The sequence below is a fragment of the Kytococcus schroeteri genome, assembly GCF_002847825.1.
In the GTDB taxonomy this organism is placed as follows: domain Bacteria; phylum Actinomycetota; class Actinomycetes; order Actinomycetales; family Dermatophilaceae; genus Kytococcus; species Kytococcus schroeteri.
Genome location: NZ_PKIZ01000013.1, coordinates 1 through 57,671, shown reverse-complemented (window position 1 = coordinate 57,671; position 57,671 = coordinate 1). Strand labels below are relative to the sequence as shown.

At 73.1% G+C, this 57,671-nt stretch carries 48 protein-coding genes (1 of these 48 running past the window's edge); 10 read left to right on the top strand and 38 right to left on the bottom strand.

Going from position 1 to position 57,671, the window contains the following annotated elements; genetic code table 11:
- Positions 1 to 445, bottom strand: the beginning of a protein-coding gene (locus CYJ76_RS07740; RefSeq protein ID WP_101849740.1) for an ABC transporter ATP-binding protein. It extends 1,373 nt beyond the left edge of the window; the window shows 445 of its 1,818 coding nt (coding positions 1-445); its start codon is at positions 443 to 445; its stop codon lies beyond the left edge, outside the window.
- On the bottom strand, positions 442 to 2,271 hold the full coding sequence (locus CYJ76_RS07735) for an ABC transporter ATP-binding protein (RefSeq protein WP_101849739.1): 1,830 nt from the start codon (positions 2,269 to 2,271) through the stop codon (positions 442 to 444). The genes CYJ76_RS07740 and CYJ76_RS07735 overlap by 4 nt, the downstream gene beginning before the upstream one ends.
- 137 nt (positions 2,272 to 2,408) lie before the next feature.
- Between CYJ76_RS07735 and CYJ76_RS07730 the strand changes: the two genes are divergently transcribed.
- The 3 genes from CYJ76_RS07730 to CYJ76_RS07720 are packed head-to-tail and all read left to right on the top strand — an operon-like array spanning position 2,409 to position 4,916.
- Positions 2,409 to 3,098, top strand: a complete 690-nt coding sequence (locus CYJ76_RS07730; protein ID WP_101849738.1) for a TIGR03085 family metal-binding protein — start codon at positions 2,409 to 2,411, stop codon at positions 3,096 to 3,098.
- 16 nt (positions 3,099 to 3,114) lie between these two features.
- A complete protein-coding gene (locus CYJ76_RS07725) occupies positions 3,115 to 3,729 on the top strand; it encodes a nucleoside/nucleotide kinase family protein (protein WP_083323676.1) in 615 nt (204 codons plus the stop codon).
- Positions 3,726 to 4,916 (top strand): FUSC family protein, encoded by a 1,191-nt coding sequence (locus tag CYJ76_RS07720; protein ID WP_070705705.1) that lies wholly within the window; start codon positions 3,726 to 3,728, stop codon positions 4,914 to 4,916. Before CYJ76_RS07725 ends, CYJ76_RS07720 begins: the two co-directional genes overlap by 4 nt.
- 32 nt (positions 4,917 to 4,948) lie before the next feature.
- Here CYJ76_RS07720 and CYJ76_RS07715 read toward each other — a convergent pair whose 3' ends face one another.
- The 18 genes from CYJ76_RS07715 to efp form a co-directional block, all read right to left on the bottom strand.
- Positions 4,949 to 5,419, bottom strand: a complete 471-nt coding sequence (locus CYJ76_RS07715) for a PH domain-containing protein (protein ID WP_101849736.1) — start codon at positions 5,417 to 5,419, stop codon at positions 4,949 to 4,951.
- Positions 5,416 to 6,117 carry a ribulose-phosphate 3-epimerase gene (gene rpe / locus CYJ76_RS07710; RefSeq protein WP_101849735.1) on the bottom strand — a complete coding sequence of 234 codons (702 nt, stop codon included), beginning with the start codon at positions 6,115 to 6,117 and terminating at the stop codon, positions 5,416 to 5,418. The genes CYJ76_RS07715 and rpe overlap by 4 nt, the downstream gene beginning before the upstream one ends.
- A complete protein-coding gene (locus CYJ76_RS07705) occupies positions 6,114 to 7,691 on the bottom strand; it encodes an RsmB/NOP family class I SAM-dependent RNA methyltransferase (RefSeq protein WP_238138191.1) in 1,578 nt (525 codons plus the stop codon). Before CYJ76_RS07705 ends, rpe begins: the two co-directional genes overlap by 4 nt.
- Entirely contained in the window at positions 7,684 to 8,637 is a 954-nt protein-coding gene (gene fmt / locus CYJ76_RS07700) for a methionyl-tRNA formyltransferase (RefSeq protein ID WP_101849770.1), read from the bottom strand. Before fmt ends, CYJ76_RS07705 begins: the two co-directional genes overlap by 8 nt.
- 11 nt (positions 8,638 to 8,648) lie before the next feature.
- Complete coding sequence (locus tag CYJ76_RS07695; protein ID WP_238138190.1) at positions 8,649 to 10,736, bottom strand: primosomal protein N' family DNA-binding protein; 2,088 nt, start codon at positions 10,734 to 10,736, stop codon at positions 8,649 to 8,651.
- An 8-nt stretch (positions 10,737 to 10,744) separates the two neighbouring features.
- Complete coding sequence (gene metK / locus CYJ76_RS07690) at positions 10,745 to 11,962, bottom strand: methionine adenosyltransferase (RefSeq protein ID WP_101849733.1); 1,218 nt, start codon at positions 11,960 to 11,962, stop codon at positions 10,745 to 10,747.
- A gap of 99 nt (positions 11,963 to 12,061) precedes the next feature.
- The gene (gene coaBC / locus CYJ76_RS07685; protein WP_101849732.1) at positions 12,062 to 13,306 is read right to left on the bottom strand and encodes a bifunctional phosphopantothenoylcysteine decarboxylase/phosphopantothenate--cysteine ligase CoaBC; all 1,245 of its coding nucleotides are present in this window, start codon (positions 13,304 to 13,306) and stop codon (positions 12,062 to 12,064) included.
- Positions 13,306 to 13,710, bottom strand: a complete 405-nt coding sequence (rpoZ, locus tag CYJ76_RS07680; protein WP_101849731.1) for a DNA-directed RNA polymerase subunit omega — start codon at positions 13,708 to 13,710, stop codon at positions 13,306 to 13,308. Before rpoZ ends, coaBC begins: the two co-directional genes overlap by 1 nt.
- A gap of 83 nt (positions 13,711 to 13,793) precedes the next feature.
- Complete coding sequence (gene gmk, locus CYJ76_RS07675; RefSeq protein ID WP_101849730.1) at positions 13,794 to 14,393, bottom strand: guanylate kinase; 600 nt, start codon at positions 14,391 to 14,393, stop codon at positions 13,794 to 13,796.
- On the bottom strand, positions 14,390 to 14,740 hold the full coding sequence (gene mihF / locus CYJ76_RS07670) for an integration host factor, actinobacterial type (protein ID WP_446685146.1): 351 nt from the start codon (positions 14,738 to 14,740) through the stop codon (positions 14,390 to 14,392). The genes gmk and mihF overlap by 4 nt, the downstream gene beginning before the upstream one ends.
- A gap of 29 nt (positions 14,741 to 14,769) precedes the next feature.
- Entirely contained in the window at positions 14,770 to 15,618 is an 849-nt protein-coding gene (gene pyrF, locus CYJ76_RS07665; protein WP_101849729.1) for an orotidine-5'-phosphate decarboxylase, read from the bottom strand.
- On the bottom strand, positions 15,615 to 18,950 hold the full coding sequence (gene carB / locus CYJ76_RS07660) for a carbamoyl-phosphate synthase large subunit (protein ID WP_101849728.1): 3,336 nt from the start codon (positions 18,948 to 18,950) through the stop codon (positions 15,615 to 15,617). Before carB ends, pyrF begins: the two co-directional genes overlap by 4 nt.
- Positions 18,950 to 20,203, bottom strand: a complete 1,254-nt coding sequence (gene carA / locus CYJ76_RS07655; protein ID WP_101849727.1) for a glutamine-hydrolyzing carbamoyl-phosphate synthase small subunit — start codon at positions 20,201 to 20,203, stop codon at positions 18,950 to 18,952. Before carA ends, carB begins: the two co-directional genes overlap by 1 nt.
- A complete protein-coding gene (locus CYJ76_RS07650; RefSeq protein WP_101849726.1) occupies positions 20,200 to 21,546 on the bottom strand; it encodes a dihydroorotase in 1,347 nt (448 codons plus the stop codon). Before CYJ76_RS07650 ends, carA begins: the two co-directional genes overlap by 4 nt.
- Positions 21,543 to 22,493, bottom strand: coding sequence for an aspartate carbamoyltransferase catalytic subunit (locus CYJ76_RS07645; protein WP_070705377.1), 951 nt, complete (start codon positions 22,491 to 22,493; stop codon positions 21,543 to 21,545). The genes CYJ76_RS07650 and CYJ76_RS07645 overlap by 4 nt, the downstream gene beginning before the upstream one ends.
- Positions 22,490 to 23,059: a bifunctional pyr operon transcriptional regulator/uracil phosphoribosyltransferase PyrR gene (gene pyrR, locus CYJ76_RS07640; RefSeq protein ID WP_101849725.1), complete on the bottom strand. Its 570-nt coding sequence runs from the start codon at positions 23,057 to 23,059 to the stop codon at positions 22,490 to 22,492. Before pyrR ends, CYJ76_RS07645 begins: the two co-directional genes overlap by 4 nt.
- 93 nt (positions 23,060 to 23,152) lie before the next feature.
- On the bottom strand, positions 23,153 to 23,566 hold the full coding sequence (nusB, locus tag CYJ76_RS07635; protein WP_070703179.1) for a transcription antitermination factor NusB: 414 nt from the start codon (positions 23,564 to 23,566) through the stop codon (positions 23,153 to 23,155).
- Positions 23,566 to 24,126: an elongation factor P gene (gene efp, locus CYJ76_RS07630; protein WP_070703180.1), complete on the bottom strand. Its 561-nt coding sequence runs from the start codon at positions 24,124 to 24,126 to the stop codon at positions 23,566 to 23,568. The genes nusB and efp overlap by 1 nt, the downstream gene beginning before the upstream one ends.
- A gap of 165 nt (positions 24,127 to 24,291) precedes the next feature.
- On the opposite strand from efp, the gene CYJ76_RS07625 reads away from it, so the two are divergent.
- The 6 genes from CYJ76_RS07625 (at position 24,292) to CYJ76_RS07600 (ending at position 32,149) form a co-directional block, all read left to right on the top strand.
- A complete protein-coding gene (locus tag CYJ76_RS07625; protein WP_070703181.1) occupies positions 24,292 to 25,881 on the top strand; it encodes an FMN-binding glutamate synthase family protein in 1,590 nt (529 codons plus the stop codon).
- 151 nt (positions 25,882 to 26,032) lie between these two features.
- Entirely contained in the window at positions 26,033 to 27,715 is a 1,683-nt protein-coding gene (locus tag CYJ76_RS07620) for a peptide ABC transporter substrate-binding protein (protein ID WP_070703182.1), read from the top strand.
- Positions 27,716 to 27,915: 200 nt separating this feature from the next.
- Positions 27,916 to 28,842: an ABC transporter permease gene (locus CYJ76_RS07615; protein ID WP_101849724.1), complete on the top strand. Its 927-nt coding sequence runs from the start codon at positions 27,916 to 27,918 to the stop codon at positions 28,840 to 28,842.
- Positions 28,835 to 29,884: an ABC transporter permease gene (locus tag CYJ76_RS07610; RefSeq protein WP_070703183.1), complete on the top strand. Its 1,050-nt coding sequence runs from the start codon at positions 28,835 to 28,837 to the stop codon at positions 29,882 to 29,884. The genes CYJ76_RS07615 and CYJ76_RS07610 overlap by 8 nt, the downstream gene beginning before the upstream one ends.
- An 11-nt stretch (positions 29,885 to 29,895) precedes the next feature.
- Positions 29,896 to 30,957 (top strand): ABC transporter ATP-binding protein, encoded by a 1,062-nt coding sequence (locus CYJ76_RS07605; protein WP_238138189.1) that lies wholly within the window; start codon positions 29,896 to 29,898, stop codon positions 30,955 to 30,957.
- Positions 30,932 to 32,149: an ABC transporter ATP-binding protein gene (locus tag CYJ76_RS07600; protein WP_238138188.1), complete on the top strand. Its 1,218-nt coding sequence runs from the start codon at positions 30,932 to 30,934 to the stop codon at positions 32,147 to 32,149. Before CYJ76_RS07605 ends, CYJ76_RS07600 begins: the two co-directional genes overlap by 26 nt.
- Positions 32,150 to 32,249: 100 nt before the next feature.
- Here the strand turns inward: CYJ76_RS07600 and aroB are convergent, their stop codons facing one another.
- The 12 genes from aroB to CYJ76_RS07540 form a co-directional block, all read right to left on the bottom strand.
- On the bottom strand, positions 32,250 to 33,959 hold the full coding sequence (gene aroB, locus CYJ76_RS07595; RefSeq protein ID WP_101849723.1) for a 3-dehydroquinate synthase: 1,710 nt from the start codon (positions 33,957 to 33,959) through the stop codon (positions 32,250 to 32,252).
- Positions 33,956 to 35,194: a chorismate synthase gene (aroC, locus tag CYJ76_RS07590; protein ID WP_101849766.1), complete on the bottom strand. Its 1,239-nt coding sequence runs from the start codon at positions 35,192 to 35,194 to the stop codon at positions 33,956 to 33,958. Before aroC ends, aroB begins: the two co-directional genes overlap by 4 nt.
- Positions 35,195 to 35,196: 2 nt before the next feature.
- A complete protein-coding gene (locus tag CYJ76_RS07585; RefSeq protein ID WP_238138187.1) occupies positions 35,197 to 36,105 on the bottom strand; it encodes a shikimate dehydrogenase family protein in 909 nt (302 codons plus the stop codon).
- Entirely contained in the window at positions 36,099 to 37,202 is a 1,104-nt protein-coding gene (gene mltG, locus CYJ76_RS07580) for an endolytic transglycosylase MltG (RefSeq protein ID WP_083323364.1), read from the bottom strand. Before mltG ends, CYJ76_RS07585 begins: the two co-directional genes overlap by 7 nt.
- A gap of 16 nt (positions 37,203 to 37,218) precedes the next feature.
- Entirely contained in the window at positions 37,219 to 37,752 is a 534-nt protein-coding gene (gene ruvX, locus CYJ76_RS07575) for a Holliday junction resolvase RuvX (protein ID WP_083323363.1), read from the bottom strand.
- Positions 37,753 to 37,760: 8 nt separating this feature from the next.
- Positions 37,761 to 40,442, bottom strand: a complete 2,682-nt coding sequence (gene alaS, locus CYJ76_RS07570; protein ID WP_101849722.1) for an alanine--tRNA ligase — start codon at positions 40,440 to 40,442, stop codon at positions 37,761 to 37,763.
- A 134-nt stretch (positions 40,443 to 40,576) separates the two neighbouring features.
- Positions 40,577 to 41,641 carry an ABC transporter ATP-binding protein gene (locus CYJ76_RS07565; RefSeq protein ID WP_070703312.1) on the bottom strand — a complete coding sequence of 355 codons (1,065 nt, stop codon included), beginning with the start codon at positions 41,639 to 41,641 and terminating at the stop codon, positions 40,577 to 40,579.
- A complete protein-coding gene (locus tag CYJ76_RS07560) occupies positions 41,638 to 42,732 on the bottom strand; it encodes an ABC transporter ATP-binding protein (protein WP_101849721.1) in 1,095 nt (364 codons plus the stop codon). The genes CYJ76_RS07565 and CYJ76_RS07560 overlap by 4 nt, the downstream gene beginning before the upstream one ends.
- A gap of 38 nt (positions 42,733 to 42,770) precedes the next feature.
- Positions 42,771 to 43,766 (bottom strand): ABC transporter permease, encoded by a 996-nt coding sequence (locus CYJ76_RS07555; RefSeq protein ID WP_101849720.1) that lies wholly within the window; start codon positions 43,764 to 43,766, stop codon positions 42,771 to 42,773.
- 158 nt (positions 43,767 to 43,924) lie between these two features.
- A complete protein-coding gene (locus CYJ76_RS07550) occupies positions 43,925 to 45,706 on the bottom strand; it encodes an ABC transporter substrate-binding protein (protein WP_101849719.1) in 1,782 nt (593 codons plus the stop codon).
- Positions 45,707 to 45,770: 64 nt separating this feature from the next.
- Positions 45,771 to 46,811, bottom strand: a complete 1,041-nt coding sequence (locus CYJ76_RS07545; protein ID WP_237769713.1) for an ABC transporter permease — start codon at positions 46,809 to 46,811, stop codon at positions 45,771 to 45,773.
- A 150-nt stretch (positions 46,812 to 46,961) separates the two neighbouring features.
- Positions 46,962 to 48,362, bottom strand: a complete 1,401-nt coding sequence (locus tag CYJ76_RS07540) for a replication-associated recombination protein A (protein WP_101849718.1) — start codon at positions 48,360 to 48,362, stop codon at positions 46,962 to 46,964.
- A gap of 53 nt (positions 48,363 to 48,415) precedes the next feature.
- On the opposite strand from CYJ76_RS07540, the gene CYJ76_RS12485 reads away from it, so the two are divergent.
- Positions 48,416 to 49,243 (top strand): GNAT family N-acetyltransferase, encoded by an 828-nt coding sequence (locus tag CYJ76_RS12485; protein WP_180802247.1) that lies wholly within the window; start codon positions 48,416 to 48,418, stop codon positions 49,241 to 49,243.
- Between the two features lie 33 nt (positions 49,244 to 49,276).
- Here the strand turns inward: CYJ76_RS12485 and aspS are convergent, their stop codons facing one another.
- From aspS to CYJ76_RS13095, 6 genes are all read right to left on the bottom strand, one after another.
- Positions 49,277 to 51,106: an aspartate--tRNA ligase gene (aspS, locus tag CYJ76_RS07530; protein ID WP_070703747.1), complete on the bottom strand. Its 1,830-nt coding sequence runs from the start codon at positions 51,104 to 51,106 to the stop codon at positions 49,277 to 49,279.
- A gap of 261 nt (positions 51,107 to 51,367) precedes the next feature.
- Positions 51,368 to 52,051, bottom strand: a complete 684-nt coding sequence (locus tag CYJ76_RS07525; RefSeq protein ID WP_202820468.1) for an NUDIX domain-containing protein — start codon at positions 52,049 to 52,051, stop codon at positions 51,368 to 51,370.
- Positions 52,048 to 53,706 (bottom strand): CTP synthase, encoded by a 1,659-nt coding sequence (locus tag CYJ76_RS07520; RefSeq protein WP_180802246.1) that lies wholly within the window; start codon positions 53,704 to 53,706, stop codon positions 52,048 to 52,050. The genes CYJ76_RS07525 and CYJ76_RS07520 overlap by 4 nt, the downstream gene beginning before the upstream one ends.
- Positions 53,707 to 53,765: 59 nt before the next feature.
- Positions 53,766 to 55,658: a DNA repair protein RecN gene (locus CYJ76_RS07515; protein ID WP_101849716.1), complete on the bottom strand. Its 1,893-nt coding sequence runs from the start codon at positions 55,656 to 55,658 to the stop codon at positions 53,766 to 53,768.
- Positions 55,655 to 56,629: an NAD kinase gene (locus tag CYJ76_RS07510; RefSeq protein WP_101849715.1), complete on the bottom strand. Its 975-nt coding sequence runs from the start codon at positions 56,627 to 56,629 to the stop codon at positions 55,655 to 55,657. The genes CYJ76_RS07515 and CYJ76_RS07510 overlap by 4 nt, the downstream gene beginning before the upstream one ends.
- Positions 56,607 to 57,446, bottom strand: coding sequence for a TlyA family RNA methyltransferase (locus CYJ76_RS13095; RefSeq protein ID WP_101849714.1), 840 nt, complete (start codon positions 57,444 to 57,446; stop codon positions 56,607 to 56,609). The genes CYJ76_RS07510 and CYJ76_RS13095 overlap by 23 nt, the downstream gene beginning before the upstream one ends.
- Positions 57,447 to 57,671 lie beyond the last annotated feature (225 nt).

Genomic DNA, 57,671 nt, shown 5'->3' with positions numbered 1-57,671 from the left:
CACTGGTCACACGGGAGACCAACGCGCCGCGCCGCTCCGTGCTCTGGGTGAGCACCGAGAGGTCGTGGATGTGGCGGAAGGCGCGGGTGCGCAAGGTGGCCAGCCCGCTCTCGGCCGCCGTGAACAGCCGCACGTTGACGGCGTAGGTGGCCGCCGAGAGCAGCACCACCACCAGGGCCGTGGCGCCGGCCATGAGCAGGGTGTACCGGACATCGGGGCCGCCCTCGGCGAGCAGCCCGTGGTCGGTGCCCTGCTGCACGGCCACGGGCACCGCGAGGCGACCGAGGGTGGCCAGCCCCGCGAGGAAGAGCGTGAGCCCGAACCCGCGCGTGAGCTCCGGGGAGAGCGCGAGGCCACGTCGGACCGTGGCGAGCGTCCCCGCCTCGGAGACACCGATCCGCGACCCACGGCCCTGCTCGAGAGGTTCCTGCGTCCGCGTGCTCATGCCCGGCCCCCGTCCTGCTCCTGCCGCTGGGCGTGGTCGACGGCGTAGGCCCCCACCACGCGGGCGTAGCCGGGCTGGCTGGCCATGAGCTCGGCGTGAGAGCCGGTGGCCACCACCCGGCCGTCCTCGAGGTAGGCGACCGTGTCCGCCAGCGCAATGGTGGCCATGCGGTAGGCCACTACGAGCACCGTCATGCCCGCCCGGGCCTCCCGCAGCCGGGAGAGCACGGCCTGCTCCACCGCCGGGTCGAGGGCGCTCGTGGCGTCGTCGAGGACGAGGAACCGCGGGCGGCGGACCACGGCGCGGGCCAGGGCGATGCGCTGGCGCTGACCGCCGGAGAGCGAGCCGCCCCGCTCCCCCACCTGCTGGTCGAGCCCGTCGGGCAGGGCGCGCACGAAGTCGGCCGCCTGTGCGAGCTCCAGGGCGGCCCAGAGCTCCTCGTCGCCGAGGTCGGCGCCCAGGGCCACGTTGAAGCGGACGGTGTCGTCGAAGAGGAAGGCCGTCTGCTCCACCAGGGAGGCCGCCCCCACGAGGGCCTCGGGCGCCACCTCCTCCAGCGGCACCCCGTCGTACTCGATGGTGCCCGCGGTCGGCCGCACGAGTCCGAGCGCCGCCGAGGCGAGCGTCGACTTCCCCGCCCCGGTGGCCCCCACGAGCGCCACCGTGGAGCCCGCCGGCAGGTCGAGGTCCACGCCCCGCAGCGCCGGGTCGTCCGAGGCGTCCTCGTGGGCGTGGACGAGTCCGCGCACGCGCACCGCGAGCCCGCCCGTCCCCGGCAGCCGGCGGGTCCCGGCCGCCGGACCGGTCGGGGCCGTGAGCACGGCCTGCACCCGTCGCCAGCCCACCGCCGATGCCGGGGCCTCCGAGAGCGTCCAGCCCAGGGCCCGCACCGGCATGGCCATCATGGTGAACAAATAGGCCACCTGCACCACCTCGCCGGTGCTCACGTGCCCGTGGGACGCCCGCCAGGTGCCCACCACGAGCACGGCCAGGGTGCCCACCTGCGGCAGGGCCTCGATGAGGGGGTCGAACAGGCCACGGACCCGGCCCATGGAGACCGCCGCGTCGCGCAGGTCGGTGGCGCTGGCACCGAAGCGCCCGGCCTCGGCGTCCTCCCGCCCCATCGACTTCACGAGCAGCCCGGCCTCGAAGCTCTCGTGCGCCACCCGCGAGACCTCGCCGCGCAGCTCCTGGGTGGTCTGCGCCCGGGGCGACATCACCCGCTGGTACCAGATGTTCAGCGCCGCCAGCACGGGGAAGACGACGGCCCCCACCGCGGCCAGCAGGGGGTCCACCAGGTTCATCGAGACCCCCGCGAAGACCAGCAGGAAGAGCACTCCGACGAACATGGGCAGGGGCATGAAGATGCGCCAGGTGGTGTCGACGTCGGCGTTGGCGTTGCTCAGCAGCTGCCCGCCCGGGTGCCGCCGGTGCCACGAGAGCGGCAGGCGCAGGTAGGCGTCCGTGACGAGCCGCCGGTAGGTGGCACCCAGCCGGAAGGTCACGAGGCCCGCCGAGAGGCGCCGCACCAGCATCGAGGCCGCCTGGAGGAGGTAGGCGCCCAGGACGACGGCGAAGCCGGTGAGGGCCGCCCGCCAGGTGACCGAACCCTGCCCGGCGGCCGGCTCGACGACGTGCTCCACCGCCCAGCCGACGGCGCGGGAAACCCCGACGATGGACCCCGCCCAGACCACGGAGCCGAGCACGGCCAGGGTGAACCAGCCGGGCTCCCGGCGGATGCCGCGCCACACCACCGCGAGGGCCTCCACGCCGGAGACCTGCTCCGTGAGCAGGTCGGTGGACGACCGGCCGGTGGCGACGCGCACGAGGGACCTCCGTGGACAGGTGGGTGACGTGGACCTCACACTCTCACGCAGCACCGACGACCTCCTGCGGGAGCCCTCCCAGCCGGCGCCCGGGCACCGTCCAGCAGGTTGTCGGTCGGCGGTGACAGGATGGCCGCATGGCTCCCACCGCGTCCGCGAACCCGTCCTCCGACACCCGCCCGAGCACCGCCGCCCTGGTGGAGCGCGAGCGTGCCGCCCTCGTGGCCACGCTGCGCTCGCTGGGCCCCGACGCCCCCACGCTCTGCGAGGGGTGGACCACCCGCGACATGCTCGCCCACATGGTGGTGCGAGAGCGCCGTCCCGACGTGCTGCCCGGCATCGGGCTGCCCGGCCCGGCCCGCTCCCACACCGCCGCGGTGCAGGACGAGTTCGCCGCCCGGGACTGGGGAACCCTGCTGGCCACCTTCTCCCGTGGGCCCGCACCGTGGATGCCCTTCGCCCTGCCCGGCGTGGGACCGGCCATCAACATCGCCGAGTACGTGGTGCACCACGAGGACGCGCGCCGCGCCACCCCGGGCTGGGAGCCCCGGGAGGACGCCGATCTCCAGCAGGCCGCCTGGGCCGCGGTCTCCCGGGCCGCGCGCCTGACCCACCGCAAGGCGCCGGTGGGCGTGGTGCTCGTGGCCCCCGGCACCGGGCGGGCCGCCGTGCGCCGTCCCCCGGCGGGGCGGAACACCGTGGTGGTGACCGGGGAGCCGGTGGAGCTGCTGCTCTTCTCCTTCGGCCGCGAGGACGCCGCCCGCGTGACCCTCGAGGGCGACCCGGCCGACGTGGCGGCCCTGCGCGCCCACCGGCGGGCCCTCTGAGGTGGGTGCCGACCCGGTGACCGCCGCGGCCGTCCGGGAGACCTGGGCGGCCGTGGCGCACCGGGTGGGTCGGGGGCGTCCGGTGCTCGTGGCCGTCGACGGACGCTCCGGCTCCGGCAAGACCACCTACGCGGCCCACCTCCGCGCCCACGCCGCCGAGCGGTTGGGCGTGCCCACCGACCACGTGGGGCTGGTGGCCGTGGAGGAGCTCTACCCCGGCTGGGAGGGGCTCACGGCGGCCCCCGCGCTGCTCGACTGGCACGTGCTGCGCCCCCTGCGGGAGGGCGCCACCGCGGTGACCTGGCCCCGCTGGGACTGGGCGGTCGAGCGGTACACCGCCCTGGGCCGGATGGATCTGCCGCCCACCGGTGTTGTGGTGGTGGAGGGTGTGGGCTGCTCGGCCCCACCGGCCCGTGGGGCCTACGACCACGTGGTCTGGCTGCAGGCCCCCGCCGATCTGCGGCGCACCGCGGTGGCACGGCGCGAGGACGCCACCAGCACCGCGCCCGGCACCCCACCATGGTGGCACGGCTGGGCCCGGGCCGAGGACCGGCTGCTGGCCGCCCACCCCCCGCACCACGACCAGCTCGTGGAGCGGTCAGGCGTCGACGAGGAGAGGAGCAGGGCGTGAGCGGAACGCCGGTCCGGCGGACGACCACCGGCAGCATCAGGGTGCAGGGCGAGGCCGCCCGGCAGCTCCGGGCCTTCGAACGCGCCCGGCGCTGGTCGGCCTCCGCCGCCCGTCGCCGCCGTGACCACCTCCAGGAGCGGATACTGCCCATCCTCCAGGCCTCGGCGGGTGCCGGCATCGCGTGGTGGGTGGCCCACCACGTGTTCGGTCACGAGGCCCCGATCTTCGCCGGCGTGGTGGCCGTGGTCTGCCTGGGCATGAACTTCGGGCAGCGCATCACCCGGGCCCTGGAGATCACCGCCGGCGCCGCCACCGGCATCTTCACCGGCGAGCTCATCCTCCACTTCCTGGGCGCGGGGGCGTGGCAGACCGCCCTCATCGCCATGCTCGCGATGGTGGCCGCCTCGGTCTGGGGAGCCGGCAGCCTGCTCACCATCCAGGCCGGCGTGCAGGGCGTGGTGGTGGCCACGGCCACCGTGCTGCCCGGTGGGGCGTTCTCCCGCTGGGTCGACGCCGTCATCGGCGGGCTGGTGGCCGTGGCCATCGCGGCCCTCAACCCGATGTCGCCGCTGCACAAGCCGCGCCGCGTGGCGCGCCGCCTCACCCGGGAGGTCTCCCGCCTGCTCGACCGCACCGCGCACGGCCTGAGCGAGCGCGACGAGAAGATCGTCGGCGAGGCGTTGCGCGACGCCCGCTACACCGACCGGCTCATCAGCGAGATGCGCAGTCAGGTGGAGGAGGGCTCGGCCATCGCCCACACCGTGCCCTGGCAGTGGCGCCGTCGCCGCGACCTGCGCGGCATGGACCGGCAGGTCACGGCACTGGACCGGCTGGTGCGCAACGCCCGCGTGCTGGTACGCCGCGCCGACGTGGCCATCCTCGAGGGGGAACCCGTCCCGCACGCCTACGTGGAGCTCGTGGCCGAGGCCGCCGACGTGGCCGCCCTGCTCGTCGACGCCCTGGACGACCCGGACTCGATGGGGTCGGTGCGCCTCGAACTCGGCGAGCTCGCCGAGCTGAGCAACCACCAGGCCGACGACCCCTCGCTGAGCGCCGAGGTGATCCGCGCCCAGGTGCGCTCCATCATCGTGGACATGTACATGGTCACCGGGCTGTCCTACGGCGAGGCACGGGTCCGCGTGCCCTCCCGCTACCGGGACCGCCACGCCGCCCGCGACGAGGACTGAGCCGCTCCGTCCGCAGCGCGGGCCTCCGCGCCTCAGCCGCGCAGCGCCTGGACGATGCCGGCCAGGCGGCTCGCCTCGGCCTGCGAGACGGCCTCCCCGTCAGCGGCCTGCACGGCCATGACGGCGAGGTCCTCCTGCCCACCGGTGCGCTGCAGGCGCACCCACGGGTCGCCGGGGGTGAAGACCACACCGCGCACCTCGGACCACTCGACGCGCTGCGTGGTGAAGAGGTTGCGCACGGTCATGCCCTGCCGGTCCGGCACCGCGCGGATCATCGCGTAGCGCCACAGGAAGGCCGCGATGCCCAGGCCGGCCAGCACGGTCATCGTGCGGTCCACCGGGGTGAACCCGGGCGCGAGCACGGCGATGGCGGTGAACATCACCACGAGTACCACCGCCGAGCCCATGGCCACCCACCGGCCGCGCCGGGGCACGAAGGGGCGCAGGGCGTCCGGGGTGGGCGCGGCGTCGGGCGCGGCGTCGGGCGCGGACCGGCGGCTCATCGGCCGCTCCCCGGCTCGCCGTCGCCCTGGCTGCGCGCCCCTCGCAGGGCACCCACCCGCAGGTCGGCGATGGCGCCGGCCACGTCGTCACCGCGGAACACGGCCGACCCGGCCACGAACACGTCGGCCCCGGCCGCGGCGGCGTCGACCACAGTGTCGGCGTCCACGCCGCCGTCCACCTGGATCGCCAGGTCGAGCCCGGACTCCCCCACCGCCCGGCGCACCTCGCGCACCACCTCGAGCTGGTCGTGCATGAACGACTGCCCGCCGAAGCCGGGCTCCACGGTCATCACCAGCACCATGTCCAGCTCGGGCAGCAGGTCGGCGTAGTCCGCGAAGGGGGTGCCCGGCTTGAGCGCCATCGCGGCGCGGGAGCCGGCCGAGCGCAGGTCGCGCGCCAGCTGGCGGGGGTCGCGGCTGGCCTCCACGTGGAAGGTCACCGAGTGCGCGCCGGTCTCGGCGTAGCGCGGTCCCCACTGGTCCACCTCCTCGATCATGAGGTGCAGGTCCAGCGGCACCGGGGTCACCTTCTGCAGGGCCTCCACCACCGGCAGGCCGATGGTGAGGTTGGGCACGAAGTGGTTGTCCATGACGTCCACGTGGGCGGCGTCGGCGCTCACGATGCGCTGCAGCTCGGCCCCCAGCCGCGTGAAGTCGCTGGCCAGGATGCTGGGGTGGACGTGCAGGGGGCGGGTCATGAGGCCTCCGGGGTGCGGCGCAGCAGGGCGATGTACATGGCGTCGGTGCCGTGGACGTGCGGCCACAGCTGCACCGAGGTGGCACGGGCACCCTTGGCGCCGGCCGCCACCTCGAGCTCGGCGTCCGCCAGGGCGGGGGCCACCTCGCGCAGCACGGGCGCCACCTCCAGCAGCTCCGCGTCGCCCCTGCGGGCCACCACGTCGTCCACCACCACCGAGGTCTCGGCCGGGTGGGGTGAGCAGGTCACGTAGGCCACCACTCCGCCGGGGCGCACCGCGTCGAGGGCTCCGCCGAGGAGCGCACGCTGCGTGGGGGCCAGCTGGGCCAGGTCGGCCGGTTGGCGGCGCCACCGGGCCTCCGGGCGGCGGCGCAGCGCCCCCAGCCCGGTGCACGGCACGTCCACCAGGACACGGTCGAAGGCGTCCCGGTGGGCGGTGGCGTACTCGGCGCCGTCGCCGACCACCACCTCCACCTCGGGCTGGTCGGCCTCGGGCACGTTCACCGGGTGCAGGGCACGCTCCACGAGGTCGGCGCGGTGCTGGTGCACCTCGTTGGCCACGAGGCGTGCACCACGGCGGTGCGCGGTGGTGGCCAGCAGGGCAGCCTTGCCGCCGGGGCCGGCGCACAGGTCGAGCCAGGCGCCGGTGTCCTCACCGAGGGTGGGGGCGCCGGCCAGCGCGAGGGCGGCGAGCTGGGAGCCCTCGTCCTGCACACCGGCGCGGCCCTCCTCCACGGCACGGATCCCGCCGGGAGCGCCCTCGGTGAGGGTCACCGCGGTGGGCGCCCAGCGGCCGTCCTCCACCGTGGGCTGCTCGAGGAGCTCGTCGACCTCCACCCAGCCGGGTCGGGCCACCAGGGAGACCAGCGCCGGGGTGTTGTGGCTCTCCAGCAGCGCCTCCACCTCCTCGGCGGGGCGGCCGCGGTCGAGCAGGCCGGCCATGAGGGCACGCACCATCCACGTGGGGTGGGAGTGGCGGGCGGCGAGCAGGTCGGGACCGGACAGGCCCTCGGTGACCTCGTCCATCCACGCCTCGGCGTCCTTCTCGGTCATGCGGTGCATGGCAGCGTTCACCAGGCGGGCCGGGCCGGAGCCGTTGACCCACCGGGCCAGGGCCACGGTCTGGTCGGCCGCCGCGTGGGGAGGCACCCGCATCGAGAGGGCCTGGTGGGCGCCCAGCCGCAGGGTGCGCAGCAACTCGGGGTCCAGGCCCTCGACCTCGCGGCCCGTGGCCCTGGCGATGACCAGGTCGTAGAAGCCCTGCCTGCGCACCGTGCCGAAGGCCAGCTCGGTGGCGAACGCGGCGTCGCGGCCCGAGAGGCGGAAGCGGCGCATCACGTGGGGCAGCTCGAGGTTGGCGTAGGCCCCCTCGTCGACGCCCCCCAGCAGGTGCCAGGCGGCGGTGCGCGGGGCGTCGGCCTTGCGGGAGCGCTGCCGGGGGGCGTGGGCGCTGCGCCCGTGCTCGCCGCGGGGGCCGCCCTCGCGGCGCTGGCCCTGCGGGCCACCTCGCCGCTCGCCCCGGCGGTCGTCCCGGCGGGGCCCGCCCCGGGACCGGGTGATCTCCTGCTCAGCCACCGAGGACCTCCTCATCGTCGAAACGGGCACCGCGTGCCCAGGCGTCGGCATCCATCTCCTGCTTGCCCGGCGGTTGCACGCTGACGAGGCGCAGCGCGCCGGCCGCGGTGCCGACCAGCACCGCCCCCTCGCGCACGGTGATGCGGCCGGGCGCCAGGTCGGTCACGGCCGGGCCGGCTGCGGCACGCAGCACCTTGAGGCGGTTGCCCCGGAAGGTCGTCCACGCCCCCGGCGCCGGGGAGCACCCGGCCACGGTCCGCGCCACGGCGAACGCCGGGAGCGCGAAGTCGAGCTCCGCCTCCGGCACGGTCAGCTTGGGCGCACGCGAGACCCCCTCGGCCGGCTGGGCGATCGGCTGCAGCGAGCCGTCCACGAGGCCCAGGAGGCTCTGCGTGAGCAGCGGCGCCCCGGCGTGGGCCAGACGGTCCAGCAGGTCGCCGGCGGTGTCGGTGGGGCGCACGGCCTCGGTGAGCGTGCCCAGCACGGGGCCGGTGTCCATGCCCTCGTCGAGCACGAAGGTGGTGGCCCCGGTGATCTCGTCCCCGGCCATGAGCGCGCGCTGCACCGGCGCCGCCCCCCGCCAGGCGGGCAGCAGGCTGAAGTGCAGGTTCACCCAGCCGTGCGCGGGCACCTGCAGCACCGATGCCGGGAGCAGCGCGCCGTAGGCCACCACCCCGGCCACGTCCGGCGCCAGCTCGCGCAGGGCCGCCAGGGTGTCGTCCTCCCACGGCCGGTCGCTCTCCAGCACCGGCAGGCCGAGCTCGGTGGCCCGCTCCTTGACCGGGCTGGGGCGCACCTTGCGGCCGCGCCCCACGCGGGCGTCGGGCCGGGTCAGCACCCCCACCACCTCGGGTCGGTCGGGTCCGTCCGCTGCCCGGCCGGCGGCCACGAGGTGGTCCAGGGCGGGCAGGGCGACGTCCGGGGTTCCGGCGAAGAGGATGCGCACGAGGAGCAAGTCTACGGAGCCACCCAGTCCTCCGGGTCGACGGTCATCACCAGCTGTCCCGTGGCGCGGCGCGCGGACCGGTGGGCGCGCAGGTCGTGGGCCGTGCGGGCCAGCTCGGCGTGGTGCGCCCACGGCACGCGCACCCAGGCCTGGGCGGCCTGCTCGGGGTCGAGGTCGTCCCACCGGCTGGGCAGGGCCGCGGCACCCACCGGCACCGGCCCCACCACCTCGGCGGCGTCCAGAGCGGCGGTGAACTCCTGCAGGGACCCCTCGACGTCCTGCCGGTGCCCCACCAGGTGCACCAGCGAGACCGCGGGCGGCAGGTGCGCCTGGGTCCGTTCGGCCAGCAGGCGGCGGGCGTACCAGACCGGGTCGCGCCGCACCATGGCCTCCACGGCGTCGATGCCGGCGTGGGCGGGCACGCCGCACAGCACGATGCCGGGCCCGTCCGGGCGCACCGAGGCCGTGCCGGAGACCCACCGCCGCAGGGCCTGCGCCTCGGCATCGGCCACCGGCAGCTCCAGGGTCACCGCACCGTCCAGCACCAGGGCCGCCGCCCACCCGGCCTCGGGGCGGGGCTCCACGCCCGGCGTGGCGATGACCAGCGCCGGCTCGGGCCCCACCGTGGCCACGCGGGAGGCGGCGGTGCTCGTCACCACCCGCACCCCGGGGAAGGCGCGGCCCAGCTCGTGGGCGGTGCGCTCCGTGCCCGGCGCGGCAGGACGCCACCGCTGGCCCCCGCACCGGGTGCAGGCCCAGTGACGGGGCGCCTCGCCGCAGGTGCCGCACTGCGGTGGCTGCCCCGCGCCCGGCTGCACCAGGTGCCCGGGGCACAGGTGGCAGGCGGCCGCGGTGCCGCACTCCCGGCAGCGGACCGCCCCCGACCACCCGGTGCGTGGCACCTGCACGAGCACCGGCCCGTGCTGCAGGGCACGCTGGGCGGCCTGCCAGGCCACCGAGGGGATCCGCGCCCGCCGGGCCGCGGCGTCGCGCTCCTGGTCCACCCCCTCGCCGGCCACGTGGACCCGCGCCGCGGCCCGGGCGGCCCGCGCAGCCGGCGCGAGGTCGGCCATCCGCCCGGACTCCACCCAGGACTGCACGCGGGCGGTGCGCGTTGGCCCGGCCGAGACCAGCGCGGCGCCCTCGATGCGGGCGCGCGCGGCGGCCACCTCCCGCACGTGCGGGCGGGGCGTGCGCGGCTCGGACCAGGACCCGTCGCCGTCGTCCCACCAGGCCACCACCCCGAGGTCGGCCACCGGGGCGAAGGCCGCCGACCGCGTACCCACCACCAGGCGTGCGTGCCCCAGCAGCACCCGCACCCAGGCGGCGTAGCGCGCCCGCGGACCCTGCGAGGCGGTGAGTCCCACCAGCCCTCCCAGCACGGCCTCGGAGCGGGTGCCGGCGAGGTCGAGCACGGTCTGCACGTCGGCGTCGTCGGGCACCAGCAGGAGCGCGCCCCGCCCGGAGGCCGCCGCGGCCACCGCGAGGTCCAGCAGCCCGTGCGCCCAGTGGCGCGCGGGGTCGCCCCCGTCGGGCGTGGCCACCCAGGCGGCGGCCGGGTGCTCCCCTGCCGCGATGCGGGCCAGCAGCGCCCCGGCGGCCGGCACGCCGGTCCACGCGGGTCCCGGGGTCGGGGCGACGGGCCGCTCGACGGGCCCCGGCTCCCCCAGGGCGAGGGCTGCCCTCTCCTCGGTGGCGTGGCGCGCCGGGACGGCCAGGCGCACCACGTCGGCCACGGTGCCGCCGTAGTGGGCCGCGACGGCCGCACAGGTGGCGTGCAGGGCGGGCGTGAGCACGGGCAGCGGCGAGACCACCGAGCGCAGCGGCGAGAGCTGGCCGGGGTGGTCGCTGGCGGTCAGGCGCTCGGTGATCCACCCGTCCTCGGTCCGCCCTGCCAGGGTGACGGTCACTCGCGCGCCGGGCACCGCGTCGTCGTCGAGGTCGGCCGGCACCACGTAGTCGAACGGCCGGTCCAGGTGCGGCAGGCCGCCGGAGACCAGCACCCGGGCCACCGGGTGCGAGGCGGCCAGCTCCCCCACCCCCGGCGGGGCCGTGCGCTGCACGGCCAGGCCGGGGACCGGGAGCAGGCCCTCCTCCACGGCGCCACTCAGGCGTGCGCCAGGCGCTGCAGCGCCTCCACCCGGTCGGTGCGCTCCCACGGGAAGGCGCGGGCCACGCCGCTGGCGGTGGTCCGGCCGAAGTGCCCGTAGGCCGAGGTGGGCAGGTAGATCGGGCGCTTGAGGCCCAGCGCGTCCACGATGGCCGCCGGGCGCAGGTCGAAGACCTCGTCGATGGCGTGCTCGATGCGCTCCACCGGCACGGTGTGGGTGCCGAAGGTCTCCACGTAGAGGCCGACCGGGCGCGCGGCACCGATGGCGTAGGCCACCTGGATCTCGCAGCGCGCGGCCAGCCCCGCGGCCACCACGTTCTTGGCCACCCACCGCATCGCGTAGGCGGCGGAGCGGTCCACCTTCGACGGGTCCTTGCCGGAGAAGGCGCCACCGCCGTGGCGGGCCATGCCGCCGTAGGTGTCCACGATGATCTTGCGCCCGGTGAGCCCGGCATCGCCCATGGGCCCACCGATGGTGAAGATGCCCGTCGGGTTGATGAGCTGGCGGGTGCTGCTCGTGTCGAGCTCCACACCCGACTCGGCGAGGTTCTCCAGCACCGGCCCGATGACGTGCTCCCGCAGGTCGGGGGTGAGCAGCGCCTCCAGCGGCACCCCCGGGGCGTGCTGCGTGGAGAGCACGATGGTGTCGAGCCGCGCCGGGCGGTCACCGTCGTACTCGACGGTCACCTGGGTCTTGCCGTCGGGGCGCAGGTAGTCCAGCGTGCCGTCCTGCCGCACCTGGGCCAGGCGCTTGCTCAGCCGGTGGGCCAACGAGATGGGCAGCGGCAGCAGCTCGGGGGTGTCGTCGCTGGCGTACCCGAACATCAGGCCCTGGTCACCGGCGCCCTGCCGGTCGTACTTCTCCGAGGCGCCCTCCCGGGCCTCGAAGGAGTCGTCCACGCCGGCGGCGATGTCAACGCTCTGGTCGCCGATGCTCACCTCGACGCCGCAGGTGCGTCCGTCGAAGCCCTTCTCGGAGCTGTCGTAGCCGATCTTGATGATGGTGTCGCGCACCACCCGCGGGATGTCCACGTACCCCGAGGTGCGCACCTCGCCGGCCACGTGCACCAGCCCGGTGGTGACCATGGTCTCCACGGCCACCCGCGCGTCCGGGTCCTGCCGCAGCATCTCGTCCAGGATCGCATCGCTGATCTGGTCGCAGATCTTGTCGGGGTGTCCCTCGGTGACGGACTCGGACGAGAAGAGACGTGCCATGGGTGCTCCTTGTGCAGCGGCTGCTGTCTGACGGGTGCGCCGGGTTGACGCGGGCGACAGCCTAGACCCCTCCACCGACGACCTCGGCCCGGCTGCAGCTCAGCCCAGCAGGGGCGTCACGGCCTCGCACACCGCCCGGGCGGCCTCGTCCTTGGACACGGGGCCCACCGTGCGCACCGGGCCGTCGGGGGTGAGCAGGTGCACCGTGGTGTCCTCCTGCCCGAAGACCACGCCCACGCCCACCTCGTTGGCCACGAGGAGGTCCACGCCCTTGCGGGCCAGCTTGGCGCGCGCGTGGTCGAGCACCGAGCCGTGCTCGTCGCCGGTCTCCGCGGCGAAGCCGACCACCACCTGCCGTCGCTCCTGCGGGTGCTGCGCGGCCTCGGCGTCGCGGCGGCGCACGGCCCCGGCGAGCACGTCGGGCGTCCGCTCGAGCTCCAGGGTGAGCCCGGCACCGTCGTCCTGCTTCTTGATCTTGGTGGTCGCCACCTGCGCGGGCCGGTAGTCGGCCACGGCGGCGGCCATGACCAGCAGGTCCGCCCCGGCCTCGTGGAACTCCCGTCCCACGGCGGCCTCGAGGTCGGCGGCGCTCGGCGTCTCCACGACCCGTACCCCCTCCGGCGCGGGCACCTCGACCGCCGCCTGCAGCACGGTCACCTCGGCGCCCAGGTCGCGTGCGGCGCGGGCCACGGCCATCCCCATGCGCCCCGAGGAGGCGTTGCCCAGGAAGCGCACCGGGTCCAGGGCCTCCCGGGTCCCGCCGGCGCTCACCACCACGCGGCGACCGGCCCACGGCAGCTCACCGGAGCCCGCGGCCGCGGCCCCCACCTGCGCCAGCGCCTCGGCGTGGATCACCTCGGGGTCCGGCAGGCGGCCGGGGCCGGTGTCGCTGCCGGTCAGGCGCCCGCTCGCGGGCTCGATGACGTGCACGCCCCGGGAGCGCAGCGTGGCCACGTTCGCCTGCGTGGCCGGGTGCTGCCACATCTCGGTGTGCATGGCCGGGGCCACCACCACCGGGCAGGTGGCCGTGACCAGCGTGGTGGTCAGCAGGTCGTCGGCCATGCCGGCGGCCATCCGGGCCAGCAGGTCGGCGGTCGCGGGGGCCACCACCACGAGCTCGGCCTCCTTGCCCACGCGCACGTGCTGCACCGACGGCACGTCGGTGAACACGTCGGTGGCCACGGGGTGCCCGGAGAGGGCCTCCCAGGTGGGGGCGCCCACGAAGCGCAGCGCCGCCGCCGTGGGCAGTACGCGCACGTCGTGCCCGCCCTCGGTGAACAGGCGGCACAGGCTCGCGGCCTTGTAGGCGGCGATGCCGCCGGCGACCCCCAGGACGACGCGCATCAGGCCTCGTCGGTGCCGTCCGCGTCCTGCGTGTCCTCGACCACGTCGACGGACTCGGCCGGGGCCACCTCGTCGGTGGAGTCGGCGACCGCGGTGATCTCCTCGGGCTCCTCGGACACGCCGTCCTCGCCCAGCTCGGGCACGTCGGTGCGCACGGTGCGGACCAGCTTGTCGGCGTTGATCTCCTTGAGCGCCACCGAGAGCGGCTTGTCGGAGGCCTCGGCCTCCACCAGCGGGCCCACGTACTCCAGCAGGCCCTCCTTGAGCTGCGCGTAGTAGGCGTTGATCTGGCGGGCTCGCTTGGCCGAGTAGATGACCAGTGCGTACTTGGAGTCGACGTGCTTGAGCAGGTCGTCGATGGGCGGGTTGGTCACGCCGATGGGGGCGGCCTTGGTGCCGGACATGGATCCTCCTTGGATCGGGGCGGTGGTGGCGACGGCGTCGTCGCACGGGCCTCCCGGCGGGCGGGAGGCGGGTCGGCGGGTGGTCAGGGAACCCGGCGGTCGGCGGGGACCGGCGGCGGGTCGAGGAGCAAGTCTACGAGGTCGGCACCGGCACGCTCGACGGACTCGTTGACGATGCTGACGTCGAACCAGTCCCGGGCGGCCAGCTCGCGCTCGGCGGTGGCCAGGCGGCGCTCCCGCTCCTCGGCGTCCTCGGTGCCCCGGCCCACGAGGCGGCGCACCAGCTCGTCCCAGCTCGGCGGGGCGAGGAAGACGAAGAGAGCGTCCGGCATCGCCTCACGCACCTGGCGGGCCCCCTGGAGGTCGATCTCCAGCAGCGCGGGACGGCCCTGCTCCAACGCGCTCTCCACCGGGTCGCGCGGGGTGCCGTAGGAGTGCACCCCGTGCACGACGGCGTGCTCGAGCATCCGCCCGTCCTCGACCATCCGCGAGAACTCCTGTGGGGTCACGAAGTGGTAGGTGGAGCCGTCCACCTCGCCGGGCCGGGGGGCGCGGGTGGTCGCGGACACCGACACCCACACCTCGGGGTGGTGCTCACGGACCCACTGGCAGACGGTCCCCTTGCCCACCGCCGTGGGGCCGGCCAGCACCACGAGGCGCCGCTGGGGCGCGTCGGCGGTCACCGCGCCACCGCCGCGAAGCGGTCGCTGAGCCGGGCCACCTGGTGCACGCCCAGGCCGCGCAGCCGGCGCGAGGGGGCGATGCCCAGCTCGGCCAGCACCTGACCGGCACGCACCGGGCCGATGCCGGGCAGGCACTCCAGCAGCACCGACACCCGGATCTTGGCCACGGCCTCGTCGTGCTCGGCGGCCTGCAGCACCTCCCCGATGCTCAGGGCACCCCGGGCGACGGCCGCCTTGACCTCGGCCCGCCGGTGGCGGGCGGCGACGGCGGCGTCCAGAGCGGCCCGACGCTGGTCGGCCGTGAGGTCGGGAAGGGTCACGTGCTGCTCCTGCTCTGCGGGGGACACCGCAGGGTACCGGTGGTGCACGGTGGCCCTCAACGCCCCGGCCCCTCCCCCGCTGTGAGCTCCCGCTGCCAGCCCTCGACGGCCTGCACGAGCGTCTCGACCGAGCCGGCGTGACGGAGCAGGTCACGGCTCACCGAGGCCAGCACGCGGTCGGACTCATCACCGAACACGCCACGCAGGTCGGCGGCCGAGCCGCCCTGCGCGCCGAAGCCCGGGGCCAGCAGGGGCGCCGCGCCGCCGGCCAGCGGCAGGGTCTCCAGCGCGTCGCGCACGGTGATGCCCACCACGAGGCCCACGTCGCCCTCGAACTGCTCGGCCCACCGGGCCACCCCGGCGGCCACCGTCAGGCCGTCGTCGCGACGCGCGCCCTGGAGCGGGCCGGCCTCCGGGTTGGAGGTGCGGCAGAGCACGAACGCCCCGGCGCCGTCGGCCCGGGCGGCCTCGACCACGCCGCGCAGGGCGTCCTCGCCCAGGTAGGGGCTGAGGGTCACCGCGTCGCAGCGCAGCGGGGCGCCCTCGCCGAACCAGGCCCGGGCGTAGGCGGCGTTGGTGCTGCCGATGTCGCCGCGCTTGGCGTCGAGCAGCACCAGCGCGCCGGCCTCCCGCAGCGCCGCCATCGTGTCCTCGAGCACCGCGATGCCGCGGGAGCCGAAGGCCTCGAAGAAGGAGACCTGGGGCTTCACCACGGCCACCCGGCCCGCGAACGCCGCGACGCACCGCTCGGCGAAGGTGGCCAGGCCCGCCGGGTCCACCCCGAGGCCGAGGTCGCGCAGCAGGCTCGGGTGCGGGTCGATGCCGGCGCACAGTCTCCCGTGCGCGGCCACGGCCTGCCGCAGCCGGGCCCCGAGGCCCGGCCCGGCGGGCGCGCCCGCGCTCACGCCCCGCTCCCGGCCGGCCCGCGCCCCACCAGGTCCAGCGCGACGGCGTGCGCCTGCAACGGCTTCACGCCGAAGTCCGCGGTCTGCAGCGACTCGATGGCCTGCACCGCGGCGCCCAGCTGCTGCACCGTGGTGATGATCGGCACACCCGCCGAGGCCGTGGCGGCCCGGATCTCGTAGCCGTCGGCCCGGGCGTCGCGGCCCGACGGGGTGTTGACCACCATCGCCACCTCACCGGAGGTGATCTGGTCCACGACGGTGGGCTCGCCGTCGGGGCCCCGGCCCTCACTGCGCTTGCGCACCACCTGGGCCTCCACCCCGTTGCGGCGCAGCACCTCCACGGTGCCGGAGGTGCCCACGAGCGTGAACCCGAGGTCCGCCAGCCGCTTGACCGGGAAGATCATGCCGCGCTTGTCGCGGTTGGCCACCGAGACGAACACGGTGCCGCTCGTCGGCAGCGGGGTGGTCTTGCCCATCTCCGCCTTGGCGAAGGCCGCGCCGAAGCTCGTGTCGACGCCCATCGCCTCGCCGGTGGAGCGCATCTCCGGGCCGAGAAGGCTGTCCACCACCTGGCCCTCGCGGGTGCGGAAGCGCTTGAAGGGCAGCACCGCGGCCTTCACCGACACCGGGGAGTCCACCGGGAGCGATCCGCCGTCCAGGTGCTCCGGCAGCAGGCCCTGCTCGGTGAGCGAGGCGATGCTCTCCCCCATCATGATGCGGGAGGCGGCGCGGGCCAGCGGCACGCCGGTGGCCTTGGAGACGAACGGCACCGTGCGGCTGGCGCGCGGGTTGGCCTCGAGGACGTACAGCACGCCCTGGGCGAGGGCGAACTGCACGTTGAGCAGGCCCCGCACCCCGATGCCCTCCGCCAGGGCCCGCGTGGCCTCGCGCACCCGGTCGAGCTCCTCGGTGCCCAGGGTCACCGGCGGGATGACGCAGGCCGAGTCGCCGGAGTGGATACCGGCCTCCTCGATGTGCTCCATGACGCCGCCGAGGTACATGTCGGTGCCGTCGTAGAGCGCGTCCACGTCGATCTCGACGGCCTCGTCGAGGAAGCGGTCCACGAGGATCGGCTTGTCCGGGGTCACCAGCGCGGCGCGCTGCACGTAGTCGGTCAGCGACTCGTCGTCGTACACGATCTCCATGCCACGGCCGCCGAGCACGTAGCTCGGGCGCACCAGCACCGGGTAGCCGATCTCGCGGGAGATCTCCACGGCCTCCTCGGCGGAGAAGGCGGTACCGAAGCGCGGGGCGGCCAGGCCGGCCTCGGCCAGCACGCGACCGAAGTGCCCGCGGTCCTCGGCCCGGTCGATGGCCTCCGGGGAGGTGCCCACGATAGGCAGGCCGGCGTCGGCCAGCTCCTGGGCCAGGCCGAGCGGCGTCTGCCCCCCGAGCTGCACGATGACGCCCGCCACGGGACCGGCGGTGAGCTCGGCGTGGTAGACCTCCAGCACGTCCTCGAGGGTCAGCGGCTCGAAGTAGAGCCGGCTCGAGGTGTCGTAGTCGGTGGAGACGGTCTCCGGGTTGCAGTTGACCATCACCGTGTCGTAGCCGGCCTCGCGCAGGGCGAAGCTGGCGTGCACGCACGAGTAGTCGAACTCCACGCCCTGCCCGATGCGGTTGGGCCCGGAGCCGAGGATGAGCACGGCCGGGTTCTCGCGCGGGGCCACCTCGGTCTCGGCGTCGTAGCTCGAGTAGTGGTACGGCGTCCGGGCGTCGAACTCCGCCGCGCAGGTGTCCACCGTCTTGTAGACCGGGCGGATGCCCAGCGCGTGGCGCACCCCGCGCAGCACCGCCTCGTCCATGCCCAGCAGGGCGGCCAGCTGGGCGTCGCTGAACCCGTGGCGCTTGGCGTGGGCCAGCACCTCCGGGCGCAGGCGGCCGTTGCGGGCCACGTCGGCGGCGATGGCATCGGCGGCGTCGTTGAGCAGCGCCACCTGGTCGAGGAACCACGGGTCGATGCCGGTGACCTCGTGCAGCGTCTCCACGCTCGCCCCGCCCCACAGGGCGCGCTGCACCTGGCGCAGGCGCCCGTCGGTGGGGGTGCCCACGGTCGTCAGCAGCTGCTCGAGCTCCTCGGCGTCCGGGCGGTCCTCGGGAGTCCAGTCGAAGGACGAGCCCTTGGCCTCGGTGGAGCGCAGCGCCTTCTGCAGGGCCTCGGTGAAGTTGCGGCCGATCGCCATCGCCTCGCCCACGGACTTCATCGTCGTGGTGAGCTCGGGGTCGGCGGCCGGGAACTTCTCGAAGGCGAAGCGGGGCACCTTGACCACCACGTAGTCCAGGGTGGGCTCGAAGGACGCCGGCGTGGAACCGGTGATGTCGTTGGGCACCTCGTCGAGCGTGTACCCGATGGCCATCTTGGCCGCGATCTTGGCGATCGGGAAGCCGGTGGCCTTGGACGCCAGCGCCGAGGAGCGGCTCACGCGCGGGTTCATCTCGATGACGATGACGCGCCCGTCCTCGGGGTTCACCGCGAACTGGATGTTGCAGCCGCCGGTGTCCACGCCCACCTCGCGGATGACGGCGATGGCCACGTCGCGCAGCTTCTGGTACTCGCGGTCGGTGAGGGTCAGGGCCGGCGCCACGGTGATCGAGTCACCGGTGTGCACGCCCATCGGGTCGAGGTTCTCGATGGAGCACACGACCACCACGTTGTCCGCGCGGTCGCGCATCACCTCGAGCTCGTACTCCTTCCACCCGAGGATCGACTCCTCGATGAGCACCTCGGTGGTCGGCGAGTCGCGCAGGCCGGCCTCGCCCATGCGGCGCAGCTCGGCCTCGTCGTGGGCGAAGCCGGAGCCCAGACCGCCCATGGTGAACGAGGGGCGCAGCACCAGCGGGTAGCCCATCTCGTCGGCGGCGGCCATGATCTCGTCCATCGTGTGGCAGATCACCGAGCGGGCCACGTCGGCGCCGCAGCGCTCCACCACGCCCTTGAACAGCTGGCGGTCCTCGCCCAGCTGGATGGCCTCCACGTTGGCACCGATGAGGGGGCAGTCGTACTTCTCCAGCACGCCCGCCTCGTGCAGGGCGATGGCGCAGTTCAGGGCCGTCTGCCCGCCGAGGGTGGCCAGCACCGCGTCGGGGCGCTCGGCGGCGATGATGCGCTCCACCACCTCGGGGGTGATGGGCTCCACGTAGGTGGCGTCTGCGAACTCCGGGTCGGTCATGATCGTGGCCGGGTTGGAGTTGATGAGGACCACGCGCAGGCCCTCCTCCTTGAGCACGCGGCAGGCCTGCGTGCCGGAGTAGTCGAACTCGCACGCCTGGCCGATGACGATCGGGCCGGAGCCGATGACCAGGACGGACCGGATGTCGGGATTGCGGGGCATCAGCGCACCTCTCCTGCGGGGGTGGACGGGACGGCCGCGGCGCCGAGCCGCGCGGTCTGCGCGCTGCGGTCGGCGGGGCGGCGGGTGGTCATGAGCTCCACGAAGCGGTCGAACAGGTACTCGCTGTCGTGGGGGCCGGCGGCGGCCTCGGGGTGGTACTGCACGGAGAAGGCCGGGCGGTCGAGCATCTCCAGCCCCTCCACCACCTGGTCGTTGAGCCCCACGTGGGAGACCCACACCCGGCCCCAGTCCTCGCGGTGCGGCACGGTGACCGCGGCGTCCAGCGGGGCGTCCACGGCGAACCCGTGGTTCTGGGCGGTGATCTCCACCTTGCCGGTGGTGCGGTCCATCACCGGCTGGTTGATGCCGCGGTGGCCGAAGTCCAGCTTGTAGGTGCCGAAGCCCAGGGCCCGGCCGAGCAGCTGGTTGCCGAAGCAGATGCCGAAGAAGGGCACCTCGGCCTCCAGGACGCCGCGCAGCAGCTCCACGGCGGTGTCGGCGGTGGCCGGGTCGCCCGGCCCGTTGGAGAAGAACACCCCGTCGGGGCCGGACTGCGCGGTGACGCCCGGCACGGCGAGCACGTCCGAGAGCGTGGAGCTGGCCGGCAGCACGTGCACCTCGATGCCGCGGGCGGCCAGCAGCCGCGGGGTGTTGCTCTTGATGCCGAGGTCCACGGCGGCCACGGTGAACCGGTGCTCCCCCACGGCCGGCACCACCACGGGGGTGGGCGTGGAGACGGTGCTGGCCAGCTCGCGGCCGGCCATCGCCGGGGCGGAGCGCACCTCGGCCACGAGGTCCTGGACCGGGCGGCCGGCGGCCTCCCCGGTGAACACGCCGGCCCGCATCGCGCCGCGGGTACGCAGGTGGCGGGTCAGGGCGCGGGTGTCGACCCCGGCCAGGCCGACCACGCCCTGGCGCTCGAGCTCGTCCTCCAAGGTGCGCTGGCTGCGCCAGTTGCTCGGGCGCAGGGCCGGGTCGCGCACCACGAGGCCCTCCACGAAGATACGGCGGGACTCGTCGTCCTCGTCGTTCCAGCCGGTGTTGCCCACGTGCGGCGCCGTGAGGGCCACGATCTGCCCGGCGAAGCTCGGGTCGGTGAGGGTCTCCTGGTAGCCGGTCATGCCGGTGGTGAAGACGATCTCGCCCAGCGTGGTACCGCGGGTGCCCCAGGCGTGGCCGGCGAAGGTCTCGCCGTCCTCCAGGACGAGCAGGCCGGGTTCGGGGGTGAAACGGTCCGTGGGTGCGGCGCTCATGCGCGGTCCTCCTGGGTGTGGGCGGGCAGGTCGGGCAGCAGGGAGTGGGTGAGGCGACCGGCGCGCAGGGTGGCCTGCACCACGCCGTGCAGCTGGCGGCCGTGCCACGGGTTGTTCCGGGAGCGGGACAGCGACGCGTCGCGGTCCACGGTCCACACGGCCGAGGGGTCGAACAGCGTGAGGTGCGCCGGGGCGCCCACGACGAGCCCCTGGCCCTGCCGGCGCTCCCCCTCCAGCTCGTCCAGCCGCGCGATGCGGGCCGGCGCACTGGACATCACGCGGGCCACGTCGGCCCAGTCCAGCAGGCCGCTGCGCACCATCACCTCGTGCACCACCGGCAGGGCGGTCTCCAGGCCGAGCATGCCGAAGGCGGCGTCGACGAAGGCGTGCTCCTTGTCGTGCGTGGCGTGCGGGGCGTGGTCAGTGGCCACGGCGTCGATGGTCCCGTCGGCCAGGGCCTCGCGCAGCGCCTGCACGTGCTCGTCGGGGCGCAGCGGAGGGTTCACCTTGAAGACCGGGTCGAAGCCGGTGAGCAGGTCGGTGGTCAGCGCCAGGTGGTGGGGGGTCACCTCGGCGGTCATGCGGATGCCCTGGGACTTGGCCCAGCGGACCACGTCCACCCCGCCGGCCGTCGTCACGTGGGCGACGTGCACGCGGCCGCCGGTGTGCTTGGCCAGCATCGCGTCACGGGCGATGACGGTCTCCTCGGCCACCTGCGGCCAGCCGGGCAGCCCGAGGCGCCCGGAGACCTCACCCTCGTGGCAGCAGGCCGTGCCGTCGGCCAGGCGCGGGTCCTGGCTGTGCTGGCTGATGACGCCGTCCACCCCGCGCAGGTACTCCAGCGCGCGGCGCATCAGGCGCGCGTCGTGCACGCACTTGCCGTCGTCGCTGAAGACACGGACGCGGGCCACGGAGCGGGCCATGAGCCCCAGCTCGGCGAGCTCCTCGCCGGCGAGCCGCTTGCTCACGGCGCCCACCGGGTGCACGTCCACCAGCCCGGCACGGCGGCCCAGGTCGGCCACGTGCTCGGCCTTCTCGGCGGTGTCGGTGACGGGGTTGGTGTTGGCCATGGCCAGCACGGCCGTGAACCCGCCGGCGGCCGCGGCGCGCGAGCCGGTCTCCACCGTCTCGGCGTCCTCGCGACCGGGCTCGCGCAGGTGCACGTGCAGGTCAACCAGCCCGGGCAGCGCCACCAGGCCGGAGGCGTCCACGCGCTGGGTCCCAGCGGGCGCCTGCTCGGCGGCGCCGGCCCCCGCGGCGGCGAGCACGCCGTCCACCAGCAGGAGGTCGCCGACGCCCGCGCCGGCCAGGTCCGCGCCCTGGATGAGTCGAGCGGTGGTCATGCGTTCTCTCCGTCCGTTCCGTTGAGCAGGTGGTCGAGCACCGCCATGCGCACGGCCACGCCGGCGCTCACCTGGTCGAGCACGCGGGAGCGCGCGTCGTCGGCGGCCTCGGGGCTGATCTCCAGGCCGCGGTTGAGCGGGCCGGGGTGGCAGATCACCGCGTGGGCCGGCAGGGCGGCCAGGCGGTCGCGGGTGAGGCCGTTGACCACCGTGTACTCGCGCGGCGTGGGGAAGAACCCGCCGGCCATGCGCTCGGACTGCACGCGCAACATCATCACCGCGTCCACCGTGGGCAGCACCGCGTCGATGTCGTGGCTCACGGTGAATCCCTCGGCCTGCGCCCGGGCGTGGATGCCGCTGGGCAGCAGGGTGGGCGGCGAGACGACGGTGACGCGCGCCCCCAGGGTGCGGAGCGTGGCAAGGTTGGAGCGCGCCACGCGGGAGTGCGTGATGTCGCCGACGATCGCCACGTGGCGGCCCTCCAGGTCACCCAGCGCACGGCGCAGGGTGAACGCGTCCAGGAGCGCCTGTGTGGGGTGCTGGTGGGTGCCGTCACCGGCGTTCACCACCGCGGTGCGACGGCCGCGCTCGTCGAGCCAGCCGGCGATCTGCGCCGGCGCCCCTGAGGCCGGGTGGCGCACCACGAGGGCGTCCACCCCCATCGCGGCGATGGTGCTCACGGTGTCGCGCAGCGACTCCCCCTTGCTCACCGAGGAGCCCTTGGCCGCGATGTTGATCGTGTCGGCGCCCAGCCACTTGCCGGCGATCTCGAAGGACGAGCGGGTGCGGGTGGAGTCCTCGAAGAAGAGGTTGATGACGGTGCGACCGCGCAGGTCGTCCCGCTTCTTGACCGGGGCGGACTGCAGGGCCATGTGGCCCTCGGCCGCGTCGAGCAGCGCGGTGGTCTGCTCCAGGGTCAGGTCGTCGGTGCTCAGCAGGTGCTTCATCGGGCCTCCCTGGCCAGACGGATGATCTCGACGGCATCGAGGCCGTCCGGGTCGGCCAGGCGGACCTGGACGCGTTCGTCGGCCGCGCTGGGCAGGTTCTTGCCCACGTGGTCGGCACGGATGGGCAGCTCGCGGTGGCCCCGGTCCACCAGCACGGCCAGCCGGATGGCGCGGGGGCGCCCGGCGGCGGAGACGGCGTCCATGGCGGCGCGGACGGTGCGGCCGGTGTGGAGCACGTCGTCCACGAGCACCACGACGCGGTCGGTCACGTCGACCGGCAGCGCGGTGGGGGGCTCGGCGGGCGCGGCCGGGGTGGGACCGCCCGGCTCGCGGTCGTCGCGGTGGCCGGCGGGGTCGACCGCGCCGCACGACACGTCGACGCCCTCGATGGCGCGGACGGCATCAGCCAGGCGACGGGCCAGCGGCAGACCGCGGGTGGGGATGCCGAGCAGGACGAGGTCACCGGCGCCGTCGTTGCGCTCCAGCACCTCGTGGGCCATCCGGCGGATGGCGCGGGTGATGTCCTGGTCGTCCAGGACCGTACGCACAGTGGGGGTGTGCCCCATCGTGACCTCCTTGCCTGCCTCACGGGACAGTCGCTTAAAGGATGTCGGACGCCGCCCAGCCTAGGCCACGGGCGGCGGGGTGCCACTGTCGGGTCAGACGACGGTGGCCTTCATCTGGCTGATGCGGGTGAGCAGGCCGGAGACGAAGTTCGGCGAGTCGTCGGTGGACAGGTGGGAGGCGAGGTTCACGGCCTCGCTGATGGCCACCGCGTCCGGCACGTCCTCCACCCAGACGATCTCGTAGACGCCCAGGCGGAGGATCGCGCGGTCGACGGCCGGCATGCGCTCCAGCGACCAGCCCTGGGACCAGGCCGAGAGGGCGTCGTTGATGGACGCCCAGTGCGCCACCACGCCCTCCACGAGGTCCACGGTGAACTGCGGCACCGGCACCTGCGGGTCGGCCTCGGCACGGCGGGTGCCCATGAGGGCCTCCACGTTGAGGCCGCGCTGCTCGGCCTCGAAGAGCAGGTCGACGGCCCGCTTGCGGGCCTTGGAGCGGGCTGCCATCAGGAGACGCGGCTGATGTACGAGCCGTCGCGGGTGTCGACCTTGACGACCGTGTCGGACTCCAGGAAGAGCGGCACCTGGATCTCGGCGCCGGTCTCCAGGGTGGCGGGCTTGGTGCCACCGGTGGAGCGGTCGCCCTGCAGGCCCGGATCGGTGTGGGTGATGCGCAGCTCCACGCTCGGCGGCAGCTCGATGTAGAGCGGGGTGCCCTCGTGCGTGGCCACGAGCACCTCCTGGTTCTCGAGCATGAACCGGGAGGCGTCGCCCACGATCTCGGCCGACACCGGGAGCTGCTCGTAGTCGCGGGTGTCCATGAAGATGTAGGAGTCGCCGTCGTTGTACAGGTACTGCATGTCGCGGCGGTCCACGTTGGCGGTCTCGACCTTGGTGCCGGCGTTGAAGGTCTTGTCGACGATCTTGCCCGAGAGCACGTTCTTGATCTTGGTGCGCACGAAGGCCGGGCCCTTGCCGGGCTTGACGTGCTGGAACTCCTGGACCTGCCAGAGCTGGCCCTCCAGGTTGAGCACCATGCCGTTCTTCAGGTCGTTCGTCGTTGCCACGAGGCGCGTCCTTTGCGTGTCGTCGGGGATGTCCGTCGGCCACCCGCGGGCCGCAGCGGCGCGGTCGAGGTGGGCAGTGGGTCATTTTACGCACTCCCGGCGCAGTGCCCCACCACACCGGACGGCCCGGGTGGCGCCTCGCGCCCGGACTGGTAGAACGGGCGCATGCACCCCATCAAGGCACTGGCCATCCCTGCCCTCGGCCTCGCCGGCTGGGCGGCCCAGAACGCGTTCCAGAAGAAGCACGCCATCCTGCGCACCTTCCCGGTGCTCGGCAACGCCCGCTTCGCCCTGGAGACCATCGGCCCCGAGCTGCGGCAGTACATCGTGGCGATGAACAACGAGGAGCGACCCTTCGACCGCGACGAGCGCTCGTGGATCTACGCCGCCGCCAAGGAGCAGAACACCTACAAGGGATTCGGCACCGACAACAACGTCGAGTTCGACGAGGGCTGGCTGGTGGTCAAGCACCGCACCTTCAGCACCGAGGCCCCGCCCACCTCGCACGGCCACAAGGGCGACCCGGCGCGCCTCCCCTCGGCCAAGGTGCTCGGCGGCCCCCGTGGGCGCCGTCACGCCTTCCGTCCCGACTCCATCGTGAACGTCTCGGCCATGAGCTACGGCTCCCTCTCGGGCCACGCCGTCCAGGCGCTGAACAACGGCGTGCGCATGGCCGGTGCAATGCAGAACACCGGCGAGGGCGGCCTGTCCGAGCACCACAAGCAGGGCGGTGACCTCATCTACCAGGTGGGCACCGGCTACTTCGGCTGCCGCGACGAGAAGGGGCGCCTGTCCATCCCCCGCCTGGTGGAGCTCACCCAGGCCAACCCGGTGCGCGCCATCGAGATCAAGCTCTCGCAGGGCGCCAAGCCGGGCCTGGGCGGAATGCTCCCCGGCGAGAAGGTCACCCCGGAGATCGCCGCCATCCGCGGTGTGCCGGTGGGTGAGGACGTCGCCTCCCCCTCGCGCCACAGCGCCTTCCGCGACGTCGACTCGATGCTGGACGTCGTCGAGGAGATCGCCGAGGCCACCGGCCTGCCGGTGGGCATCAAGGCGGCCATCGGCGAGATGGGCATGTGGGAGGAGCTCGCCGACCGCATGATCGACCGCACCCGCGGCGTCGACTTCATCACCGTCGACGGCGGCGAGGGCGGCACCGGCGCCGCCCCGCTGCTGTTCAGCGACCACGTGGCCCTGCCCTTCCGCCTCGGCTTCGCCCGCGTGTACTCCACCTTCGCCCGCGCCGGCATCACCGACGACGTCACCTTCATCGGTGCCGGCAAGCTGGGCCTGCCCTCCAACGCCATCGTCGCGATGGCGATGGGCGCCGACATGCTCTACGTGGCCCGCGAGGCGATGATGTCGGTCGGCTGCATCCAGGCGCAGAAGTGCCACACCGGTGGCTGCCCCACCGGCGTGGCCACCCAGAACAAGTGGCTGGAGCGCGGCCTGGACGTCCCGTCCAAGTCGCTGCGCGCGGCCAACTACATCCGCGCCCTGCGCGCCCAGCTGCTCAAGCTGTCCGAGGCCGTCGGCGTGCCCCACCCGGGCTTCGTCACCTGTGACGACCTCGAGCTCATGTGGGGAACCCGCGAGGGCCGGACCCTGCGCGAGATCTACGGCTACGAGCTCGGCTGGGGCGGCGTGCCGGAGGCCAACCGCCGGGAGGTCATGGACCTCATGCACGCGCTCACGCAGCCCGACGAGACGGACAACGTCGCCGCCGACCGGGAGTCGGTCTCCCCCGGGCACTGAGCCGGCACCGCTCCTGCCGGGCCCCTCACCTGCCTTTTGGTCTCAGTTGGGTAACGACCCGGCAGATCGGCAGGTGAGGGGCCTCACAGGTGCTTAGGGTGGGCGTCGCTGCGGTCCCGGCCGCGGTGTCCCTACTGCTACAGGAGATTCCATGGCGATCAAGCGCAACAAGTGGCTGGCCGGCGCGGCGGGCGCGGCAGCCCTGTCCCTCACCCTGACCGCATGCGGCGGCGGGGAGTCCGGCGGCTCAGACGAGGGGAAGGGAAGCCAGACCGCCTCGCAGCCCCCGATCGACGAGAACGCCAAGGGCAACGACAAGATCATCACGGCGAACGGCTCCGAGCCGCAGAAGCCGCTGATCCCTGCCGCGACCGTCGAGACGGGTGGCGGCAAGATCCTCGACATGGCCTTCGCCAAGCTCGTCGACTACGACAACGAGGGCAACCTCGTCAACGACGTCGCCGAGTCGATCGAGTCCAAGGACAAGAAGACCTGGACCATCAAGATCAAGGGCGACCGCAAGTTCTCCGACGGCACCAAGGTGACCGCCAAGTCGTTCGTCGACGCCTGGAACTGGGGCGCCCACATCGACAACAACAACCTGGCCTCCTACTTCTTCGAGCCCATCGCCGGCTACACCGACGTGTACCCCTCCGAGGAGGGCGCCAAGGCCAAGGCCAAGACCATGAAGGGTCTGAAGGTCATCGACGACACGACCTTCCAGGTGACCCTCGAGCAGCCCTACGCCGCCTTCCCGCAGCGCCTCGGCTACACCGCCTTCGCGCCGCTACCGGAGAAGTTCTTCGAGGACCCCAAGGCCTTCGGCGAGAAGCCGATCGGCAACGGTCCGTACATGGTCGAGAAGTGGACCCACAACCAGGGCGCCAAGCTCGTGAAGAACCCCGAGTACGTGGGTGAGAAGAAGCCGAAGAACGGCGGCGTGGAGCTGAAGTTCTACCAGACCCCGGACCCCGCCTACACCGACCTGCAGGCCGGCAAGCTCGACATCCTCGACTCCGTGCCGGACACCGCCCTCTCGACCTTCCAGACCGACCTGGGCGACCGCGCCATCAACCAGCCGTCCGGTGTCTTCCAGTCCTTCTCCTTCCCGATGTACGCCGACGCCCCCTACGCCGGCGACAGCGACAAGGCCAAGAAGATCCGCAAGGCCATCTCGATGTCCATCGACCGCGAGGGCATCACGCAGAAGCTGTTCTCCGGGTCCCGCATCCCGGCCAAGGACTTCTCCTCCCCCGTCGTCAAGGGCTACGACGACACCGTGTGCGGCGACCTGTGCGCCCACGACGACGAGAAGGCCAAGCAGCTGCTCGAGGAGGCCGGCGGCTGGTCCGGTGGCCCCCTGACCATCGCCTACAACTCCGACGGCCCGCACAAGGGCTGGGTCGACGCGGTCTGCGGTGAGATCTCCAACGCGCTCGGCATCGAGTGCAAGGGCAAGGCCTACCCGGCCTTCAAGGCCCTGCGCGACGACGTGACCGAGAAGAAGATGAAGGGCGCCTTCCGCACCGGCTGGCAGATGGACTACCCGGCCCTGGAGAACTTCCTCACCCCGCTGTACAAGACGGGCGCCTCCTCCAACGACGGCGACTACTCCAACAAGGAGTTCGACAAGCTCCTGGAGGAGGGTGACGCCGCCAAGAGCGAGGAGGAGTCGCTCAAGAAGTACAAGGAGGCCGAGAAGATCCTCGTCGAGGACGCCCCGGTCATCCCGCTGTGGTACTCCAACGTGACCGGCGGCCGCTCCGACGCCGTCAGCAACGTCCGCTTCGACGTCTTCGGCGTGGCTGAGTACCACAACATCGTCAAGAACTGACGCCACGTCGGGAGCCCCTCCCGGCACCACATGACACGACTGTGGGGGACCCGACCGGGTCCCCCACAGTCGTGCGCCGCAGGCGTGTCCTGTGATCCACGCCTCACTGGCCCTGTACTGTTCCGACGTTGCACGATCGTCGGACCCCACGGTCCGGCGCCACCCCTGCCCCGTGCACTCGACAACTTGAGGAGAAAGTTGTGGGTACCTATGTGCTCCGGCGATTGCTCCAGATGATCCCCGTGTTCATCCTGGCAACGCTGTTGCTGTACGCCATGGTCTACGGCCTGCCCGGAGACGCCGCCGCCGCGATGTGCGGCGACCGCGGCTGCGACCCGACCTTCGTCAAGAAGTTCAACGAGGAACACCACCTCGACGAGCCGCTGCTCGTCCAGTACGGCTACTACCTCCAGGGCGTGCTGACCCTCGACTTCGGTGAGACCTTCACCGGCCGCCCGGTCCTGGACGTCATGGGTGAGACCTTCCCCGTGACCATCCGACTGGCCCTCATCGCGTGGGTGCTGGAGATCCTCATCGGTGTCCCGATCGGTCTCGTCGCGGGCCTCAAGCGCGGTACCTTCCTCGACACCGCCGCCCTGCTGCTCACCCTGCTGGTGATCTCCATCCCGGTGTTCGTGCTCGGCTTCCTGGCCCAGTTCTACCTGGGCCTGCGCTGGGGCGTGTTCGAACCCACCGTGGGCGGCGAGGCCTCCTGGTCGAACCTGCTGCTGCCGGGCCTGGTGCTGGCCGCCATGTCCGTGGCGTACATCGCACGCCTCATGCGCACCTCCATCGTGGAGAACAAGTCCGCCGACTACGTGAAGACCGCACTGGCCAAGGGGCTGCCGAAGCACCGCATCATCGGCGTGCACCTGCTGCGCAACTCGCTCATCCCCGTGGTGACCTTCCTCGGCACCGACCTCGGCGCGCTCATGGGCGGCGCCATCGTCACCGAGGGCATCTTCAACGTCCCGGGCGTGGGCAACCAGATCTACCGCGCGATCATCGCCGGCGAGAACGCCACCGTCGTCTCCTTCGTGACGGTGCTGATCTTCGTCTACCTGGTCGCCAACCTGATCGTGGACCTGCTCTACGCCGTTCTCGACCCGAGGATCCGCCTTGACTGACCACACCCAGCACCCAGCAGAGCTCACCGAGTCGCAGTACGACCTCGAGCATGAGCCGGCCAGTCGCGCCGACGGCGACCGCCTCTCGGCCGACCCGGACCAGAACCCGACCGCAGCCGCCGAGCAGGCGCAGGCGATGGGCGACGCGAACGCGGTCGTCGGCAAGCCCCGGTCGCTCGCGCAGGACGCCTGGGCGGACCTCATCCGCAACCCGATGTTCGTGGTGAGTGCGCTCCTGATCCTCGTCATGGCTGCGATGTCCCTGTTCCCCACCCTGTTCACGTCGGTGGACCCGCAGGCGCAGAGCATCATGAACTCGCTCGAGCCGGCCGAGCCCGGTCACCCGCTGGGCTTCGACCAGCAGGGCCACGACATCTGGGCCCGCGTCGTCCACGGCGCCCGGGCCTCGATCCTCGTGGGCCTGCTCACCACCGCCGGCGTGGTGCTGCTCGGCGGGGCCATCGGCGCAATCGCCGGCTACTTCGGCGGTTGGGTGGACGCGGTCCTCTCCCGCATCCTCGACACCTTCCTGGCCATCCCCCTGCTGCTCGCCGGCATCGTCGTGATGTCGATGGTGGAGCACATCGACCTGCCCGGCTTCGGCTGGCTCGGCCGCAACATCCCCACCGTGGCCCTGATGCTCACGATCTTCGGCTGGACCTCCGTGGCCCGCATCATGCGCGGTTCGGTGCTGCAGGCCAAGCAGGCCGACTACGTGACCGCCGCCCGCTCGATGGGCGCGAGCACGGGCCGCATCATCGTGAACCACATCATCCCCAACGCCATCGCGCCGGTGATCGTCATCGCGACGATCTCGCTGGGCATGTTCATCGTGGCCGAGGCCACGCTGAGCTACCTGGGCATCGGGCTGGACACCGAGAAGGTCGTCTCGTGGGGCGGTGACATCTCCGAGGCCCAGCGCGTGCTGCGGACCAACCCGGAGATCATGGTCTGGCCGTCCCTGGCCCTCTCGCTCTGCGTGCTGAGCTTCATGCTCCTCGGCGACGCGGTGCGTGACGCCCTCGACCCGAAGCTGCGATGAGGAGCACCGACATGACCGACACGAATCCCCCCACGCAGCCCACTCGCGCCGCCGGCACCGACCGTGCCCGGCAGGGCGAGCTGCTCCTGGAGGTCGAGGACCTCCAGGTCGAGTTCCACACCAAGGCCGGCGTGGCCAAGGCCGTCAACGGCGTGAACTACAGCCTGCGCGCCGGTGAGACCCTGGCCGTCCTGGGCGAGTCCGGATCGGGCAAGTCCGTGACCGCTCAGGCGATCATGGGCATCCTCGACACGCCCCCCGGCAGGATCACCGGCGGCCAGGTCCGCTTCCGCGGCAAGGACCTGTTGGCCATGAAGGAGTCCGAGCGCCGCACCTACCGCGGCGACAAGATCTCCATGATCTTCCAGGACTCCCTCTCGGCCCTGAACCCGGTGTTCCCGGTGGGTGCGCAGATCGCGGAGATGTTCCGCGTGCACCGCAAGATGGGCAAGAAGGAGGCCACGGAGCGCGCCATCGAGCTGATGGACCGCGTGCGCATCCCGGCCGCCCGCGAGCGGGTGAACAACTACCCGCACGAGTTCTCCGGCGGCATGCGCCAGCGCATCATGATCGCGATGGCGATCGCGCTGGACCCGGAGGTGCTCATCGCCGACGAGCCGACCACCGCGCTCGATGTGACGGTGCAGGCCCAGGTGATGGAGCTCCTCGAGGAGCTGCAGCGCGAGATGAACATGGGCCTGATCCTCATCACGCACGACCTGGGCGTGGTGGCCGACGTCGCCGACCAGATCGCCGTGATGTACGCCGGCCGCATCGTGGAGCAGGCGCCCGCGCGCGACCTGTACAAGGCCCCGGCCCACCCGTACACCGAGCGCCTGCTGGCCTCGATCCCGCGCGTGGACCAGAAGGGCCAGAAGCTCACCGCCATCGAGGGCCTGCCCCCGATGCTCACGAACATCCCCCCGGGCTGCGCCTTCAACCCGCGGTGCCCGTACGCGCAGGACGTCTGCCGTACCGAGCGCCCGCCGCTGGAGCGCTTCGCCCCGGAGCGCGCCTCGGCGTGCCACTTCTGGAAGGAGACGCTCGATGGGAGCCAGCGTGCTGGCATCTGACGACAGGCGCCGCGAGGACGTGGAGCGCGCCGACGCCCACGCGACCGGCAGCCACGCCCTGACCGAGGACCGCACCCCGGTGACCGGCGAGGGCCTGGTGGACCAGAACGGCCACCCGGTGACCCGGTCCCTGGAGGCCGGTGTGGACGAGGTCGTTGCCGCCGGCGTGCGCCCCGACCGCGCGGGTGAGACGCCCGTCATCAGCGGCCGTGGCCTCAAGCGCCACTACCCGCTCACCAAGGGCGTGTTCAAGCGCACGTACGGCCACGTGCGCGCCGTCGACGGCGTGGACTTCGACCTGTACCGGGGCGAGACCCTCGGCGTGGTGGGCGAGTCCGGCTGCGGCAAGTCCACTCTGGGCCGCCTCATCATGTCCCTGGAGAAGCCCACCGAGGGCCAGCTGTTCTTCAAGGGCCGCGACGTGGCGCAGATGAACTCCCGCGAGTTCCGCGAGATGCGCCGCAACGTGCAGATGGTGCTGCAGGACCCGTACACCTCGCTCGACCCGCGCATGACGGTCGGCGACATCATCGCCGAGCCGTTCAAGATCCACCCCGACGTGCTGGACCGCGGCAAGCGGACCGCGCGCGTCAAGGAGCTCATCGAGCTGGTGGGGCTGAACCCCGAGCACATCAACCGCTACCCCCACCAGTTCTCCGGTGGTCAGCGGCAGCGCATCGGCATCGCCCGCGGCCTGGCCCTCAACCCCGAGGTGCTGGTCTGCGACGAGCCGGTCTCCGCGCTCGACGTCTCGGTGCAGGCGCAGGTCGTCAACCTCATGGAGGAGCTCCAGAGCGAGCTCGGTCTGGCCTACATCTTCGTGGCCCACGACCTCTCGGTGGTGCGCCACATCTCCGACCGCGTGGCCGTGATGTACCTAGGCCGCATGGTGGAGCTGGGCGACGAGGACCAGATCTACTCCCGCCCGGTGCACCCGTACACGCAGGCGCTGCTCTCGGCAGTGCCGGTGCCGGACCCGGAGATGCGCGGCAAGCGCGACCAGATCCGCCTCGAGGGCGACGTGCCCTCCCCCGCCAACCCGCCGTCGGGCTGCCGCTTCCGCACCCGCTGCTGGAAGGCCGTGGACCTGTGCGCCACCACGGAGCCGGATCTCGAGCTCCGCGAGGGCACGGACCACCCGAGCCGCTGCCTGTTCGCCGAGCAGCGCCAGGTGGTGGACGCGGTCCGCTGAGGCGCCGCTCCCCCAGAACCGCCGAGGGCGGGCCCGGTCTCCCGGGCCCGCCCTCGGCGGTCCTGCGTCTCCCCCCTCGGTACGAGGGCGTGCACCCCCGTCAGGCCCGCACGGCCTCCCACGCGCGGCGCAGCAGCGCCTCGTCGGGGGCGTCGAGGGTGGCCGGACGGCAGACCTCCTCGAGCACCACGAAGCGCAGGGCGCCGGCGCGGGCCTTCTTGTCGCCCGCCATCGCCACGCGCACCTCCTCCCACGTGGCGCTCCCCTCGTAGCGCGTGGGCAGGCCGACCGATGTCAGCAGGCCGCGCACCTCGTCGGTGCCGGGCCACAGGTCGTGCTCCTGGCCCAGCGCGGCGGCGAAGACCATGCCGATGGCCACCGCGTCGCCGTGGCGCAGGGCGAAGCCCTCCACCTTCTCCAGCGCGTGGCCGAGGGTGTGGCCGAAGTTCAGGAACTCGCGCACCCCGGCCTCGCGGGTGTCGGCGGCCACGGCTCGGGCCTTGACGCGCAGTGCCCGGTGGACGAGCTCGGCGAGGAAGGGCCACTCGCGCGGGTCGGCCGAGTGCTCGGCGCCTGCACGGACCCGGTCCAGGATCTGCCAGCCGTCCACCTCGTCGAGGTCGATGTACCCGCACTTGACCACCTCGGCCAATCCGGCGCGGACGTCCTGGACGGGCAGGCCGGCCAGCAGGTCCAGGTCGCACACCACGGCCCGCGGCTGGTGGAAGGCGCCGACGAGGTTCTTGCCCGCGGAGGTGTTGATGCCGGTCTTGCCGCCCACCGAGGCGTCCACCATGGCCAGGAGCGTGGTGGGCACGTGCACCACGTCCACGCCCCGCATCCACGTGGCGGCGGCGAACCCGGTGACGTCCGTGCACGCTCCCCCGCCCACGGCCACGAGGAGCCCGCCACGGTCCAGCCCGGCCGCCGCGCACGCCTCCCAGATACCGGCCACACCCTCGAGTCGCTTGCCCGCCTCGGCCGCCTCGATGCCGTGCACGTGCACCGGCGTGCCCGCGGCCTCCAGCACCGCGCGCACCCGCTCCACGACCGGCTCCAGACCCGGCTGGTGCACCACGAGCGCCGCGGGCGGCACCGCCCCGGTGGCCGGCAGGAGCAACGCGAGGTCGTCCAGCACCCCGTGGCCGATGGTCACCGGGTAGGCGTCACCGCCCTCGGAGGTGCTCACGGCCACGCGCAGCCCGCTGCGGGGGCCGAGGGGCCACCGGTCGGCAACGTCCTCGTCCCGCGTGCGCTCGGCCACGATGCGGGCCACCTCGTGCGGCGGCCGCCCCGTGGTGTCGACCACCTGCGTTGCGAGCTCCGCCCAGGTGGACTCCCGCTGCGCCGCGAGCTGCTGCCACCGGGCGAGGGCGTCGTCCCCGGCCAGGAGCGGCCGGTCGCCGCCGGCGAGGCGCTCGGCCACGGCCTCGGCACCGACCTGGAGCCAGACCACGTGCCCGCCGTCGGCGGCGAACCGGCGCAGCTCCTCGGCCACGCGGGGCGTCATGACCGCCCCTCCCCCGAGGGCCACGACCCGCCCCGGTGCGGCGGAGAACCCGGTGCCACGCACGGCCTCCTGGACCGCCTGCGCCTCGAGCTCGCGGAAGTGGGTCTCACCCCGGGTCGCGAAGAGCTCGGCCACCGTGCACCCTGCCCGCTGCTCCACGAGGGCGTCGGTGTCGACCACCTCGGAGGAGCCGTCCTCGCAGAGCAAGGCCGCCACGGTCGTCTTCCCGCTGCCGGGTGGGCCCACGAGCACCACGTCGGCCGGCGTGGGGACGCGGCGCCCGGGCAGCGCCGGGGTCACGCCGCCCCGCCGGTGGAGGCGGTGCGCGCCCGGTAGTGCGCGAGGGCCGCGCGGGTGTCGTCCAGGTGGTCGCCGCCGAACTTCTCCAGCACGGCCCGCAGCAGCACCAGGGCCACCTCGGCCTCGGCCACGATGCCGGCGGCAGGCACCGCGCACACGTCGGAGCGCTGGTGGTGGGCCGTCGCGGCCTCGCCGGTGGCCACGTCCACGGTGCGCAGGGCGCGCGGCACGGTGCTGATGGGCTTCATCGCGGCGCGGACCCGCAGCAGCTCGCCGGTGGTCATGCCGCCCTCCAGACCGCCGGAGCGGTCGGTCACGCGCCGCACGCGGTCGCCCTCCCAGACCATCTCGTCGTGGGCCTTGCTGCCCGGGCGGTCGGCCACGTCGAAGCCGTCCCCGAACTCCACCCCCTTGATGGCCTGGATGGAGACGAGCGCACCCGCCAGCTGGGCGTCCAGGCGACGGTCGCCGTGCACGTGGGAGCCCAGGCCCGACGGCAGGCCGTCCACGACCACCTCGACCACACCGCCGAGCGTGTCGCCGGCCTTCTTCGCCTCGTCCACCCGCGCCACCATCGCTGCGGAGGTGTCCGGGTCGGCGCAGCGCACCGGGTCGGCGTCGATGCGCTCGCGCCCCTCGTCGGTGGTGAGCGCGGTCAGGGCCGCGCGGTCCGTGGCCCCCTCCGGCACGTGGACGCCACCCAGGGCCACCACGTGGCTGCCCACGCGGATGCCCAGCGACTCCAGGGCCTGCCGCGCCACCTCGCCGAGCGCCACCCGGGCCGCCGTCTCGCGCGCGCTGGCGCGCTCCAGGACGGGACGGGCCTCGTCGAGCCCGTACTTCTGCATGCCGGCCAGGTCGGCGTGGCCCGGGCGCGGGCGTGTCAGGGGCCGGTTGCGGGCCACCTCGCGCTCGTCACCCTTGCCGGCGTCTACCTGCAGGGCGGCGGGGTCCACCGGGTCGGCGGCCATGACGGCCTCCCACTTGGGCCACTCGGTGTTGTCGATGCGGACGGCCACCGGCGAGCCCATGGTCACCCCGTGGCGCACCCCGCCGATGAGGGTGACGCGGTCGGCCTCGAAGCTCATGCGGGCGCCGCGCCCGTAGCCCAGACGGCGACGGGCCAGGGCGCCGGCCAGGTCCTGCGTGGTCACCCCCACACCCGCGGGAACACCCTCCAGAACGCCCGTCAGCGCCTCACCGTGCGACTCCCCGGCCGTCAACCACCTCAGCATGGTCACAGCCTATGCAGTCGCCGCAGCTCCTCCGGCAGCAGGGACGCGGTGTCCGCCAGGCCAGGGCGCCGGCCGGTCATGAGCTCCACCTGGTCCACGGCCTGCTCCACGAGCATGTGCAGGCCGCTCACCACCGTCGCCCCCGCGCGCTCCGCGGCCCCCGCCCACGGGTGCGGCCAGTCGGCGTACTGCGCGTCCACCCACACCAGGGCGGGGTCGGCCGTGCCGCGGGCCTGCTCCCCCGGAGCCCACTCACCGACCGCGGGCAGCGCACCCCACGAGGCCGCCGGCAGCGTGCTCAGCACCAACCGGGGCGGGCGCCCGGCGGCGATCTCCGCCAGGGCGCCGTCCAGCGGGACGGCCTCGAGGGCCACGCCCAGCCGCTCGGCCAGGGCGCCGAGCTCGGGACGGACCGTGGCGCGCACGCCCACCTGCAGGCTCCGCACCCCGGCGCCGTGGAGCGCCAGCAGCGCCGACCGGGCCGTGGCGCCGGACCCGAGCAGCACCGCCTCACGCACGGGATGCCCACCGGCCGCCCGGGCGAGCACGCGCTCCAGGGCCGGCACGTCGGTGTTGTCCGCCGCCCAGCCGTCGGGGCCCAGGACGAGCGTGTTCGCGCCACCGGCCAGCTCGGCGGTCTCGCTGGCGCCCGCCCCGCGGCGCCCGGCCTCCAGCGCCTCCTCCTTGAGCGGCATCGTCACCGAGAGCGCGGTGACACCGTCGCGAACCAGGGCCGGCAGCGCCTCGGCGAGTCCCCCGGCGGCGACCTCCACGCGGTCGTAACGGCCGCCGGTGAGCCCCAGCCCCTGCCAGGCGCCCCGGTGCAGCGCCGGGGAGAGCGAGTGCGCCACCGGCGAGCCGACGACCACGGCGTGCGGCGCGGTGCCGGCCGACTGGGCCGCGGTCAGCACCGGCCCTCGTTCTGCTGGCACCAGCGGTTGAACATCGCCACGTACCGCTGGTGCTCGGCGAAGGTGCGCGAGAACTTGGTCTCCCCGGTGATCGGGTTGACCGTCGCGAAGTACAGGTAGTCGGTGCTGTCGGGCTCCACCGCCGCCTGGATGGCCGCGCGCCCCGGGCTGTTGATGGGGCCCGGCGGCAGGCCCTCGTGCACGTAGGTGTTGTACGGGCTGTCGGACTTCCGCTGTTCTGTGGTGGTGCCGGCCCGGCCGCGCTGCTGGTGGACGAAGTGCACGGTGGAGTCCATGCCCAGCTTCATGTGCTGCTCCAGGCGGTTCTGCACCACCGAGGACACCTTGCCGCGGTCGGCCTGGCCGCTGCTCTCGCCCTCCACGATGGAGGCGATCGTCAGCGTCCGCTGCCAGTCCTTGCGCGGCACCTCCTCGCGCTCCAGCTCCTTCTGCGCCTGCTCCACCATCTTGCGCACCTGGGTGCGGGCGTCGTCGTCGATGTCGAAGTTGTAGGTGGACGGGAAGAGCCAGCCCTCCAGCTCGCCCTTGGCCTCCGGCGGCAGCCCGACGTCCTGGGGCTTCAGCGCGTCGTAGTCCTCGCGCGGCACACCGGTGCCCTTGGCCAGGCGGTCGAAGACCTCGGACTTCCACTGCCCCTCGGGCACGGTCACCTTGTCGACGCGCAGGTTGCGCTCGTCGAGCAGTGCCTCGATGGCGGCCACCGAGCTCATCTCCTCCTTGAGCACGTAGGTGCCCGGTTGCAGGCGCTCGATGCGCGGCTCCAGGCGGGCCAGCTCGTTGAACGACTCCGCGGAGGCCACGACCCCTTCGTCCTCGAGGACCTGGCCCACGGAGAAGCCGGTGGACCCCTCGGGCACCTTGACGGTGCGCTCCCCGTGGCCCTCCCCCTCGTAGTCGGGATAGCTGCCCAGGTCGGGCACGGCCAGCGTGGAGAGCACCGGGGAGAGCGTGTCCCAGGTGAGGGCCGAACCCACGCCGGTCAGCGCGAGGGCGCCGGCCACCACGGCCGCGACCTGCCGACGGGGCGGGCGCGGCGGGGCGGTGCGGGGCATCCTGCTGCGACTCGTGGGGGTCATCGCGTCTCCCTGGTCCTCACGTGCTCTGCTTGCTGCGGCGGCGCGGCTTGCGGCCCGCCACCGGCTCTCCGACGGCGCTCCCCCGGCGCCATGCGTCCAGTGCCCCCTGCAGGATCTCCACGGCCGCCGCCTGGTCGATGCGGGTGCGCTGCTCGCGCTGCCGCACCCCGGACTCCCGCATGGCGCGGGAGGCCGCCACCGTGCTCATCCGTTCGTCCACGAGCCAGACGCGCACGTCCGGCCCGAGGGCCCGGGCGAGGTGGCCGGCCCAGCGGCGTGCCTCGGCGGCCGAGGTGCTCTCGTGCCCGTCGAGGTGGCGGGGCAGGCCCACGACCACGCCGGTGGAGGCGGACTCCTCGCGCACGAGGTCGACCACCTCCTGCAGTGCGGTGTCCCCCTCGTCCACGGGCACGGTCCGCACCGGACTGGCCAGCAGGCCCTCCCGGTCGGCCCGGGCCAGGCCCACCCGCGCCATGCCGACGTCGACGCCCCACACCACGCCGGGCAGGGGGGACTCCCCCGCGTCCGGCGTGGTGTGGGTGGTGGTCACGGCGGTGCTCAGAGCGCGCCCACGGCGGTGCGCACGGCCGCCAGCGCCTCGCCCGCCCTGGTGTTGTCCTGACCGCCGCCCTGCGCGAGGTCGTCCTTGCCGCCACCGCCGCCGCCGAGGGCGGAGGCCGCGACCTTGACCAGCGCACCGGCCTTCACCCCGGCATCGCGGGCGGCCTGCGTGGTGGCCACGACCACCACGGGCTTGTCCCCGGCGGTGCTCACCAGGGCCACGGCCGCGGCGGTCTCGCCAAGCTTCTGGCGCACGTCCTGCGCGATGCCGCGCAGCTCGCCGCCATCCACCTCGGCCAGCTCGGCGAGCACCAGCTGCACACCGCCCACCTGCTCGGCGGTGTCGGCCAGGCCCGCGGTGGCGCCCTTGGCCTGCTCGCGCTTCATCTGCTGGATCTCGCGCTCGGCCTCCTTGAGACGGGCCACCAGCTGGGACACGCGGTCCTTGAGCTCGGTGGGCTGCACACCGGCGATGCCGGAGAGCTCGGCCACGAGCGCCCGCTCGGTGGCCAGGTGGCGCAGCGCGTTGACGCCCACGAAGGCCTCGAGGCGGCGCACGCCGGAGCCCACGGAGGACTCACCGGTGAGGGTCAGGGCACCGATCTGGCTCGAGTGCTGCACGTGGGTGCCACCGCAGAGCTCGCGGGACCACGGGCCACCGATCTCGATGACGCGCACGTCCTCGTCGTAGGTCTCGCCGAAGAGCGCCAGGGCGCCCCACTCCCGGGCCTCCGGCAGCGTCATCCAATGCGCGCTCACCGGCAGGTCGTCGCGCACCGCGAGGTTGGCCACCTCCTCCAGCTCGCTGCGGGTGGCGGCGTCCAGGGCCTGGTTCCACGCGAAGTCCAGGCGCAGGTAGCCGGGCTTGTTGTAGGAGCCGGACTGCAGCGCCGACGGGCCGAGCACCTGCCGCAGGGCGGCGTGGACCACGTGCGTGCCGGAGTGGGCCTGGGCGGCCTCGAGGCGCCAGGTGGGGTCCACCTCGGCGCGCGCGTCGGCGCCCTCGGTCACCTCGCCGGAGAGCACCTTCACGGTGTGGGCCACGAGCCCCTTGACCGGGCGCTGCACGTCGGTCACCTGCAGGCGCGCACCGTCGAGGGTGATGACGCCGGCGTCGGCGGTCTGGCCACCGGACTCGGCGTAGAAGCTCGTGGCGTCCAGCACCACCTGGCCGACCTGGCCCTCGGACAGCGTCGGCACCCGCTCGCCCTCGCGCACCAGGCCCACCACGCGGCCGTCGGTGGCCAGCTCGCTGTAGGCGCGCCAGTCGGTGGCACCCAGCTCGCGCAGCTCGCGCCACACCTCGGTGTTGGCGTGCCCGGACTTCTTGGCCTTGGCGTCGGCCTTGGCGCGGGCACGCTGCTCGGCCATGAGCCCGCGAAAGCCCTCCTCGTCCACCGTCAGGCCCTGCTCGGCGGCCATCTCCAGGGTGAGGTCGATCGGGAAGCCGTAGGTGTCGTGCAGCGCGAAGGCCTTCTCGCCGGGGAAGACCTTCTGGCCGGCACCCTTGGTCTGCTCGGCGGCCGTGTCGAAGATGTTCGTGCCCGCCTCCAGCGTGCGGCGGAAGGCCTCCTCCTCGGCGTAGGCGATGCGGCTGATGCGCTCGAAGTCGCTGCGCAGTTCCGGGTAGGACTTGCTCATCTGCTCCATCGAGACCGGCAGCAGCTCGGGCAGGCAGGGGCCCTGCACGCCGAGCAGGCGCATGGAGCGCACCGCGCGGCGCAGCAGGCGGCGCAGCACGTAGCCGCGACCCTCGTTGCCGGGCGTCACGCCGTCTCCGATGAGCATGAGCGAGGAACGCACGTGGTCGGCCACCACGCGGAAGCGCACGTCGTCGCCCTCGGCGTCGCCGTAGCCCTTGCCGCTGAGCTCCTCGGCCCGCTCGATGACGGGGTACACCTCGTCGATCTCGTAGAGGTTGTCCACGCCCTGCAGCAGGTAGGCCACGCGCTCCAGGCCCAGGCCCGTGTCGATGTTCTTCGACGGCAGCGGCTCCACCACGGTGAACTCGGCCTTGGAGCGCACGTCGGTGATCATCTCGGTCTGGAACACCAGGTTCCAGATCTCCAGGAAGCGGTCCTCGTCGGCCTCCGGGCCGCCGTCCGCGCCGTACTCCGGGCCGCGGTCCACGTAGATCTCCGAGCAGGGGCCACCGGGGCCCTCGACGCCCATGTGCCAGTAGTTGTCGTCGAGCCCGCGGCCCTGGATGCGCTCGCGCGGCACGCCGACGCCCAGCCAGTACTCGATCGCCTCGGTGTCGCCCTCCGGGTAGTCCGGGTGGAAGCCGGCGCCCAGCACCGTCACCCAGATGTCCGCCGGGTCGAAGCCCAGACCGCCCTCCTGCTGGGAACCGGTCACCAGGCTCCAGGCCAGCTCGATGGCCTCCTTCTTGAAGTACTCGCCGAAAGAGAAGTTGCCGCACATCTGGAAGAAGGTGCCGTGGCGGGTGGTCTTGCCGACCTCCTCGATGTCACCGGTGCGCACGCACTTCTGCACGCTGGTGGCGCATCCCCACGGCGGGGTCTGCTGCCCCAGGAAGTAGGGCTTGAAGGGCACCATGCCGGCGTTGACGAAGAGCAGGTTCGGGTCGTCGAACAGCAACGGGGCGCTGGGCACCACGGCGTGGCCCGTCCCCTCGAAGTGGGCGAGCCACCGGCGGCGGATCTCAGCGGTTTCCATCGCAACTCCTGATGATGTGGACGATCCAGGTTCGGGTGCGGCGCCGGGCGCCGCGGGCGCCGTGCCCGGTCGCCCCGGGCACACGCCTGCACCGCCGACCGGCACGGTCGACGGTGCAGGATATCGCGTGGGGCTCAGGCCACCTCGGTGGAGATCACGCGGCTCTCCGGGAAGTGGCAGGCGATGCGGTGCTGCGGGTCCGTGGCGCTCGGGTCGAGCTCCGGGCGGTCGGTGGCGCACACCTCCTGGGCCTTCCAGCAGCGGGTGCGGAAGGTGCAGCCGCTCGGCGGGTCGATCGGGCTGGGCACGTCGCCCTCGAGGCGGATCCGCTCCTGCCTGGCCATGCCGCGCACCACGTTGATGTCCGGCGCGGCCGAGAGCAGCGCCTGGGTGTAGGGGTGCTGCGGGTTGCCGTAGATCTGCTCCCGGTCACCGATCTCGGCGATGCGGCCCAGGTACATCACGGCCACGCGGTCGCAGAAGTGCCGCACGACGCCCAGGTCGTGGGCCACGAACACGAAGGCCAGGTTGAACTCCCGGCGCAGCCGGTCCATGAGGTTCATCACCTGCGCCTGGATGGACACGTCGAGCGCCGAGACGGGCTCGTCGGCCACGATCACCTTGGGCTCCACCGCCAGCGCACGGGCGATGCCGATGCGCTGGCGCTGGCCACCGGAGAACTCGTTGGGGTACCGGTTGATGTGCTCGGGGTTGAGGCCCACCAGCTCCAGCAGCTCCTGCACCCGGCCCTTGACCTGCTTCTCCGGCATGAGCTTGTGCACCCGGATGGGCGTGGCGATGATGTTGCCCACCGTGTAGCGGGGGTTCAGCGACGCGTACGGGTCCTGGAAGATCATCTGGATGTCGCGGCGCAGCGGGCGCAGCCGACCCTCGGAGTACTGCGCGATGTCGTGGCCCTCGAACATGATCGACCCGGAGGTCGGCTTCTCCAGGCGGGTCACGAGCCGGCCGGTGGTCGTCTTGCCGCAGCCGGACTCCCCCACCAGGCCGAGCGTCTCGCCGGCGGCCAGGTCGAAGCTCACGCCGTCCACGGCCTTGACCGTCTTCTTGGTGGGCAGCAGGCCGTTGTACTCGGTGATCGGGAAGTGCTTGACCAGGTCGGTGACCTGCAGGAGGACCTCGCGGTCGGCCGTGGCCTGGCGCGGGTGCACGATCGTGTCGTCGAGGCGGGTGCTCATCGCAGGGTCTCCTGGCTCGTCGGGGTCGGCTCACCGGGCACGAGGCCGAGGGCCGAGAGGTGGCAGCGCACGAGGCGGTTCTCGGTGCCGGGGGGCGCGGAGAGGCCGGGCACCTCGGTGCGGCACAGGTCGTCGGGCACCTGCGCGGCGAACTCGCAGCGTGGGTGGAACGAGCAGCCGCTGGGCAGCTTGGTCAGGCTGGGCGGCGCGCCCTTGATCGGCTTGAGCTCCTCGCCCAGCGTCTCGCTGATGCTGGGCACCGAGCCGAGCAGGCCGCGGGTGTAGGGGTGGCGCGGGTCGGAGAGCACCTGGTGGGTCTCGCCGCGCTCCACACCGCGGCCGGCGTACATCACCAGCGTGTCGTGGGCCACCTCGGCCACGACGGCCAGGTCGTGGGTGATGAGGATGATCGCCGAGCCGAACTCCTGCTGCAGGTCCTTGAGCAGGTCGAGAATGCCGGCCTGCACCGTCACGTCGAGGGCCGTGGTGGGCTCGTCGGCGATGAGCAGCTTGGGGTCGTTCACCAGACCGAGGGCGATCATGGCGCGCTGGCGCATACCGCCGGAGAACTCGAAGGGGTACTGCTTGGCGCGCTTCTGCGGGTTGGGGATGCCCACGCGGTCGAGCATCTCCACCGCGCGCGCCATCGCCTTGGACCGCGAGACGTTGTGGTGCACCCGGTAGGCCTCGATGATCTGGTCCCCCACCCGCTTGTAGGGGTGCAGCGAGGACTGCGCGTCCTGGAAGATCATCGAGGCGACGCTGCCGCGCACCTTGCGGAACTGCGACTGGGAGGCGCCCACCATCTCGCGGCCGTCGAGCTGGATCGACCCGGACATACGCGTGCGCTTGGGGTCGTGCAGGCCCATCACGGCCATGGTGGAGACGGACTTGCCGGAGCCGGACTCGCCCACGATGGCGAGCGTGCGGCCCGGGTACACCTCGTAGTTGAGGCCGTTCACGGCGCGCACCAGGCCGTCCTCGGTGGGGAAGGCCACCTTGAGGTCGCGCACGGACAGCAGCGGCTGCCCCAGCTCAGGGCGGTGGAACACCTCGTCGGGGTCGGCCGGGGTGGTGGGAAGGGTGGTCATGGGGAGGTCCTCGGTTCCGGGTCGGTGTGCCTGGGCGGTCACTGGAGGCGGACGCGCGGGTCGATGACGCCGTAGAGCAGGTCGACGATGAGGTTGCCCAGCGTCACCAGCACGGCTCCGACGATGACGGTGCCGGCGATGACCGGCAGGTCGTCGTGGCCGAACGACTCGATGGCCAGCTTGCCCATCCCGGGCAGGCCGAAGATCGTCTCGGTGAAGATCGCACCCATGAGCTCGGCGGAGACCGAGAGGCCCACCAGCGTCACGAACGGAGCGATGGCGGCGCGCAGGGCGTGCTTGTAGCTCACGGTGGTCTCGCCCAGGCCCTTGGCCCGGGCGGTGCGCACGTAGTCGGAGTTCTGCACGTCGATCATCGAGGCGCGCACGTAGCGGATGTAGGACGCCGACGCCCAGGTGCCGTAGAACAGCCACACACCGATGAGGCCGAGGAACCACGCCACCGGGTCCTTCCACGGTTCCACCCACGCCGAGCGGGGCACGATGCCGGTGAACACCATCGCGTAGAGGAAGAAGATCAGCGCGCACACGTAGTACGGGATCGAGCTGACGGTCTGGCTGAACCCGACGATGATCCGGTCGATGAAGGTGCCGCGGTACTTGGCGGCCACCACTCCGGCCACCAGAGCGATCACCACGTACACCACCATGCCGCCGAAGACCAGGGAGGCGGTCACGGGGAAGGCGGCGAGCACCAGGTCGGTCACGGGGGCGTTGCGGTAGTAGCTCCACCCCAGGCAGGGGGCCTCGCACACCTTGGTGAAGCCACCGTTGCTGATCTCACGACCCATGAAGATGCCACCGATGAAGTCCTTGAACTGCTGCTGCGGCGGCACGTTCAGTCCGAGGGCCTCGGCGATCTGGTCGACGCGCTCGGGCGTGCACGAGGGCGACTCACCGCAGATGGCGCCGGCCGGGTCGCTGGGACCCAGGAAGAACACGACGAAGGTGATGAGGATGACCGTGAAGATCACGGCCGCCGAGATGGCCAGTCGGCGCAGGATGTAGACGAGCACCCGGGACTCCTGAGTGGTGGTGGGGTGTGGGCTGCTGGGTGGGTACCGGGCGGGTCACGCCCGGAGGGGGCGGTGGCGGGGCGCGTGGGCCCCGCCACCGCAGGTGCGGCGGACCGCGTGGTCGGGGTCGGCTCAGGGAGCCTCCCCCGACCGGCGGGTCACTCGCCGTCGACCCAGACGCCGGCGAGGTCCGGCATGCCCAGGTTCGGGTCGATGTTCACGTTGTGCACCTTGGTGCCGAAGATGGCGTTGGCCTTGCTGGCGTCCGTCGGGATGGCCGGCAGGAACTCGTCACGCACCTTCTTGTCGAACTTCGACCACTCCGCACCCTGCTTCTCGGCCGGGAGGGCCTTGATGCGGTTCATCTCCTTGTCCAGACCGGCCTCCTTGAGGAAGCCGACCGAGTGGCCGGAGAGCTGCGAGGAGCCCAGGAAGATGGCCGGGTACACGGCGTCACCCTGCGGCCAGTCGTAGCACCAGCCGGCCGGGCCCATCATCATGTTGGTGTCGGCGTCGGTCTTGGCGATGAGCTCGCGCATCTCGGCGCGCGGCACACCCTGGTCCTTCACCGTGAAGCCGGCCTTCTCGAGAGCCTGCTTCCGGGCGGTGTTGGTCTTCTGGGCCACCGGGTTGTCCACCGAGTAGTAGTAGGACAGCTCGAAGCCCTCCTTGCCGGCGTCCTTGAGCATCTGCTTGGCCTTCTCCGGGTCACCCTGGCCCTGACCGGGCAGGTTCTCCGAGGGCTCCGGCTTGAAGCCCGGCACCGAGGTGGACATGTACGACGTGGCCGGGTCGAAGTCCAGCTCGGTCTCACCGGCGGCCTTGCGGATCTGGTCGTACGGCCACGCGGCGGCGACCGCCTTGCGGACCTCCAGGGGGATCTTGCGGGTGTCCATGGAGACGTAGGACACGCACGGGCTGGAGTTGCTCGCCAAGCGGTCCTTCAGCTCACCCTGGAACTGCTGGGCCACACCACCGGGCACGCCGTCGTACATCAGCGAGGTGGCGTCGGGGCCGTTGCTCGCCGCGATCTGCTGGCCGAACGCGTCGTAGTCACCGGAGAAGGTGAACTCGATGGTGTCCGGGTACTGGTGGCGGGCCGGGTCGGAGTCGGCGGTCCACTGGTCGTTCTTCTCCAGGACCAGGCGGGCGCCCTTCTGGTACTCCTTGAACTTGTACGGGCCGGTGGCCAGCGGGTGGTCGCCGTACTTCTCCTTGGTGTCCTTGTCCTTGGGGATCGGCGACATCTGGGTGAAGGCGGCGAAGTAGGGGAAGGTCGGCCACTTCTGCTTGAGGTGGATCTCGATGGTCTTCTCGTCCTTGACCGTCACGCCGGCGAAGTCCTCACCGTCCTGGAAGGGACCCTTGTACTTGTCACCGTCCTTGAAGTACTCGTTCTGGTAGGTGGGGCCGCCGGGCAGCTCCTCCTGGGCGAACGAGCGCTTGATGCCGTAGGCCACGTCCTCGGCGGTGATCGGCGAGCCGTCCTCGTACTTCAGGTCGTCCTTGAGGGTGAAGGTCCAGGTCTTGCCGTCCTTGGACTCGGTGCCCAGGTCGGTGGCCAGGTCCGGGACCAGCTCGGAGGTGCCGTCGGCGTTGGTGCGGTACTGGGTCAGGCGACGCGTCGTGAGGTTCATGATCGCGTTGACGTCCTGGTAGAACTGCGCGGACGGGTCGAAGGTGGCCGGGGCGGCCGCGGAGAGGATCTTCAGGGTGCCGCCCTTCTTGGCACCCTCCACCTCCTTGGCCGGACCCTTGGCGTCCGGCACCATGCCGGCGGAGGCCTCCTTGGGCGCCTCGCTGGTGGTCTCGCCACCACCGGAGGTCGTGTCACCGCCACCGGTCTGGCTCTGGTTGTTGTCCGACGGGCTACCGCCGCCGCACGCCGCAAGGGTCAGGGAGCCGACGGCCGCGACGGCTGCGAACTGGGTGAGTCGCATGGTGGGTATCTCCTTCTGGGCGCCCCGGTGAGTCCGGGGACGTGTGTGAGGTCGTGACCGACGGTCAGCGACGGGTGTGGGGGTTGAACGCGTCGTTCACGGCATCGCCCAGCAGGCTGAGCGAGAGCACGAGGAGGGAGAGTCCGATGACCGGCATCCACAGGTAGAGCGGGTGCTGCATGAACGAGTGCTGCGCACCCTGGATGGTCAGACCCCAGGAGACGGCCGGCTCGCGCAGGCCGACCCCGAGCAGGGACAGACCGGCTTCGGCGGCGATGAACGCCGGGATCGCGGTGGTCAGCGAGACGATGATCGGGCTGAGCAGGTTGGGCAGGATCTCCTTGCGGAGGATCTGGCCCGTGGGGACGCCCAGAGCCCGGGCGGCCTGCACGTACTCGCGCTCGCGCATCGAGATGACCTCACCACGCACCAGGCGGGCCAGACCGGGCCAGCCGAACAGGATGAGCACCACGGTGAGCACCCAGAAGCGGATGTCGGCCACCTGATCGTCGGGGATGAACCCGCCCTTGATCCCCGCGACGCGGTTCACGGCGATCGGCACCAGGGCGATGGCGAAGAGCAGGAAGGGCAGGGACTGCACCACGTCGATGAGGAAGGACACGATGTTGTCCACGATGCCGCCGAGGTAGCCGGCCAGCAGGCCCAAGGTCGTGCCGATCACCGTGACGGCCACAGCGGCCGTCACCGAGATGATCAGCGACGGGCGGATGCCGAGGAGCCACCGACCGAGGAGGTCACGGCCGTTCCCGGTGTCGACGCCGAAGGGGTACTCCCAGCTGGCGGTGAACAGGGGGTAGCCGCCCACGTCGATGAGGTTGGTGTCTCCCACCAGGGGGTCCACACCGCGCAGGTTGTTGATGGTCCCCGCGAACAGGCCGAGGAGCACGAAGGTCAGCGCACAGCCGAGCGACATCATCGCGACCTTGTCGTACGCCAGGCGCCGCAGGGCGATCTGGGTCGGCGTCTTGGTCTCGAAGCGCGTCGAGGCCGTCGCGGCCGCGGTCGTTCCGCCGTCCTGAGTCGCCGGCGTCGCGGTGGCCGGGTCGGCGTCGCGGGAGAGCTTCGAGTCGTCCAGGCTCTGCACTGATGTCTCCTCGGTGATGGTCGTGCCCGCTTGGGCACGCCCATCATGTGGACCCGAGGGTGTCTCCGCCAGAGAACGCGTCAGGCTGTAACCGATTCGTGACGTAGCCGTGACGCGGCCTACACCTTGCGGCCGGCGCCGCGGGATCCCTCAGCGGCGCAGACGGGCCCGCAGGCGCTGCCACCGCTCGGCCAGGGTGGCCTCGAAACCCCGCCCGGTGGGCCGGTAGTAGCTGGCGTCAGCAAGGTCCTCGGGCAGGTACTGCTGGGTGGCCACACCGCCGTCGGCCTCGTGCGCGTACTGGTAGCCGACCCCGTGGCCCAGCGACGCCGCACCGGAGTAGTGCGCGTCACGCAGGTGGGGCGGCACGCTACGTCCCTTGCCGGCCCGCACGTCGGCCAGCGCCGCGTCGATCCCGGTGTAGACGGCGTTCGAGGGCGGCGCGAGCGCCACGTGCACCACGGCCTGGGCCAGCACGATCCGCGCCTCGGGCATGCCGATCTGCGCCACGGCGTGCATCGCGGCCACGGCGGTCTGCAGGGCCGCGGGGTCGGCCATGCCCACGTCCTCGCTGGCGGCGATGACCACGCGACGCGCGATGAAACGCGGGTCCTCCCCCGCCTCGATCTGCCGGGCCAGGTAGTGCAGGGCGGCATCCACGTCCGAGCCCCGCATCGACTTGATGAAGGCGCTCGTCACGTCGTAGTGCGCGTCACCGTCCCGGTCGTAGCCCACCACCGCCGTGTCCAGCGCCTGCTCCACGTGCGTTGCGGCGATCTCCACCGGGTCGTCCCCCTCGGCGCCCGGTGGCACGGCGGACTCCGCGGCGCCCGCGGCCGCCTCCAGCGTGGTGAGCGCACGGCGCCCGTCTCCCCCGGCCAGCCGCACGATGCCGTCGCGGGCCTCGTCGGTGAGCACGAACCGCGCGGCCAGGCCCCTTTCGTCGGCCACGGCTCGCTCCAGCAGGGTGCGCACGTCCTCGTCGGCCAGGCTCGTGAGGCGCACGAGGATCGAGCGGCTCAGCAGCGGGGTCACCACTGTGAAGCTGGGGTTCTCCGTGGTGGCGGCCACGAGGATGACGGTGCGGTCCTCCACGCCCGGCAGCAGGGCGTCCTGCTGGGCCTTGGTGAACCGGTGGATCTCGTCCAGGAAGAGCACGGTCTGCCGGCCGTACATCGCCTTCTCCCGCCGGGCGGCGTCCATCACCGCACGCACGTCCTTGACCCCGGCGGTGACGGCCGAGAGCTGCACGAAGGTGCGGCCCGCGGCATCGGCCACGAGGCGCGAGAGCGTGGTCTTGCCGGTGCCCGCCGGGCCCCAGAGGATCGCCGAGGACGACCCGGCCACCCCCTGCCGGCCCTCGATGAGGCGGCGCAGCGGGCTGCCCGGAGCCAGCGCCTCCCGCTGGCCGACCACCTCGTCGAGGGAGCGGGGCCGCAGGCGGGCGGCGAGCGGCTCGTCGGGGTTCCAGTCCGCGCCGGGCACGGCCTGCCCTCCCCCGGTGCCGGCTCCCCCGCCGGCGGTGCTGAACAGGTCGGGGGTGTCGGTCATGCCCCCAGCGTAGGTGGCGCACACCTGGGCGACGCCGGTGGCACACTGCGCCCGTGCGCCAGATCCGGACCCGTGCAGAACTCCTCGAGGCCTCGGGCCACGACCCCTACGTGCGCTGGGGCGTGCCCGCCGATCTCCCCGCCCCCGCCCTGGAGCACCGGGGTGCCGTCGCCACGCTCCGGGTGCGTCACCGCCTCGGCCGGGTGCGGCGCAGCGCCTTCCTGTTCGGAGCGCGCGCCGGGATGGAGGCCCTGGTGCACGAGGTCCTCGACGACCTGCTGGCCGAGTGGGGCGCCGAGGGCATCAGCGTGCCGGCCGAGCACGGGCACCTGCTCGACGCGCACGGCATCGAGCCCGGCGGGCGCTGGGACTGGATGTGGGTGACCGCGCCACGCACCAGCTCCCCCGCCGCCTCGTCCGCCCCGACCTCCGGTGGCCGCCTCGGCCTCGACGCCGTGGTCACCCTCGACGACGCCTCCGACGCCGCGGAGATGGTGGCCTTCTCCGAGCAGTGGTCCCCCACCGCCGAGGGCGAACCCGGCGCTGGCCTGAGCACCCTGTGGCAGGGCGTGCGCGAGGGCGCGCTGGAGGGCCGGCCGACCCAGGGGCCGCTGCTGGCCCTCGGGGCGAGCCAGCCCTTCACCGACGAGGTGCCGCACCTGGCCGGCATCGTCACCCGCGGGGACGTGCGCGGGCAGGGGCTCGGACGCCTGGTGACGGAGTCGCTCACCCTCGCCGAGGTCCGGCGCACCGGCGTCTGCACCCTGGGCATGTACAGCGACAACGACACCGCCCGGGCGCTCTACCGGTCGATCGGCTACGAGACCGCCTGGGCATGGGACAGCCGGCCGTGGCACGGGGCCACGGCCGGCTGCTGCTGAGGGCGCCGGGCCAACCATGGGCGCGGCCGGCGCTCAGCTCGTAGCCGGGGCCACCTCCGAGGTGTCCTGCGCGGCGTCCTCGTCCTCCTCGGGCTCGAAGTCCACGCCGGCCTCCTCGCGCTGCTGCGCGGAGATGGGCGCCGGGGCGTCGGTCAGCGGGTCGTAGCCGCCACCGGACTTCGGGAAGGCGATGACGTTGCGGATCGAGTCGCTGCCCGAGAGCAGGGCCACCACGCGGTCCCAGCCGAACGCAATGCCGCCGTGGGGCGGGGCGCCGTAGGAGAACGCCTCCAGGAGGAAGCCGAACTTCTCCTGCGCCTCCTCGGTCGACAGGCCCATGACCTTGAAGATGCGCTCCTGCACGTCGCGGCGGTGCACACGGATGGAGCCACCGCCGATCTCGTTGCCGTTGCAGACCATGTCGTAGGCGTAGGACAGGGCCTCGCCCGGGTCGGTGTCGAAGGTGTCCATGCACTCGGGCTTCGGGGAGGTGAAGGCGTGGTGCACGGCGGTCCAGGCGCCCTCGCCCACGGCGACGTCACCAGAGGCCACGGCGTCGGCGGCCGGCTCGAACAGTGGTGCGTCCACCACCCACAGGAACGACCAGGCGTCCTCGTCGATGAGGCCGCAGCGGCGGCCGATCTCCAGGCGGGCCGCACCCAGCAGGGCGCGGGCCTCCTTGGCCGGGCCGGCGGCGAAGAAGATGCAGTCGCCGGGGTTGGCGCCCACGTGGGCGGCAATGCCGGCCTTCTCCTCCTCGGAGATGTTCTTGCTCACCGGGCCGGACAGCTCGCCGTCCTCGCCGACGAGCACGTAGGCCAGACCCTTGGCGCCGCGCTGCTTGGCCCACTCCTGCCAGGCGTCGAGCTGCTTGCGCGGCTGGCTCGCACCACCGGGCATGACGACCGAGCCCACGTACGGCGCCTGGAACACGCGGAAGGGCGTGTCGGCGAAGAACTCGGTGCAGTCGGTGAGGGTGAGGTCGAAGCGCAGGTCGGGCTTGTCCGAGCCGTACTTCTCCATCGCCTCGCGGTAGGTCATGCGCGGCATCGGGGTGGGCACGTCCACTCCGATGAGGGCCCAGACCTCCTGGGCGATCTCCTCGCCGAGGGCCATGACGTCGTCCTGGGTGACGAAGGACATCTCGATGTCGAGCTGGGTGAACTCCGGCTGGCGGTCGGCGCGGAAGTCCTCGTCGCGATAGCAGCGGGCGATCTGGTAGTAGCGCTCCATGCCGCCGACCATGAGCAGCTGCTTGAACAGCTGCGGGCTCTGCGGCAGGGCGTACCAGCTGCCGGGGGCCAGGCGGGCCGGCACGAGGAAGTCGCGGGCGCCCTCGGGGGTGGAGCGCGTCAGGGTGGGCGTCTCGACCTCCACGAAGTCGTGGCCCTCCAGCACGCGGCGGGCGGCGGCGTTGGCCTTGCTGCGCAGGCGCAGGGCGGCACCGGCGGAGCGGGCGCCCGGGCGGCGCAGGTCCAGGTAGCGGTGCTTCAGGCGGGCCTCCTCGCCCACCTCGACGCGCTCGTCGATCTGGAACGGCAAGGGCGCGGCGGGGTTGAGCACCTCGAGCTCGCCGGCCACGACCTCGACCTCGCCGGTGGGCAGGTCGGGGTTCACGTTGCCGTCGGGGCGCACGCGCACGTCGCCGGTGATGCGCACGACGTACTCGTTGCGCAGGTCGTGGGCGCCACCGGACTCGAGGACCTCGTCGCGGGCCACCACCTGGGCCACGCCGGAGGCGTCGCGCAGGTCGAGGAAGGCCACGCCGCCGTGGTCGCGGCGGCGGGCCACCCAGCCGGTGAGGGTGACGGTCTGGCCGGCGTGCTCGGCGCGGAGCGTGCCGACCTGGTGGGTGCGGAGCATGGGTCGTCCTTTCGGGTCGGGTCTCCCGTCACGGACGCCGCCCCGAGGGGTGCCGTCCGTGAGGGGGAACGGCAGCCCGGGAGGTGTGGGCGGGGGCCAGGTCGCGGTGCCACCACACCTTCGCCGGGCAGGACGCCCGGCCTCTCGTCGGTCCGCCGGACGCGCGACCGGCAGGATCCCGCGGGTCGTCACTCCGCCCTCGCCGATGCGGCGGATTCTGCCAGTCGGGCCGGCTGGTGTGCCAATCGATTCCGCGGGCCCTCAGCGGTGCCCGAGCGGACCCACCTCGTAGGGCGCGTCGGCCGGGCGCGTGGGCGCCCCGCGGTGGAGCACGCGGTCCAGGGCGAGGGCCCCGATGACGGTGCTCGGGTTGTGCACCCCACCGGCGTGCACCGCATCGAGCAGGTCGGACAGGCGCACCCAGTGGCCAGTCATCTCGGCCTCCTCGCCCTGGCGCTCGAAGGAGTCCTCGGCCACGTCCTCCACGTCGGTGGCCCAGAACACCCGGATCGCCTCCGCGGAGCCGCCGGGGGTGGTGTGGAAGTCCACCAGCGTCACCCAGCGCGAGGCGGTGAGGGCGGCCTCCTCGGCCAGCTCACGGGCCGCGGCGGCCTGCATCGGCTCCCCGGGCTGGTCGAGCAGACCGGCCGGCACCTCCCAGGCCGTGGTGCGGACCGGGTGCCGGTACTGACGCACCAAGTAGACCTCCACCTCGCCGGGCTCGCCGGTCACCGGACGGGTGGCCAGCACCGCCACTGCCCCCGGGTGACGGGTCCACTCGCGCCAGGCGGTCCCGTCCTGCAGGGCCACGTCGGCCCCCACCACGGGGTAGCGCGCGCCGTCGTGGAGCACCCGCTCGGCGCCCGCGCCGAGGTCGGTCACCTCGTCGCGCAGCGCCGAGCCGGCCTGCACCCTCGGCGCCGAGGCCCCCAGCCCGTGGGTCACGCTGACGTCCCGGACGCTCCCCGGCGCTCGATGGCCGCGCCCACCAGGCCGGCGAACAGCGGGTGCGCACGGTGCGGGCGGGACTTCAGCTCCGGGTGGGCCTGGGTGCCCACGTAGAAGGGGTGGGTCTCGGCCGGCAGCTCCACGAACTCCACGAGGCCACCGTCGGGCGAGGTACCCGAGAGCACCAGGCCGGTGGACTCCAACTGCTCACGGTAGGCGTTGTTCACCTCGTAACGGTGGCGGTGGCGCTCGCTCACCTGCGTGCTGCCATAGGCGGTCGCGGCCACGGAGCCCTCGGCCAGGGTGGCGTCGTAGGCGCCCAGGCGCATCGTGCCGCCCAGGTCGCCCTTGCCGCCCACGAACTCCAGCTGCTCAGCCATCGTGGCGATCACCGGGTGCTCGGTGGCGTCCTCGAACTCGGTGCTCGAGGCCCCCTCGAGGCCGGCGGCGTTGCGCGCGTGCTCGATGACCATGCACTGCATGCCCAGGCAGATGCCCAGCGTGGGCACCTTCTGCTCGCGCGCCCAGGTCAGGGCACCGAGCTTGCCCTCGATGCCGCGGATGCCGAAGCCACCGGGCACGAGCACGGCGTCCACCCCGCCCAGCGCCTCCTGCGCCCCCTCGGGGGTCTGGCAACGGTCGCTGGCCACCCAACGCAGGGACACCTTCGCCCGGTGGTGGAAGCCGCCGGCGCGCAGCGCCTCGGAGATCGAGAGGTAGGCGTCGGGCAGGTCGACGTACTTGCCGACCACGGCCACCTCCACCTGGTGCTCGGGCTGGTGAACACGGGTGAGCAGGTCGTCCCAGGCGGTCCAGTCGACGTCCTTGAACGGCAGCCCGAGGCGGCGGATGACCACGGCGTCCAAGCCCTCGCCGTGGAGCACCTTGGGGATGTCGTAGATGCTCGGCGCGTCCGGGCAGGTGGCCACGGCCTCGCGGTCGACGTCGCAGGACATCGAGATCTTGTTCTTGATGCCCTCGGGGAGCTGGCGGTCGGCGCGCACCACGACGGCGTCGGGCTGGATGCCGTACTCGCGCAGGCGGGCCACCGAGTGCTGGGTCGGCTTGGTCTTGAGCTCGCCGGAGGGGCCGATGAAGGGCACCAGGGAGACGTGCAGGAAGAACACGTTGTCGCGGCCCAGCTGGTGGCGCACCTGGCGGGCCGCCTCGAGGAAGGGCAGGGACTCGATGTCGCCGACGGTCCCGCCGATCTCGGTGATGATCACGTCCGGGCGGTCCGCGCCCTCGGGCACGGTGGCCGCGGCCCGCATGCGCTCGACGATCTCGTTGGTGATGTGCGGGATCACCTGCACGGTGTCGCCCAGGTACTCGCCGCGGCGCTCCTTGGCGATGACCGAGTGGTACACCTGCCCGGTCGTCACGTTGGCGCCCGCCGTGAGGTTGTCGTCCAGGAAGCGCTCGTAGTGGCCGATGTCGAGGTCGGTCTCACCACCGTCCTCGGTCACGAACACCTCGCCGTGCTGGAAGGGGTTCATGGTCCCCGGGTCCACGTTGATGTACGGGTCCAACTTCTGCATGGTGACCTTCAGGCCACGCGAACGCAGGAGGAGTCCGAGGGAGGACGCGGTCAGTCCCTTCCCGAGGGAGGAGACGACGCCGCCGGTCACGAAGATGTGTCGAGTCTGTGCCACCACGGGCTGCCAATCTACCCCCTTGCCCGCGGCGCCACGCCGCCGCCCCGCCGGGGCCCTCAGGACCCGCGTCGCTCCCGGGCGGCCTCCACGAGCTCGGCGGCGTGTTCCCGAGCGCTGCGGCTGTCGGAGACACCTCCCAGCATCCGTGCGAGCTCGGCCAACCGCGCCTCGCCCTCCACCGGGGCCACGTCCGAGGTGGTCACCGCCCCGTCGTCGCTCTTGGCGATCACCAGGTGCCGGTCGGCATAGGCAGCCACCTGCGGCAGGTGGGTCACCACGATCACCTGGCGCTCCGCGGCGATCCTGGCCAGACGGGCCCCGATGGCGTGTGCTGCCTCACCGCCGACACCGGCGTCCACCTCGTCGAACACCATGGTCGGCACGCCGCCCTCGGCGTCGCCCACCACCACCTCGAGCGCCAGCATGAGGCGGCTGAGCTCACCTCCCGAGGCGGCCTTGGCCACCGTCCGGACGGGCACGCCGGGGTTGGGGGCCATCCGGATCTCCACCGCGTCCGCGCCGTGCGGGCCGGGCCGGGCCCCCTCCACCGCCACAGTGACCTCTGCCTTGGGCATGGCCAGGGCACGGACCTCGGCAGTGACCCGCTCCCCCAGGTCCGACGCCACCTGCCGCCGGAGCGCCGTGAGCGCGTCGGCAGCCACGCGCGCCGTGGTCCGCGCCTCCTCAAGCTCACCGGCCAGTCGCTCCCGGTCCTCGTCGGAGGTCCCGAGGCCATCGAGCTCCTGGTCCGCCAGCTCACCCCAGGCCAGGGCGATGTCCGCCGAGGGTGCCACCGCCGCACCCTCACCCTCGACGAGCGCGCCCCCTGCCCCGCTCGCACCCTCGAGACCCTCAACCTCCACCTGAGGGTCGAGCAGGGGGTGGCCCGCGGGCAGCAGCTCGGGACGGCCGAACTCCTGGGCCAGGGAACGCAGGGCCGCACGGCGTTCGTGCAGGACCTGCAGCTCCCCGGGGTCGAGGTCCAGCCCGCCCACCCATGAGGAGAGGTCGGCGGCCAGCTCCTGCGCGAGCACCCCCAGCTCGCGCAGGCGGCCGTGCAGCTCCCCCACCTCGGCGTCGACGTGGGCCACCCGCTCCATCGCCTCACGGGCCTGCCCCACGAGCTCCACGGCGCCGGGCTCGGGCATCGCGTCGGTGGGGTCACCCGAGAGCGCACCGGCCGCCACGTGGCCCGCCTCCACCAGGTCGGCCGCGTGGTCCAGCAGGGCCACGCGCTCGCGCAGCTCCTGTTCCTCCCCCGGCTCCGGCTTCACCGTCTCCAGGAGGTCGAGGCCCTTGCGGAGCCACGCGGCCCGCTGAGAGCGCAGGGTCCGCTCGGCGTCGAAGTCGCGCAGCGCCCGGTCGAGGCGCACCACCTCGTCCCGGGCCACCCGGTAGGCCTCGAGCCGCTCGACCACCGGGGCCCCACCGAAGGCGTCGAGCACCTCACGGTGCGCGTCGGCCGAGAGCAGGCGCCACTGGTCAGCCTGCCCGTGGATGGCCACGAGACGCTCACTCACCCCGGAGAGCGTCCGCACCGGTACCCGCGCGCCGCCCACCGATGCCGCCGACCGACCGGCCGTGGTGACGCGCCGGGTCACCAGCAGCTCACCGTCCTCCACGAAGCCGCCGGCGCCCTCGACCGCCTGCACGGCGTCCGACCGCTCGGCGCCCCCGGGCACCTCGTACACCCCGGTGACCACGGCGGCCTCGGCCCCGTGGCGCACCCAGCCCGACTCCGCACGCCGGCCGAGCAGCAGCGAGAGGCTCTGCACCATCATCGTCTTGCCGGCGCCGGTCTCACCGGTCACCACGGTGAGGCCCCGGTCGAGCTCCACGGTGGCGTCGTGGATGACGCCCAGGTTGCGGATCTCGACGGTGCTCAGCCACGGCTCGTTCCCCGTCCCGTGGGCCTGCGTCACCGCGTCGTCCTGGCTGGTCGTGCTCATCGGTGCGTCCCTTCCTCGGTCCCCACGTCCAGGCCCCGCGCGCGGGACCGGGCGGTGCCGCGCCATCCCTCGACCGACAGGCCGAACTTGCGCACGAGCCGGTCGGTGAAGGGTGAACTGGCCGGCCGGGCCAACCGGACCGGGTGCGCGCTGCGCGAGACCTCGACGCGCGCCCCCGGGGGCAGGTCGCTGACCGCGCGCCCGTCGCACCACAGCACCCCGATGCCGGGGGACTCCGTCACCACCTCGACCGCGAGCTCGGTCGTCGGACCCAGCACCAGCGGGCGCGAGAAGAGGGCGTGGGCGCTGAGCGGCACCGTGAGAATCGCCTCCACGTTCGGCCACACCACCGGCCCCCCGGCGCTGAAGGCGTAGGCGGTGCTCCCGGTCGGGGTGGCCATGATGATGCCGTCGCACCCCCACGTGGCCAGCGGACGCCCGTCGACCTCCAGGGCCAGCTCCACCATTCGCTCGCGCGAGCCCTTCTCCACGGTGGCCTCGTTGAGTGCCCACCCCGTGGCCGTGCGCTCACCCTCAACGTAGACCGCCACGTCGAGGGCCATGCGGTGCTCGACCGAGTAGCTCCGCTCCACGATGTGCTCCACCGTGAGCTCCACGTCCTCGCGCTCCGCCTCGGCGAGGAAGCCCACGTGCCCCAGGTTCACCCCCAGCAGCGGCACGTCGTACTCCTTGGCCACCGCGGCGCCCCGCAGGATCGTCCCGTCCCCGCCCAGCACCACCACCAGCTCGGGGCGGTGCTGCTCGCCAAGCTCCTCCATGGGCGAGTCCGCCTGCGCACGCAGCGCCTCCACCTGGTCGGGCGGAACCGCCACGACCAGGCCACGCTCACCCAGGAGCCGCGCCACCTGCACGGCCACACCCACGGCGTCCCGACGTCCCGGGTGCGCACAGAGCACCACGACACGGGGCTGGTCGGCCCCGAGGGCGTCAGAGCTCGAGTGCGCTGTCATCGTCACCGTTCCAGAAGGGGTCCTCGACATCCGGGAGCCCACTGTGCCACGCGGCCCCGACAACCTCGCGCGCGGCGTCCCCGGTCTCCAGACGCACCACGAACTCCACGTTCCCGTGGGTCCCCGGGGTCCCACTCGATGCGACACCGTGGGGACGCAGACCCGCCTGCGCGGCTGCGTCGAGAACCACCGCCATCGCCTCGTGCCGGTCGGTCCCCCGCTCCACGATCCCCTGGCGGACCCGGGCGAGCCCCACCTCGAACTGGGGCTTCACCAGCACGACCGCCGTTCCCCCGTCCTGGAGCAGCCACGCGATGGTGGGAAGCACCAGCCGCAGCGAGATGAAGCTGACGTCACACACCACGAGCCGTGCCATGCAACGCCGCAACCCGGCGTCGGTCATCTGCGACAGGTCCCGGGCGTTGACGCCCTCGCGGACCACCACCCGGGGGTCGCTCCGCAGCGCGTCGACCAGCTGGTCGTGCCCGACGTCGATGGCCCAGACGTCCTCCCACCCGGCGTCGAGCAACTCCTGGGTGAACCCACCCGTCGATGCCCCGAGGTCGACCGCTGTGCCAGCGGGGACGAACACACGGGGCCACAACGATCGCGCACGACCGAGCTTCCGCTGGGCCCGGCTCACCTCGCCCTGTCGCCGACCGTCGGCCACCCGGAGCACACTCGTCTCCCCCACCTGCTGGGAGGAACGGCTCGCCGCACGCCCGTCCACCAGAACCGAGCCCTCGGCGACGAGCTGCTGGGCATGGGAGCGGGAGCGGGCCAGTCCCCGGTCCGTGAGGGCCTTGTCGAGACGCATCGGGGGGGTCAGTCGGACGAGGCGTGACCGGGCGCCCCCGGAACGGGACCAGCCGGTGCAGGAGCCTCCAAGGACGCCTCGTGCTGGGCATGGGAGCGGGAGCGGGCCAGTCCCCGGTCCGTGAGGGCCTTGTCGAGACGCATCTTTTTTTGTCAGTCGGACGAGGCGTGACCGGGCGCCCCCGGAACGGGACCAGCCGGTGCAGGAGCCTCCAAGGACGCCTCG

What these genes read in the sequence shown, in the direction of transcription:
- aspS (WP_070703747.1), bottom strand. Translation starts at nt 51,106, where the DNA reads ATGCTCCGCACCCACCAGGTCGGCACGCTCCGCGCCGAGCACGCCGGC.
- CYJ76_RS07540 (WP_101849718.1), bottom strand. Translation starts at nt 48,362, where the DNA reads ATGACCGACACCCCCGACCTGTTCAGCACCGCCGGCGGGGGAGCCGGC.
- CYJ76_RS07650 (WP_101849726.1), bottom strand. Translation starts at nt 21,546, where the DNA reads ATGACCACCGCTCGACTCATCCAGGGCGCGGACCTGGCCGGCGCGGGC.
- CYJ76_RS07730 (WP_101849738.1), top strand. Translation starts at nt 2,409, where the DNA reads ATGGCTCCCACCGCGTCCGCGAACCCGTCCTCCGACACCCGCCCGAGC.
- CYJ76_RS07510 (WP_101849715.1), bottom strand. Translation starts at nt 56,629, where the DNA reads ATGACAGCGCACTCGAGCTCTGACGCCCTCGGGGCCGACCAGCCCCGT.
- CYJ76_RS07620 (WP_070703182.1), top strand. Translation starts at nt 26,033, where the DNA reads ATGGCGATCAAGCGCAACAAGTGGCTGGCCGGCGCGGCGGGCGCGGCA.
- CYJ76_RS07645 (WP_070705377.1), bottom strand. Translation starts at nt 22,493, where the DNA reads ATGAAGCACCTGCTGAGCACCGACGACCTGACCCTGGAGCAGACCACC.
- aroC (WP_101849766.1), bottom strand. Translation starts at nt 35,194, where the DNA reads ATGCTGAGGTGGTTGACGGCCGGGGAGTCGCACGGTGAGGCGCTGACG.
- CYJ76_RS07715 (WP_101849736.1), bottom strand. Translation starts at nt 5,419, where the DNA reads ATGAGCCGCCGGTCCGCGCCCGACGCCGCGCCCGACGCCGCGCCCACC.
- CYJ76_RS07605 (WP_238138189.1), top strand. Translation starts at nt 29,896, where the DNA reads ATGACCGACACGAATCCCCCCACGCAGCCCACTCGCGCCGCCGGCACC.
- mltG (WP_083323364.1), bottom strand. Translation starts at nt 37,202, where the DNA reads ATGACCCCCACGAGTCGCAGCAGGATGCCCCGCACCGCCCCGCCGCGC.
- carB (WP_101849728.1), bottom strand. Translation starts at nt 18,950, where the DNA reads ATGCCCCGCAATCCCGACATCCGGTCCGTCCTGGTCATCGGCTCCGGC.
- CYJ76_RS07625 (WP_070703181.1), top strand. Translation starts at nt 24,292, where the DNA reads ATGCACCCCATCAAGGCACTGGCCATCCCTGCCCTCGGCCTCGCCGGC.
- metK (WP_101849733.1), bottom strand. Translation starts at nt 11,962, where the DNA reads ATGGCACGTCTCTTCTCGTCCGAGTCCGTCACCGAGGGACACCCCGAC.
- rpe (WP_101849735.1), bottom strand. Translation starts at nt 6,117, where the DNA reads ATGACCCGCCCCCTGCACGTCCACCCCAGCATCCTGGCCAGCGACTTC.
- CYJ76_RS07550 (WP_101849719.1), bottom strand. Translation starts at nt 45,706, where the DNA reads ATGCGACTCACCCAGTTCGCAGCCGTCGCGGCCGTCGGCTCCCTGACC.
- nusB (WP_070703179.1), bottom strand. Translation starts at nt 23,566, where the DNA reads ATGGCAGCCCGCTCCAAGGCCCGCAAGCGGGCCGTCGACCTGCTCTTC.
- coaBC (WP_101849732.1), bottom strand. Translation starts at nt 13,306, where the DNA reads ATGCGCGTCGTCCTGGGGGTCGCCGGCGGCATCGCCGCCTACAAGGCC.
- carA (WP_101849727.1), bottom strand. Translation starts at nt 20,203, where the DNA reads ATGAGCGCCGCACCCACGGACCGTTTCACCCCCGAACCCGGCCTGCTC.
- CYJ76_RS13095 (WP_101849714.1), bottom strand. Translation starts at nt 57,446, where the DNA reads ATGCGTCTCGACAAGGCCCTCACGGACCGGGGACTGGCCCGCTCCCGC.
- CYJ76_RS07565 (WP_070703312.1), bottom strand. Translation starts at nt 41,641, where the DNA reads ATGAGCACCCGCCTCGACGACACGATCGTGCACCCGCGCCAGGCCACG.
- CYJ76_RS07600 (WP_238138188.1), top strand. Translation starts at nt 30,932, where the DNA reads ATGGGAGCCAGCGTGCTGGCATCTGACGACAGGCGCCGCGAGGACGTG.
- alaS (WP_101849722.1), bottom strand. Translation starts at nt 40,442, where the DNA reads ATGGAAACCGCTGAGATCCGCCGCCGGTGGCTCGCCCACTTCGAGGGG.
- CYJ76_RS07515 (WP_101849716.1), bottom strand. Translation starts at nt 55,658, where the DNA reads ATGAGCACGACCAGCCAGGACGACGCGGTGACGCAGGCCCACGGGACG.
- rpoZ (WP_101849731.1), bottom strand. Translation starts at nt 13,710, where the DNA reads ATGTCCGGCACCAAGGCCGCCCCCATCGGCGTGACCAACCCGCCCATC.
- CYJ76_RS07560 (WP_101849721.1), bottom strand. Translation starts at nt 42,732, where the DNA reads ATGACCACCCTTCCCACCACCCCGGCCGACCCCGACGAGGTGTTCCAC.
- pyrR (WP_101849725.1), bottom strand. Translation starts at nt 23,059, where the DNA reads ATGGGGCACACCCCCACTGTGCGTACGGTCCTGGACGACCAGGACATC.